42 protein-coding genes and 1 tRNA gene (1 of these 43 only partly in view) are annotated in these 57671 nt (G+C 60.8%); 15 read left to right on the forward strand and 28 right to left on the reverse strand.

The features are described from left to right. Positions 1-46 precede the first annotated feature (46 nt). The 3 genes from F7R06_RS05695 to F7R06_RS05705 form a co-directional block, all read right to left on the reverse strand. On the reverse strand, positions 47-1387 hold the full coding sequence (locus F7R06_RS05695) for an MFS transporter (RefSeq protein ID WP_090321655.1): 1341 nt from the start codon (positions 1385-1387) through the stop codon (positions 47-49). Positions 1388-1610: 223 nt separating this feature from the next. After that, entirely contained in the window at positions 1611-2822 is a 1212-nt protein-coding gene (locus F7R06_RS05700; RefSeq protein ID WP_090321652.1) for a M24 family metallopeptidase, read from the reverse strand. A 228-nt stretch (positions 2823-3050) separates the two neighbouring features. Then, entirely contained in the window at positions 3051-4076 is a 1026-nt protein-coding gene (locus F7R06_RS05705; protein WP_090321650.1) for a GlxA family transcriptional regulator, read from the reverse strand. A 170-nt stretch (positions 4077-4246) separates the two neighbouring features. Between F7R06_RS05705 and F7R06_RS05710 the strand changes: the two genes are divergently transcribed. From F7R06_RS05710 to F7R06_RS05725, 4 genes are read left to right on the forward strand one after another with little or no spacing between them, the layout of a single operon-like run. Next, a complete protein-coding gene (locus F7R06_RS05710; protein ID WP_139204782.1) occupies positions 4247-4483 on the forward strand; it encodes a hypothetical protein in 237 nt (78 codons plus the stop codon). Continuing rightward, the gene (locus F7R06_RS05715) at positions 4471-5676 is read left to right on the forward strand and encodes an efflux RND transporter periplasmic adaptor subunit (protein WP_245706683.1); all 1206 of its coding nucleotides are present in this window, start codon (positions 4471-4473) and stop codon (positions 5674-5676) included. Before F7R06_RS05710 ends, F7R06_RS05715 begins: the two co-directional genes overlap by 13 nt. After that, entirely contained in the window at positions 5673-8882 is a 3210-nt protein-coding gene (locus F7R06_RS05720) for an efflux RND transporter permease subunit (RefSeq protein ID WP_090321647.1), read from the forward strand. The genes F7R06_RS05715 and F7R06_RS05720 overlap by 4 nt, the downstream gene beginning before the upstream one ends. Before the next feature lies 1 nt (position 8883). Next, positions 8884-10320, forward strand: a complete 1437-nt coding sequence (locus tag F7R06_RS05725) for an efflux transporter outer membrane subunit (RefSeq protein ID WP_090321644.1) — start codon at positions 8884-8886, stop codon at positions 10318-10320. 23 nt (positions 10321-10343) lie between these two features. On the opposite strand, the gene F7R06_RS05730 is transcribed toward F7R06_RS05725, so the two are convergent. The 3 genes from F7R06_RS05730 to F7R06_RS05740 all read right to left on the reverse strand — a co-directional run bounded on the left by F7R06_RS05730 (position 10344) and on the right by F7R06_RS05740 (position 13747). Beyond that, a complete protein-coding gene (locus F7R06_RS05730; protein WP_090321642.1) occupies positions 10344-12128 on the reverse strand; it encodes a SulP family inorganic anion transporter in 1785 nt (594 codons plus the stop codon). Positions 12129-12176: 48 nt separating this feature from the next. Continuing rightward, positions 12177-12998: a polyphosphate kinase 2 gene (gene ppk2, locus F7R06_RS05735; RefSeq protein ID WP_090321639.1), complete on the reverse strand. Its 822-nt coding sequence runs from the start codon at positions 12996-12998 to the stop codon at positions 12177-12179. Positions 12999-13084: 86 nt separating this feature from the next. Then, positions 13085-13747: a VIT1/CCC1 transporter family protein gene (locus F7R06_RS05740; protein WP_090321636.1), complete on the reverse strand. Its 663-nt coding sequence runs from the start codon at positions 13745-13747 to the stop codon at positions 13085-13087. 319 nt (positions 13748-14066) lie between these two features. Between F7R06_RS05740 and F7R06_RS05745 the strand changes: the two genes are divergently transcribed. Further along, on the forward strand, positions 14067-15779 hold the full coding sequence (locus F7R06_RS05745) for a cation:proton antiporter (protein WP_090321633.1): 1713 nt from the start codon (positions 14067-14069) through the stop codon (positions 15777-15779). Between the two features lie 12 nt (positions 15780-15791). Here the strand turns inward: F7R06_RS05745 and arcD (F7R06_RS05750) are convergent, their stop codons facing one another. Beyond that, complete coding sequence (gene arcD, locus F7R06_RS05750; protein WP_090321630.1) at positions 15792-17219, reverse strand: arginine-ornithine antiporter; 1428 nt, start codon at positions 17217-17219, stop codon at positions 15792-15794. Between the two features lie 462 nt (positions 17220-17681). On the opposite strand from arcD (F7R06_RS05750), the gene arcD (F7R06_RS05755) reads away from it, so the two are divergent. From arcD (F7R06_RS05755) to F7R06_RS05775, 5 genes are all read left to right on the forward strand, one after another. Next, complete coding sequence (gene arcD, locus F7R06_RS05755; protein ID WP_090321627.1) at positions 17682-19109, forward strand: arginine-ornithine antiporter; 1428 nt, start codon at positions 17682-17684, stop codon at positions 19107-19109. A gap of 35 nt (positions 19110-19144) precedes the next feature. Beyond that, positions 19145-20401, forward strand: a complete 1257-nt coding sequence (gene arcA / locus F7R06_RS05760; protein ID WP_090321624.1) for an arginine deiminase — start codon at positions 19145-19147, stop codon at positions 20399-20401. Positions 20402-20470: 69 nt separating this feature from the next. Next, the gene (locus F7R06_RS05765; RefSeq protein WP_090321622.1) at positions 20471-21481 is read left to right on the forward strand and encodes an ornithine carbamoyltransferase; all 1011 of its coding nucleotides are present in this window, start codon (positions 20471-20473) and stop codon (positions 21479-21481) included. A 147-nt stretch (positions 21482-21628) separates the two neighbouring features. Then, positions 21629-22558, forward strand: a complete 930-nt coding sequence (arcC, locus tag F7R06_RS05770) for a carbamate kinase (protein WP_090321619.1) — start codon at positions 21629-21631, stop codon at positions 22556-22558. Between the two features lie 65 nt (positions 22559-22623). Next, positions 22624-22986 (forward strand): DUF5064 family protein, encoded by a 363-nt coding sequence (locus F7R06_RS05775; RefSeq protein WP_090321617.1) that lies wholly within the window; start codon positions 22624-22626, stop codon positions 22984-22986. Between the two features lie 126 nt (positions 22987-23112). On the opposite strand, the gene F7R06_RS05780 is transcribed toward F7R06_RS05775, so the two are convergent. The 7 genes from F7R06_RS05780 to F7R06_RS05810 form a co-directional block, all read right to left on the reverse strand. Beyond that, positions 23113-24750 carry a fatty acid--CoA ligase gene (locus F7R06_RS05780; protein WP_090327299.1) on the reverse strand — a complete coding sequence of 546 codons (1638 nt, stop codon included), beginning with the start codon at positions 24748-24750 and terminating at the stop codon, positions 23113-23115. Between the two features lie 51 nt (positions 24751-24801). Further along, positions 24802-26580, reverse strand: coding sequence for an acyl-CoA dehydrogenase C-terminal domain-containing protein (locus tag F7R06_RS05785; protein ID WP_090321615.1), 1779 nt, complete (start codon positions 26578-26580; stop codon positions 24802-24804). 64 nt (positions 26581-26644) lie between these two features. Next, on the reverse strand, positions 26645-29134 hold the full coding sequence (locus F7R06_RS05790) for an efflux RND transporter permease subunit (RefSeq protein ID WP_090321612.1): 2490 nt from the start codon (positions 29132-29134) through the stop codon (positions 26645-26647). A gap of 31 nt (positions 29135-29165) precedes the next feature. Continuing rightward, positions 29166-30239, reverse strand: a complete 1074-nt coding sequence (locus F7R06_RS05795; protein WP_090321609.1) for a WD40/YVTN/BNR-like repeat-containing protein — start codon at positions 30237-30239, stop codon at positions 29166-29168. A 152-nt stretch (positions 30240-30391) separates the two neighbouring features. Further along, a complete protein-coding gene (locus F7R06_RS05800) occupies positions 30392-31750 on the reverse strand; it encodes a DUF1329 domain-containing protein (RefSeq protein WP_090321606.1) in 1359 nt (452 codons plus the stop codon). A 40-nt stretch (positions 31751-31790) separates the two neighbouring features. Next, positions 31791-33815, reverse strand: a complete 2025-nt coding sequence (locus F7R06_RS05805; RefSeq protein ID WP_090321604.1) for a DUF1302 domain-containing protein — start codon at positions 33813-33815, stop codon at positions 31791-31793. A 130-nt stretch (positions 33816-33945) separates the two neighbouring features. Further along, entirely contained in the window at positions 33946-34512 is a 567-nt protein-coding gene (locus F7R06_RS05810) for an RBBP9/YdeN family alpha/beta hydrolase (protein ID WP_090321601.1), read from the reverse strand. Positions 34513-34770: 258 nt separating this feature from the next. Here F7R06_RS05810 and F7R06_RS05815 point away from each other — a divergent pair, with 258 nt between their 5' ends. Continuing rightward, positions 34771-35826 (forward strand): AraC family transcriptional regulator, encoded by a 1056-nt coding sequence (locus F7R06_RS05815; protein ID WP_090321599.1) that lies wholly within the window; start codon positions 34771-34773, stop codon positions 35824-35826. 253 nt (positions 35827-36079) lie between these two features. On the opposite strand, the gene F7R06_RS05825 is transcribed toward F7R06_RS05815, so the two are convergent. From F7R06_RS05825 to F7R06_RS05875, 11 genes are all read right to left on the reverse strand, one after another. Further along, positions 36080-37090 (reverse strand): YeiH family protein, encoded by a 1011-nt coding sequence (locus F7R06_RS05825; protein ID WP_090321596.1) that lies wholly within the window; start codon positions 37088-37090, stop codon positions 36080-36082. Beyond that, positions 37087-37410 (reverse strand): Rieske (2Fe-2S) protein, encoded by a 324-nt coding sequence (locus F7R06_RS05830; RefSeq protein WP_090321593.1) that lies wholly within the window; start codon positions 37408-37410, stop codon positions 37087-37089. The genes F7R06_RS05825 and F7R06_RS05830 overlap by 4 nt, the downstream gene beginning before the upstream one ends. After that, complete coding sequence (locus F7R06_RS05835) at positions 37407-38069, reverse strand: DsbA family oxidoreductase (protein ID WP_090321591.1); 663 nt, start codon at positions 38067-38069, stop codon at positions 37407-37409. Before F7R06_RS05835 ends, F7R06_RS05830 begins: the two co-directional genes overlap by 4 nt. Then, positions 38066-39388: an MFS transporter gene (locus F7R06_RS05840; protein WP_090321588.1), complete on the reverse strand. Its 1323-nt coding sequence runs from the start codon at positions 39386-39388 to the stop codon at positions 38066-38068. Before F7R06_RS05840 ends, F7R06_RS05835 begins: the two co-directional genes overlap by 4 nt. Positions 39389-39479: 91 nt before the next feature. Continuing rightward, the gene (locus F7R06_RS05845; protein ID WP_090321585.1) at positions 39480-40532 is read right to left on the reverse strand and encodes a beta-keto acid cleavage family enzyme; all 1053 of its coding nucleotides are present in this window, start codon (positions 40530-40532) and stop codon (positions 39480-39482) included. Between the two features lie 100 nt (positions 40533-40632). Beyond that, entirely contained in the window at positions 40633-41481 is an 849-nt protein-coding gene (locus F7R06_RS05850) for a TauD/TfdA dioxygenase family protein (protein ID WP_090321582.1), read from the reverse strand. Between the two features lie 14 nt (positions 41482-41495). Continuing rightward, positions 41496-42476: a quinone oxidoreductase family protein gene (locus F7R06_RS05855; RefSeq protein WP_090321580.1), complete on the reverse strand. Its 981-nt coding sequence runs from the start codon at positions 42474-42476 to the stop codon at positions 41496-41498. Positions 42477-42676: 200 nt separating this feature from the next. Then, positions 42677-44290, reverse strand: coding sequence for a mechanosensitive ion channel family protein (locus F7R06_RS05860; RefSeq protein ID WP_090321577.1), 1614 nt, complete (start codon positions 44288-44290; stop codon positions 42677-42679). Between the two features lie 24 nt (positions 44291-44314). After that, positions 44315-45409, reverse strand: coding sequence for an AI-2E family transporter (locus F7R06_RS05865; RefSeq protein ID WP_090321574.1), 1095 nt, complete (start codon positions 45407-45409; stop codon positions 44315-44317). Positions 45410-45487: 78 nt separating this feature from the next. Next, positions 45488-46114 carry a response regulator transcription factor gene (locus F7R06_RS05870; RefSeq protein WP_090321571.1) on the reverse strand — a complete coding sequence of 209 codons (627 nt, stop codon included), beginning with the start codon at positions 46112-46114 and terminating at the stop codon, positions 45488-45490. Between the two features lie 4 nt (positions 46115-46118). Then, positions 46119-48395: a PAS domain-containing sensor histidine kinase gene (locus F7R06_RS05875; RefSeq protein WP_090321568.1), complete on the reverse strand. Its 2277-nt coding sequence runs from the start codon at positions 48393-48395 to the stop codon at positions 46119-46121. A gap of 230 nt (positions 48396-48625) precedes the next feature. Here F7R06_RS05875 and F7R06_RS05880 point away from each other — a divergent pair, with 230 nt between their 5' ends. The 4 genes from F7R06_RS05880 (at position 48626) to F7R06_RS05895 (ending at position 54434) form a co-directional block, all read left to right on the forward strand. Continuing rightward, a complete protein-coding gene (locus tag F7R06_RS05880; protein WP_090321565.1) occupies positions 48626-50248 on the forward strand; it encodes an acyl-CoA synthetase in 1623 nt (540 codons plus the stop codon). A gap of 165 nt (positions 50249-50413) precedes the next feature. Beyond that, positions 50414-52186, forward strand: coding sequence for an acyl-CoA dehydrogenase C-terminal domain-containing protein (locus tag F7R06_RS05885; protein ID WP_090321561.1), 1773 nt, complete (start codon positions 50414-50416; stop codon positions 52184-52186). 209 nt (positions 52187-52395) lie between these two features. Then, positions 52396-53049, forward strand: coding sequence for a hydrolase (locus F7R06_RS05890; protein ID WP_090321558.1), 654 nt, complete (start codon positions 52396-52398; stop codon positions 53047-53049). A 62-nt stretch (positions 53050-53111) separates the two neighbouring features. Beyond that, complete coding sequence (locus tag F7R06_RS05895; protein ID WP_090321554.1) at positions 53112-54434, forward strand: OprD family porin; 1323 nt, start codon at positions 53112-53114, stop codon at positions 54432-54434. Between the two features lie 8 nt (positions 54435-54442). Here the strand turns inward: F7R06_RS05895 and F7R06_RS05900 are convergent. The 3 genes from F7R06_RS05900 to selA all read right to left on the reverse strand — a co-directional run. Continuing rightward, positions 54443-54538 (reverse strand) — tRNA-Sec (locus F7R06_RS05900). 11 nt (positions 54539-54549) lie between these two features. Beyond that, positions 54550-56451, reverse strand: a complete 1902-nt coding sequence (selB, locus tag F7R06_RS05905; protein WP_090321552.1) for a selenocysteine-specific translation elongation factor — start codon at positions 56449-56451, stop codon at positions 54550-54552. After that, on the reverse strand, positions 56448-57671 hold the 3' portion of the coding sequence (selA, locus tag F7R06_RS05910; RefSeq protein ID WP_090321550.1) for an L-seryl-tRNA(Sec) selenium transferase. It continues 207 nt past the right edge of the window; only the last 1224 of its 1431 coding nucleotides appear in the window; its start codon lies beyond the right edge, outside the window; it ends in the stop codon at positions 56448-56450. Before selA ends, selB begins: the two co-directional genes overlap by 4 nt.

The raw sequence follows: 57671 nt of genomic DNA on the forward strand, positions 1-57671 counted from the left end.
GAGCGAGCTGGCTGGCGATGGCGTCCAAGCGTTCACCGAGTGCAGGTCAGTCCTGCAACGCCTTATGCGCCGTTTCCCGGCTCGCCAGCATGGCAATCAAGGCCACCGCCGCTGCCGCCAGCAGGTACCAGGCCGGGGCCATTTTGTTGCCGGTCAGTTGAATCAGCCAGGTCGCGATAAACGGCGCGGTGCCACCGAACACCGCATTGGCGATGTTGAAGCTGAAGGCAAATCCGCTGAAGCGTACGCGGGTGGGGAATATCTCGGCGAGGAAGCACGGCAAGGTGCCATCATTCATGGCCAGGATCGCGCCGAACGCAATCTGGATCATCAGAATCACAATCAGCGGTTGATTCTCGAGCATCCCGAACAGCGGAAATGTCAGCAGCAGGAACAACACCGAAGCCGTCAGCAACATGGTCTTGCGCCCGAATCGGTCCGACAGCTTGCCCATCAGGAAAATCAGGCCGATGTAGGTGGCCAGCGACACCGTCGACGCCAGGAACGAATCACTCTCGGTCATGCCCATTTCGGTGGACAGGTAGGTCGGCATGTAGCTGAGCAACAGGTAGAACGCCACGGCATTCAGGCAGGTCACGCCGATCCCGATGATCACGCTGCGCCGATGCACCGTCAGCAATTCGCGAATCGGCGCCGGGGTTGCGCACTCCTTCGCCTCCAGGCGTTTCTCCATCTCCAGGAACTTGGGCGTGTCCTGCAGGCTCATGCGGATATAGCGCCCCACCAGGCCGAATGGCGCGGCCAGCAGGAAGGGTAAGCGCCAGCCCCAGCTGTGCAGGTCCTCGACACTCATCCATGAATGCAAGCCGGCCACAAACACCGCGCCGAACAGCAAGCCGGCCGCCGTACTGGCCGGGACGATGCTGGTGTACAAACCGCGTTTGCCCTCAGGGGCATATTCGGCGAGAAAGGCCGAGGCTCCGGCGTATTCACCCGACGCGGAGAAGCCCTGGAACAAGCGAATCAGCAACAACAACGCCGGTGCCCACAGGCCGATATGGTTGTAGGTCGGCAGAATGCCAATGCAGAAGGTCGAGACAGACATGATCAGGATCGACCAGGACAACGCACTGCGCCGCCCGTACCTGTCACCGAAGTGGCCCCAGACCAGTCCCCCCAGCGGGCGGACGATAAACGACAGCGCGAACACCGCGAACGTCGCCAGCAACGCGGTGGCCTTGTCGGTTTGCGGAAAGAACGTCAGGGCGATGACGGTGGCCAGATAGCCGTAGGCCGCGTAGTCGAACCATTCGACGAAATTACCCATGAAACTGGCACTGGCAGCGCGGCGCAGGGCTTTGCGCTCGGCGGTCTGTTCTAATTTCTGGGCCAGGGTCGGCGTCAGGCTTGCGCTTTGGGTGTTCATTGGCCACCTCCAATGCTGGCGGTGAGTTGATCGTAATGAGAAGTCGGGACTAAGAACATGACATATACCCTCTATTGTTGTACTTGGCAGGGTTAAGGGTCAGTAGATGCTGCGCGCTCTGGGTGCGCATGCGTTTTTTTTCGGTTTGACTCGGTCGCCGGAAAGCTGTTTAGCCGCACATCAAAATCAAACGCCGCACAGGATCACTGTGCGGCGCAAGGTCTTACTTTTTGATGATGTTGTGTTCCGGGCCATACGGGAACTTGGTGATGTTTTCCCCGCCCTCCTCGTTGACGATCAGTATGTCGTGTTCACGATAACCGCCCGCACCCGGAAGGCCTTCGGGCAGCATGATCATCGGTTCGATCGAAACCACCATCCCCGGCTCCAGAACGGTGTCGATGTCTTCGCGCAGTTCCAGTCCTGCTTCGCGGCCGTAGTAGTGGCTCAGGGTCCCGAAGGAGTGACCATAGCCGAAGGTGCGGTATTGCAGCAGATCGTGTTCCAGGAAGATCTCGTTCAACTGCAACGCGATATCGCAGCAGCGCATGCCCGGCTTGATCAGTTTGAGGCCGGCCTCGTGCACCTTGACGTTGACTTCCCACAGGCGCAGATGCTCGTCAGAGCAGTGGTCCAGGAACAAGGTGCGTTCCAGGGCCGTGTAGTAACCGGCGATCATCGGGAAACAGTTGAGGCTGAGAATGTCGCCCTTGTTGACCTTGCGCGAGGTGACCGGGTTATGCGCGCCGTCGGTGTTGATGCCGGACTGGAACCAGGTCCAGGTGTCCATCAGTTCGGAGTCCGGGAAGGTACGGGCGATTTCGCGCACCATGGCCTGAGTGGCGTGCAGGGCCACTTCGTATTCCGGAACCTGATCACGCAAGGCTTCGACGATGGCGGCACCACCGATGTCCGCTACCCGGGCACCCTGACGGATGATCGCGTGTTCCTCGGCGGACTTGATCATACGCATACGCATGCAGGGGGCGGCTACGTCCACCAGTTCGGCCTGCGGATAGCGGCTGGCGAGTTTGTCGCGATTGAGCAGGTTCAGATGGTCGAACTCAATGCCGATGCGTCCGGCCTTCGGTAAGGCCTGCTGGATCGCGACGAAGAAGTTGTCGCGCTGCCAGTCGGTATAAACGATGTTTTCCGTGCCGACGGTACGGCGCCATGGCTGACAGCCGTCGATGTTGGCGCTGATGGTCACAGCGCTGTCCTGGGTCACCACCAGCGCGTATGAGCGACCGAACGAGCAATAGAGGAAATCACTGTAGTAGTTGATGTTGTGGTAGGACGTGAAGACGGCCGCGTCGATGTTGTTCTGCGCCAGATAAGCCCGCAATTTGGCCTGGCGGTTGGCATATTCCTGGGCCGAGAACGTCGGGGTGGTTTTTTCGCCGTTCTTGATCTGGATGGTTTTCGGCATTTGCATGTCATTTATCCTTGTCATTGTTTGAGCTACAGAAGGCGCCAATCTGGCGGGCCGCTGAAGATCATTCGAACAGATGCAAAGTGTGGTTTTTTGTGCGAATCCGACCTGTAATTGGCCATACCCGCTGTTTGCGACGGCACGCCTGAAGACCACGGCGACAGAACGCAAAATGCCCCCGGCAAGCGCGATACAGGCGCTTGGCGGAGGCATTGGCAAAAGGCTTGTGTGTCAGTGGGACAACGAAGAGGCTCGCGACCGGACCGGTGCCATGCGCAAGGAGGCCGGAGCACCCTGGGCCTTTGCAGGCAGGTTCATGCCCATGTGCTCGCGAGGGTGTGCGCCGAAGTACTGCCGATAGCAACGAATGAAATGTTGCAGCGAAACGAATCCGCACGCCCCAACGACAGTCGCCAGGGTCTGTTCACCGTCGCGCAATAACTGTCGCGCCCGTTGCAGGCGCAAATCCAGGTAGTGCCTGGACGGCGAACAGCCCAGGCTGCTTTTGAACAGCCGCTCAAGGTGTCTGCGGGAAACGCCCATGGTCTCGGCCAGTTCATCGATCCCCAGCGTTCGGCACAAGTGCTCGTTCATCAATGCCAGTGTTGCCTGAAGTTTTGCCGGGGCCTCATGCATCGGCAGCAGCGGGCGGGACTGGCGTGCTGCGTATTTTTCCATTCGCAGGATCAGGCCACGACCGTGGGTCCGGCCGATCACTTCGTGCATCAACCCCTGGACGGCCTGCGGACCCACGCAGGTCAACCGTTGGCGATCGACACAAAACGGCGCGGCTACCGGAGTCAACTCGCTATAGGCCGCCGTCTTCATTGAAGGGTCTGGCTCGGGCAGGCTGCAGCGGAACCCATCCAGCGCGCCAATCTTCGCCAGCAGCCATCCGGCATTGCCCAAGGCTCCCAGGCCTATCGGTTGCGCCGCCCAGTGGCGCAGCCGAGTGCACAGGTCCGAATGATCCGGCCGAAGAGGCAAGTCATCGCCGCCACAGAGGATTAACACATCCAGCGGCAGCGCTTGATCCAGTCGCGCAGTGGCGGTTGCGATGCCGTTACTGGCATGCAACTGCTGCCCCTCCAGGCTAAGGATCTGCCACTGGCAGACACGGCGCCCCGCTATCTGATTGGCCAGCCGCAGTGGCTCCAGTGCATTGGCCAGGGCATAAAAGTCAAAGGCTTCCACCAACCAGAAACCTATCTGCAGCACTGGCGTCCGGAGCCGGTCGGATTCGGTCAATGGCAGCATTTTCCACGCTCCCGTTGGCCAAGGGCTTTGATAACCATGTCGATCTCCACGCCGCGTCAAAGGTGGCAGCAATGCACCTGATTGTCGGTGCCCGGGGGGAGCTGGGTTTGTCAGATTTCGACTCCTGAATGCTCGCCACTGCCAAGGGCAAGCCCGGGTCATGAGTGTCAATGCGTCCCGATCACTATCAGGCAAAAGCGAATTGCATTAACAACGAAACACTTGGCTCGACGCCAGAAATGGCCAGGCTCGACCTTTTGCGCCCCCCTCCCGATCAAAGCCAATCGTCACCTCTGCACGGTCGGTATTTTTTTGAACCAGAATTGCTTTGGATCACTGGTATCCAAAGCAATGCTAGCTACGCTTGCTTCATCGACCTTGAGGGAGCATCGGCATGGGCGGCGTGAAATTTTCCAGCGGTTTCGGCCTGCCAGTTGCCAGTTTGCTGGGGATTTTCGTCCTGTTGGGCGGCTGCGGCAAAGAACCGGATTCCCCGGCGCGCAAGCCTCCTGAAGTGACGGTCATGACGGTCACCGCTCGCGACACGCCAGTGACTTTTGAATTTGTCGCCCAGACCCAGAGTTCCCGCGAGGTGGAAATCCGTGCCCGCGTGGCCGGATTCCTGGACAAGCGGCTGTACACCGAAGGCGATCTGGTGAAAGCCGGGCAGACGCTGTTCCAGATGGACCGTAAACCCTTTGAAGCCGCGCTGGTGTCGGCCCAGGGTCAACTGGCCCAGCAGCAGGCCCGCTGGGAAGTGGCCAAGGCTACGCTGGCCCGGGTCAAGCCACTGGCGGCGCAGAATGCGGTCAGCAAGATGGACCTGGACAATGCCGTCGGCAACGAGCGTGAGACCCGTGCCGCCGTATTGGCCGCAGAGGGTACTGTGCGCACCGAGCAGTTGAACCTCAGCTACACCACCATCACCTCTCCCCTCACCGGACTTTCCAGCTATGCAAAGAAGCAGGAAGGCAGTTATGTGACGCCAGGCGAGTCGGGGTTGCTGACGTCGGTGTCACAGATGGACCCGATGTACGTCAACTTCAGCCTGTCGGAAAACGAAACCCTGAAGTACCGCGACGAAATCGCCGCCGGCCATCTCATTTTCCCGCCGCGCAGTGAATTTACCGTTGAAGTGGTCCTGGCGGACGGCACCTTGTTCCCCAACACGGGCAAGTTGAATTTTCTTGCGCCTGCCTACAGCCAGGGCACCGGCACCTTCCTGGTTCGCGCAGTGTTCGCCAACCCCAATGGCCAGCTCCGTCCGGGCCAGTTTGTGCGGGCGCTGGCCAAAGGCGCATCCCGGCCCAACGCCATTCTCGTGCCGCAAAAGGCCGTGCTCGAAGGTGCCAAGAGTCACTTCGTATGGGTCCTCAATGCCGAAGGCAAACCCGAGCAACGGGTGGTTGAAGTGGGCGATTGGCAAGGGGACAACTGGTTCATCAACAAGGGCCTGCGGGCTGGCGAGCGCATCGTGGTCGATGGCGCGATCAGGGTCACGCCGGGCGGGCCATTGAACATTGTCGATGCACCTGGTGCCGCGTCAACAGGCGCAGCCGAAGGACAAGCGGCAAAAGCCAATGGCGGGAAAAGCCAATGAGCATTTCCCACTATTGCATCGATCGGCCGATCTTCGCCTCGGTGATCTCCATCATCATCACCCTGGCCGGTGCAGTGGCCATGCTCAAACTGCCCGTTGCGCAGTACCCGGACATCACGCCGCCACAGATTACGGTGGCGGCGACCTACCCCGGTGCCGATGCGCAGGTCGTGGCCAATAACGTGGCCGCGCCCATCGAGCAACAGGTCAACGGCGCCGACAACATGATCTACATGAACTCGTCGAGCTCCGCGACGGGCAACATGACCCTCAACGTGTTCTTCGAAATCGGCACCGATCCGTCGCTGGCCCAGGTCGACGTGCAGAACCGGGTCAACCTGGCCTTGCCGCAACTGCCCTCCGCCGTGCAGAGCCAGGGCATCCAGGTACAGAAAAAATCGTCGGCGTTCATGATGGTGCTTGCGGTGTATTCCCCCGGCGATCGCTACGACAGCACCTACGTCGCCAACTACGCCAACCTCTATATCCTCGATGCGATCAAGCGCATTCCGGGGGCGAACCAGGCCAGTATCTTCGGTACGCCGGACTACGCCATGCGGATCTGGCTCAAGCCCGACCGCATGGCCCAGTTGGGCATCACCGCCGCCGATGTGCAGAAAGCCGTGGCCAATCAGAACCAGCAGTTCGCCGTGGGCCGGGTCGGTCAGTCGCCAACGGGGCAACCCGTGGAGCAGTCGTTTGCCGTGACCACCAAGGGACGCCTGACCGAGCCATCGGAGTTCGAGAACATCATCTTGCGCGCCAGTAACAACGGCGCTGCCATCGTTCGACTCAAGGACGTCGGGCGCGCCGAACTCGGGCAAAAGGACTATTCCCTGCGCAGCACCTATCAGGGCCGGCCGGCGACATTGATCTCCGTGTACCAGCAACCCGGCGCGAACGCCCTCGACGTTTCCGCGGCGGTGACCAAGACCCTGTCGGACATGAAGGCCACGTTTCCCGAGGGCATCGAGTACAAGATCGTGATGGACACTACGGCCTTTACCCGTGCTTCGATTTCCGAGGTGATCCACACCTTCTTCGAAGCCCTGGTGCTGGTGGTCATCGTGGTCTACATCTTCCTCCAGAGCCTGCGAGCGACGCTGATTCCGGTAATCGCGGTGCCGGTGTCGATTGTCGGCACCTTCATCGGCATGTCCGCCCTCGGATTTTCGGTGAACATGCTGACGTTGTTCGGCATGGTGCTGGCCATCGGTATCGTGGTGGACGACGCGATCGTGGTGATCGAAAACGTCGAACGCAACATGCATGTGCACAAGATGACGCCCAAGGACGCGGCAAAACGGGCGATGGATGAAGTGGCAGGCCCGGTGGTGGCTATTGTGCTGGTGCTGTGCGCGGTGTTCATTCCGGTGGCGTTCATGGGCGGTATCACCGGTCAGCTCTATAAACAGTTCGCGATCACCATCGCCATTTCCGTGGTGATTTCCGGCCTGGTCGCCCTGACCCTGTCCCCTGCCCTGGCCGCCCTGCTGCTCAAGCCGCAGCACGGTGACAAGAACGCCTTTTTCCGCTGGTTCGAACGCAATTTCGAGCGCATGACCGAGGGCTATTCACGCTCGGTGGCCTTCATGATCAAGCGCTTCGTGCTGGCGTTGCTGCTTTTTGCCGGCATGGTCGTGCTGATCCTGTTGATGGCTCAGCGTATCCCCAGCGCGTTCCTGCCACCGGAAGACCAGGGCTACTTGCTCGGCGCGGTGATCATGCCCGACGCCGCCAGCCTGGATCGCACCGGAGAAGTGGGCAAAGTAGCCAGTGATTTCTTCATGAACGACGAGGCCGTCGAAGGTGTTGCGATTGTGAACGGCTACAGCCTGCTCGACGGCCAGAACAAGAACAATGCCGGTGCATTTTTCGTCGGCTTCAAAGATTTCGAGGGGCGTTACAAAGACTCCGAAACCATCAAGGCACAAAGCGCCTCGGCGGTGATTCAGAAAGCCGCGCGGGCGTTTTCCACGGTTCAGGGCGGGATCATTTTGCCGGTCAACCCACCGTCCATTCCCGGCCTGGGTACCACCGGTGGCATGGAGGTCTGGGTGCAAAGCAAGGGCGACGGCAGTGTCGGTCAACTGGCGGAACTGGTCGCCAATCTGGTGGCGAAGGCCAAGACACGTCCTGAGCTGGGTGTCATCACCTCCACCTTCAATGTGTTTTCCCGTCAATTGATGGTCGACGTCGATCGGGAGAAAGCGGAATCCCTGGGCGTGCCGGTCGAAGATGTCTACAGCGCGATGCAGACCATGTTCGGCTCGCTCTACATCTCGCAATTCAACAAGTTCAGTCGCCTGTGGCAGGTGATTTTGCAGGCCGAACCGGAGTATCGCTTAAAGGCCGAGGACCTGCAGGAGATCTTCGTGCGCAGCAAAAACCTCGACATGGTGCCGCTCAAGGCCTTGCTGACCACCCGCTACGTCACCGGCCCCGACCTGCTGACCCGTTTCAACAACTTCCCGGCGGTCAAACTCACGGCGAACCCCGCACCGGGCTATAGCTCCGGCCAGGCACTCAAGGCCCTGGAAGAAATCAGCGCGGAAATCATGACCAATGACTATGCGCTGGCCTTGAGCGGCGAGGCATTCGAGGAGAAAAAGAGTGGCGGTGCCTCCTCCCAGGTGTTCATCTTCGGCCTGGTGATGGTGTTCCTGATCCTCGCGGCGCAGTACGAAAAGTGGTCGCTGCCCGTGGGTGTGCTGCTGGCCGTCCCCTTTGCCTTGTTCGGTGCCCTGCTCGCCGTCCTGCTTCGGGGCTTGAGCAACGACGTCTACTTCCAGATCGGCTTGACCATGCTGGTGGCCCTGGCCGCCAAGAACGCCATCCTTATTTTCGAGTTTGCGGTACTGAACCGGGAAACCGGCATGTCGGCCTACGACGCCGCCATGACCGCCGCAAAAGAACGTCTGCGCCCTATCGTGATGACGTCCCTGGCGTTCATCCTCGGCTGCGTTCCGCTGGCCATCGCCGTCGGTGCCTCGGAGAACAGCCGCCACTCCATTGGTACCGGGGTGATTGGCGGCATGCTGGCGGCGACGGTGATCGCGATCTTCTTCATCCCCATGTTCTATTACCTGATAGAGCGAATGTTCGGGGAAAAGGACAACGCCCAAAAGGCTGCCAAGCCGCCGGCACTGACGCAGGCTCCGACGATTCCCGACGGCGCGGCACAAAACCGACATGAGGGGGATTGAGATGCGTAAGCCTCCTTTCCCACTGTTGTTGTGCCTGGGCCTGGCGGGTTGCATGGTAGGGCCTGACTACCAGCACCCGAATATCGACACCCCCGCGGCCTACCGTTACGCGGACAAAGAAGCAAAGAATCTGTCGAACACGCTGTGGTGGGAGCAGTTCCAGGACCCTGTCCTCAATGACCTGATCCGCACGGCGCTGCTCGAAAACAAGGACATCAAGATTGCTGCCGCGCGGGTCGAAGAGTTCCAGGGCCGTTACGGCCAGACCCGCTCCCTGTTGTTCCCGCAAGTCGGGCTGGGTGCCCAGGGGCAGCGGTCCCGTTCGCAGCGAGACACCGGTCCGGTACCGCTGGATCCATCGGTGGATCCGGTGTTCAACAACTACCAGGCCATTCTCAGCGTGAACTGGGAACTGGATATCTGGGGCCGTTTGCGCCGCCTGGACGAATCCGCCCGTGCCGATTTGCTGGCCTCGGAAGAAGGCCGTCGAAGCGTGATATTGAGTCTGGTCGCCTCGGTAGCGTCGAGTTACGTGACCCTGCGCGATCTCGACCGGGAGCTGGAAATCGCCCGCACGACCGCCAAGGCGCGCGGTGAATCCTATGAAATATTCAAACTGCGCTACGGTGCCGGCACCATTTCCGAAATGGAACTGGCGCAGAACCAATCCGAATTCGAGCGCACCCAGGCGTCGGTTGCGCAATTCGAACCCTTGGTCGCGCAACAGGAAAACGCCCTGGCCGTGCTGCTTGGGCGCAACCCGGGGCCGATCATCCGCGGCCGTGACCTAGCCCAACTGAATCTGCCAACGGTGCCGGCCGGCTTACCGTCGGATTTGCTCGAGCGGCGACCTGATTTGCGTCAGGCCGAGCTGAATCTGATCTCGGCCAATGCCCAGATCGGCGCCGCCAAGGCCCAGTACTTCCCGACAATCTCCTTGACCGGACTGTTGGGCTCCGCCAGCACCCAACTGTCGAACCTGTTCACCGGGCCCGCTTCCACCTGGTCCTATGGTGTGGCGGCGAGCATGCCGATCTTCACGGCCGGCGGTATCGCCGGGCAGGTGCAACAAGCCGAAGCCTTCCAGAAACAAGCGCTGCTGACTTACCAGCAGGCGATTCAATCGGCGTTCAGGGACGTGGAAAATGCCTTGGTCGCGTCGAGTAAATCCAGAGAACAGATGGATTACCAGGCCAGGCAGGTCGAGGCACTGAGCACTTACGCCCATTACGCACGGTTGCGCTACGACAACGGTTACACCAGCTACATCGAGGTGCTGGACGCCGAGCGCAGCCTGTTCGACGCCGAATTGAATTACACCCGCACCCGTGGCTCGGTGTTCACCAACATGATCGATCTGTACAAAGCGACTGGCGGTGGTTGGGTAAGCGAGGCTGACAAGCTGACGGTCGTCGGCAAGGACAAACCTGGCCAGTAGTCGCCGGGTTGCCCCTTCACCGCTTATTCGTAATCCTCGTCCAGCCCCGGCTTTCGTTCTTGCGGATGGTTATTGAGGTAGCCGCTCACGGCAGAGCCCACCGTCGGATAGAACGCCGATTCGCCGAACCGCGGCATAAGCCCGAATCGCTTGAGCTTGTCCTTGACCGGGTCCTTCATTTCCGCCACGCACAATTTGATGCCGGCCTCGTGCAAGGTTTCGTGCAGCTCGGCGAGCATGTCGGCGGAGGTCACGTCGACGCTGGTCACCGGCTCCGCTGCCACGACCAGCCAGCGCACGGGCGTGGGGGACGCGGCCACGGCGTCCAGCACCCGGTCACTGAACAGTTCGGCGTTGGCGAAAAACAACGGTGCGTCCCAGCGGAACAACACCAGTCCGGGCAGCATGCGCGCGTTGGGGTAACGTTTGATGTCGTGAAAGCCGTGCACGCCATCGGCACGCCCCAGAATGGCGGAGTACGGGCGCCAGGCATCCCACAGGAACTCAATGACCGCAATGACGATCGCCAGCCCGATGCCCTCGATCGCGCCAAACACGGCCACGCCTATCGTGCAGACGATGGAGAGCCAGAACTCCCAACGCTGGATACGATAGATTCGCAGCAGGTCAGTGACTTCGATCAGGCCGATCGCCGACGCGATCACGACAGCGGCCAAGGCACTGGTCGGCAGGTTGTGCAGCAGGTCCGGCGCTACCATCAGCAGCACGGCGACCGCCAGTGCACCGACGACGCCGGCCAGTTGGGTCCTGGCCCCCGCCGCTTCGGCCACCGGTGTGCGCGATGAACTGCTGCTGATCGGGAAGCCTTGAAACAACCCACCCGCCAGATTGGCGACGCCGAGCCCTACCATCTCCTGGTTCGGATCGACATAGGAACGGGTGCGTGCCGCATACACCCGGGAAAGCACACTGGTGTCGGCGAACGACACGAGGGCGACGGCACAACCGCCAATGATCACCGGAACGATATCCTCAGTGGTGATCCACGGGATGGCGAACGCCGGCAGGCCTTGTGGCAGTGAACCGAGGATCGCTACGTTATGCGACGCCAGGTCCAGCACTCCCACGGCCACCGTGGCGCCTGCCACCGCGATCAAAATCCCCGGCACACGTTTTTTGTCCTTGAGCAGCAGGATCACCACCAGGGTCGCCGCGCCGATGGCGAACGTGACCCAATTGGTCTTGCCATCGACCACCGCCATTGCAATGGCCCACAGATTTCTCAGGGGGCCTTCGCTGTTGATCGAGAAGCCGAAAAACTTCGGTAACTGGCTGATCAATACCGTCAACGCGATCCCGTTCATGTAGCCATAGCGGATCGGTTTGGACAGCAGTTCCGTGACGAAGCCCAGGCGCGCGATACCGGCCAGGATACACACCGTCCCCGAGACGATCGCCATCATGCCCGCCAGGGCGATCGCGCGCTGCGGGTCGCCGCCGGACAATGGCAGGACCACCGCAAGTATCACCGCCGCCAGCGAAGAATCAGGCCCCAGTACCAGAATCCGGCTGGGCCCGAACAACGCATAGGCGAGTAGCGGCACGATGGTCGCATAGAGGCCGTAGATACCGGGGACACCTGAGGCCACCGCATAAGCGATGCCGACCGGCACCAGCATGGTGGTGAGTACCAGGCCGGCGACGATATCGTGCTGCAGCCAGGCAGCCTTGTAGCTGCGCAGCATCCGCAGGCCCGGCAGCCAGCGGCTCCAGCCGGGTTGGTCGGCGCCTGTTTCCCTGCGCGCAATCCGCCCCGGCCCGGGTGGCGTCGTATCCGATTGACTCATGGGACTTCAGCCCTCTGGCGATGGCGCAGGTTCGCGTGGACGTACCGGTCAGAATTTTTCCGGGATCTGCCGGAACGGATAATCCGGCTTGCGATAGCCGCCAGGCTTCTGCCGTTTGGGCAAGGTCACCTTCTTGCGCGGGATCTCTTTGTACGGTATCCGGCTGAGCAGGTCGGTGATGATGTTGAGGCGGGCCCGGCGCTTGTCGTTCGAGTTCGCGACCAGCCAAGGCGCATGCTCGGTGTCGGTGGCTTTGAACATCGCATCTCGTGCCCGTGAATAGTCGTACCAGTGGCCATAGGACTTGAGGTCCATCGGTGACAGTTTCCAGATTTTGCGCCCGTCCTTGATCCGCGCCTCGAGTCGACGGGTCTGCTCCTGCGGGCTGACCTCCAGCCAGTACTTGAGCAGGATAACCCCGGAGTTGACGATGGCGCGTTCTACGAGGGGGGCCGTTAGCAGGAATTTTTCCGCCTGTTCTTCACTGCAGAATCCCATCACCCGCTCAACGCCCGCGCGGTTGTACCAACTGCGATCGAAGATCACCACTTCACCAGCCGCCGGCAGGTGCGGCAGGTAGCGCTGCACATACATCTGGCTCTTTTCACGGTCGGTCGGGGCTGGCAGGGCCACCACCCGAAAGACCCGCGGGTTGACGCGCTCGGTCAGTGCCTTGATCGTCCCGCCCTTGCCGGCACCGTCGCGCCCCTCGAAGACAATACAGACCTTGATGCCCTTTACCCTGACCCACTCCTGCAGCTTGACCAGCTCGACATGCAGCAGGCGCAATTGCGCCAGATACGCTTTGTTTGTCAGCTTCGCGCCTTCAGCGGAAGCACTTTTTGAGCTGCCTTTTTTATCCTTTGCCATGTTCAAGACCTCACGATTTTCAGTCACTGACTTACAAAAGTTCACCCCGGCAGTGGCGCTGGAGGGAATTGGAAATGCCTGGATGCTTATCCGCCGAGCGCAATGATTGCGCTGATCAGCAAGGCACCGGTGATTGTCAGCGCAATCGCCCCCTGCCATGGTCTGGCGCCTGCGTAACGCGCCAGAATCCAGCCCCCCGCGAAGAGCACGGCCAGTCCGACGAGGTTGGACACGCGCACCGCAAGTCTTGTCTGTTCGAGTAACAGAAACGGGATCACCAGCGGAAATGTCGAGAGCACCACCAGCAGGAACACACCGAGTGCCCCCTTGAAGTCATTCAGGCCAAGTCGCGGCGGCGCGGGCATGGTGGCGGTTTCGGCCAGGCGTCGACGCAACAATTCCAGGCCGTCGGCACCGGCCGCTGTCGCCAGGCGTGGTGGTAACGCATTGGCAATGAGCGACTGCCCGGTAGCCGCATCCACCCCGCTGCACACCTTTTTCAATAGCGTGCGGTTGCGGGTATGTTCAATCAGTGTTCGCAGCAGATACATCACCGCGTCCGCGAGTCCCCAGGCCAGGTTGCAGCCGAGCGCGGCGATCATCATCACGCGTTCGGCCTCCTGATCTGCGGTGACCACGCTGATCGTTCCAGTGAAAGTCATCGCCATGAGCAAGCCGAAGATCACCTCCGTGACACGCTCGACGGGATCGAGCACACGCGAGGGCTTATGTTCTGCGGTGCTTTGCATGCTTCCAACCTTGGCAGGTTTCTCGCCTTTGGATGCCCTGTGATTCAGGTTCGCGGGCCTGCGCTGGCGCCGGTCTTGCGACAGTCCGATTCCAGCCCCCTGTGAGTGTAGTTTGAATCGATATTGCTGCCGCATTGGTGCGAGCAAACCCGGTCGGTTTTTTTGCTCGGGCTACACTCCCCCGGGGACAGCGCCCTGGCTTGGCGTTATCCGCCATGGCCGATTTGAAGAATCAGGATCAAACCTGACATCCACCATTCGCCTTGAGCCTCACTGGCGCGGCATTCATGGCCGCACCTTGCACCATCACGGAGTCTCTATGTTTGTCAGTCTGATCATCATCCTCACCTCCTCCCTGGTCGTCATTTCCCTGTTCTATCGCCTGCGATTGCCACCGGTGCTGGGTTATCTCTTTGTGGGCCTGATCGTCGGCCCCAGGGCGTTTGGCTGGGTGGATGAAAGTGAAGCGCTGCCGCTTCTCGCCGAACTGGGCGTGGTGTTTTTGCTGTTTTCGCTCGGGCTGGAATTTTCCCTGTCGAAAATGATTGCCCTGCGCCAGGTTGTCTTTGGCCTGGGCAGCCTGCAAGTCCTGGTGTCGGGGGCGGTACTGGGCGCGTTACTGATGCTGGCAGGCGTGGCGACGACGCCAGCGTTGTTACTGGGTGGCGGGCTGGCACTGTCTTCCACCGCCATTGTCAGCAAGGAGTTGACCAGCCTCGGCGAGATTTTCAGCAGCCACGGCCAGAATGCCATCGGCGTTCTGTTGTTCCAGGACGTGGTCGCGGTGTTGTTGCTGACCCTGGTGCCGGTCTTCGCCGGTAACAGCGATCAAGCCTGGTATTGGGCGCTGCCATTGACCCTGGGTAAAACCGTGTTGTTGTTTATCGGGCTGTCCCTGGCCAGTCGCTGGGTATTGCCGCGCCTGTTCCATGAGGTCGCGGCGGCACGCTCGGCTGAGCTGTTCGTCTTGCTGGCCCTGGTCATCGTCCTGCTGACGGCCGGGCTGACCCACCTGATCGGGCTCTCCCCTGCCCTGGGCGCATTTCTCGCCGGCATGTTGCTGGGGGAAAGCCACTACCGGCACCAGATCGAGGCCGATCTGCGGCCGTTCCGCGACATACTGCTCGGCGTGTTTTTCATAAGCATCGGCATGCTGATCGACTTGCGCCTGTTCGCCAGTCACGGCCTGCTGATCCTCGGGCTGACGCTGGCGCTGTTGCTGATCAAGGGCAGCGTGGTCGCGCTTCTGGTCAAATGGCGCGTCAGCGACGGGGAAACCGCGTGGCGCAGCGGCCTGGCCCTGGCCCAGGGCGGCGAGTTCTGCTTTGCATTGATGGCGCAGATGCAGCAAAACGACCTGATGCCTGCCAACCTCGGCAGCCTGTTGCTGGCGGCGACCTTCTGCTCAATGGTGGTCACCCCGTCGTTACTGCGCGCCGCCCCCTGGATTGCCACACATCTGCACCGCAAGCCCAATGAAGAAGCGAAGCTGGAGGAAATCAGCGCGCTCAACGCCGGCGTACAGGGCCATGTGGTGATTTGTGGTTACGGTCGTGTGGGGCAATCGATCGGGCGAATAATGCGCAAGGCGCAACAGCCCTACATCGCACTGGACAATGACCCGGTCCGGGTACGTGAAGCGGCCGTCGCTGAAAGCGACGTGCATTACGGCGATTCCCATCGTGGCGAACTGCTGGTCGCCGTTGGCCTGGAGCGCGCCAGCCTGGTGGTCATCGCCGTGGACAAAACCGAGGTTGCCCTGCAGGTGCTGAAGGAGGCGCGTCGCATCAATCCGGACGTGCCGATCCTGGTGCGTACGCGCGACGACAGCCAGTGTCCCGAGTTGAAGGCGGCCGGCGCCAGCGAAGTGGTGCCCGAGTTACTCGAGTCCAGCCTGATGCTGGCGTCGCATGCCCTGATCATGTTGGGATTCCCCGAGCGTCAGGTCCTCGACCGCATCGCCCAGGTACGGCACGACCGCTATCGCCTGCTACACGGGGTTTATCCCGGCGCCGAAGACGGGGAACTTTGAAGATTCAGCGCCTCACAGCGACAAAAAGCCGTTGTACAACCCATATCCCGCCAGGCCGGCAGCGGTGATGACACAGGCAAAAATGCCCTTCTCGAAATGGGTGAACAAAGGCTCTCCCTGCTCGTGCTTGGCCTTGGCGAACAAGATCACCCCAGGCGCATACAGCAACGCCGATAGCAGCAGGTATTTCACGCCCCCGGCATACAGCAGCCACACCGCATAACTCAGCGCAATGCCGCCGATCAACAGATCCTTGGTGCGCTCCGCCGAGGCATGTTCATAGGTTTCGCCGCGCCCGCTCAACAGCACCGCATAGGCCGCCGACCACAGGTACGGCACCAGGATCATCGACGACGCGAGGTAGATCAGGCTGGTGTAGGTCCCTGCGGAAAACAGCGTGATCAGCAAGAAAATCTGGATCATTGAATTGGTCAGCCACAACGCGTTGACCGGCACGTGGTTGGCGTTCTCCCGGGTCAGGAACGCCGGCATGGTCTTGTCCTTTGCGGTGGCGAAAAGGATCTCGGCGCACAGCAATGCCCACGACAACAAGGCCCCGAGCAACGAAATCGCCAGGCCGACGCTGATCAACAAGGCTCCCCAGGGGCCGACGATGCGCTCCAGCACCGCCGCCAGCGACGGGTTCTGCAACGTCGCCAGTTCCGGCTGGCTCATGATCCCGAGCGACAGCACGTTCACCAACACCAGCAAGGCCAGCACGCTGAGGAAGCCAATGACCGTCGCGCGCCCGACATCGGTGCGTTTCTCCGCCCTGGCCGAATAGATGCTGGCGCCTTCAATGCCGATGAACACGAACACGGTGACCAGCATCATGTTGCGCACCTGGTCCATCACGCCGCCAAAGTCCGGATTGCTCTGCCCCCAGATGTCCCGGGTGAAGATCTCGGCCTTGAAGGCCACTGCGGCAATCACGATAAACATGATCAGCGGAACGATCTTGGCCACAGTGGTCAACTGATTGATGAATGCGGCCTCCTTGATCCCGCGCAATACCAGAAAGTGCACTGCCCAAAGCAATACCGAGGCGCAGCCAATAGCGATCGGTGTATTACCCTGGCCAAATACCGGAAAGAAATAACCGAGGGTACTGAACAACAACACGAAATAGCCGACGTTGCCCAGCCAGGCACTGATCCAGTAACCCCAGGCCGAGGAAAACCCCATGTAGTCGCCGAACCCGGCCTTGGCGTAGGCATACACCCCGGAATTGAGCTCCGGTTTGCGATTGGCCAGGGTCTGGAACACGAAGGCCAGGGTCAGCATGCCCACGGCGGTAATCGCCCAGCCGATCAGCACCGCACCGGCATCGGCGCGCTCTGCCATGTTCTGAGGCAGTGAAAAGATGCCACCACCAATCATCGAGCCCACCACCAGGGCGATCAATGCACTCAGTCGAAGCTTTTGCGTGGGTTGCGACATTCCTGGGTCTCCATTTATTTCCCGATGCGGCCGGGTTTTATCACAGCCATGAAACCGTCACTTGCCTGGCATTAACTAAATGGCTTCAGCGCAATGACGTTTATTAAATAACGCCGAACAAGGAGCCTGTTAGTTATAGCCGATCAGAATATCGGTGCCGTGCTAAGAACACTTGGGTTGAACGAAACCGTTAATTCATAGCGTTACTGAAATCGGGTGTCAAAAATTTGCAGAAACACAGAAACGAACTAGCGTAAAAACTCGAAGCAATACGCAGTATTGCCGTTTGTTCTTTCCGAGGCCTCTGGATAAGGCGTTTCCGGAGAAGTAGCCATGTTCCAGGATCGAATATAAGTCGTTCAAATCACAATGGAATGTGCCCATGTACTGATCTAAATCAGATGATTGAATTGCTAACAGAACTAATCTGTTGTCTCTCTTCTCCTGCATTGGAGTCATGCAATGTCTGAATCCCCCGGAAAACTGAAACTTGGCGCACTGGTGGCCTTGGTCGTCGGTTCGATGATTGGCGGCGGAATATTTTCCCTGCCACAAAACATGGCTGTCAGTGCAGACGTCGGCGCCATTCTGATCGGTTGGGCAATTACTGCCGTGGGCATGCTGACCCTGGCCTTCGTCTTCCAGACGCTGGCCAACCGCAAGCCTGACCTGGACGGTGGTGTTTACGCTTACGCCAAAGCCGGTTTTGGCGACTACATGGGTTTCTCTTCCGCCTGGGGATACTGGATCAGTGCCTGGCTGGGCAACGTCGGTTATTTCGTTCTGCTGTTCAGCACCCTCGGTTATTTCTTCCCGATCTTCGGCGAAGGCAATACGGTGGCCGCCGTGATCGGTGCGTCAGTGCTGCTGTGGGGCGTGCATTTCCTCGTGTTGCAGGGGATCAAGGAAGCGGCATTCATCAACCTGGTCACCACAATCGCCAAGGTCGTGCCGCTGTTGCTGTTCATGTTGATCACCTTGTTCGCCTTCAAACTGGACATCTTTACCGCTGACATCTGGGGCCTGAAAAACCCGGACTTGGGCAGCGTGATGAACCAGGTGCGCAAAATGATGCTGGTCACCGTGTGGGTGTTCATTGGCATCGAAGGCGCGAGCATCTTCTCGGCGCGGGCGGAAAAACGCACCGACGTGGGTAAAGCCACCGTGATCGGGTTCATTACCGTGCTGCTGTTCCTGGTGTTGGTGAACGTACTGTCGCTGGGCGTCATGACCCAACCGGAACTGGCCAAGCTGCAGAACCCGTCGATGGCCGCCGTGCTGGAGCATGTGGTGGGTCATTGGGGCGCGGTGCTGATCAGCGTCGGTCTGGTCATCTCGCTGCTCGGGGCATTGCTGTCATGGGTGCTGCTGTGCGCGGAGATCATGTTTGCCGCAGCCAAGGACCACACCATGCCGGCGTTCCTGCGCAAGGAAAACAGCAAGAATGTACCGGTCAACGCCCTGTGGCTGACCAACGCCATGGTGCAGCTGTTCCTGATCATCACCCTGTTCTCGGCCAGTACTTACCTGTCGCTGATCTACCTGGCGACCTCAATGATTCTGGTGCCTTACCTGTGGTCGGCAGCTTATGCGTTTTTGCTGGCGGTACGCGGTGAGACTTATGAAAGCGCCGCGCCCGAACGCCAGAAAGACCTGTTCATAGGTGCTATCGCCCTGGTCTACGCGATCTGGCTGATCTATGCCGGCGGCGTCAAGTACCTGCTGCTGTCCGCCCTGCTCTATGCGCCCGGCGTCATTCTGTTCGCCAAGGCCAAGATGGAAATCGACAAACCTGTTTTCACCAACGTCGAGAAGCTGATTTTCGTGGCCGTCGTCGTGGGCGCCCTGGTGGCGGCCTATGGGCTGTATGACGGCTTCCTGACTCTGTAACCCCCTGATTAATTGTCATCTGGAGGATCACTGTAATGACCACGGAAAAAGTTAAGTTCGGCGTCCATTCCGAAGCCGGCAAACTGCGCAAAGTCATGGTTTGCTCCCCCGGCCTGGCCCATCAGCGGCTGACCCCGAACAACTGTGACGAACTGCTTTTCGACGACGTGTTGTGGGTGGCCCAAGCCAAGCGCGACCATTTCGATTTCGTCACCAAAATGCGTGAGCGCAACGTTGATGTGCTGGAAATGCACAACCTGTTGACCGACATCGTTGCCATTCCTGAAGCCCTGGACTGGATTCTGGAACGCAAGGTCACCGCCAATTCGGTCGGCTTGGGCCTGATCAATGAAACAACCTCGTGGCTGCGCAGCCTGGAACCTCGCAAGATCGCCGAGTTCCTGATTGGCGGCGTATCGGCCGATGACCTGCCGGACAGCTTCGGTGGCAAGACCATCCAGATGTTCCGCGACTTCCTCGGCCACTCCAGCTTCATTCTGCCGCCACTGCCCAACACCCAATTCACCCGCGACACCACCTGCTGGATCTACGGTGGCGTGACGCTCAACCCGATGTACTGGCCGGCGCGCCGCCAGGAAACACTGCTGACGACCGCCATCTACAAATTCCACCCCGAGTTCACCAACGCCGACTTCCAGATCTGGTACGGCGATCCTGACCAGGAACACGGCAGCTCCACCCTTGAAGGCGGCGACGTCATGCCCATCGGCAACGGCGTGGTCTTGATCGGCATGGGCGAACGCTCATCCCGTCAGGCGATCGGCCAACTGGCGCTCAATCTGTTCAAGAACAAAGCCGTCGAGAAGGTGATCGTTGCCGGCATGCCGAAATCCCGCGCAGCGATGCACCTGGACACGGTGTTCAGCTTCTGCGACCGCGACCTGGTGACCATCTTCCCGGAAGTGGTGAGCCAGATCGTGGCCTTCACCCTGCGCCCGGACGAAAGCAAGCAAGGCGGCATCGACATCCGTCGCGAAGAAACCAACTTCCTCGACACCGTGGCCAAGGCCCTCAATCTGAAAGCACTGCGCGTCGTGGAAACCGGCGGCAACAGCTTCGCCGCCGAACGCGAACAGTGGGACGACGGTAACAACGTGGTCGCCATGGAACCCGGCGTGGTCGTCGGCTACGACCGCAACACCTACACCAACACCCTGCTGCGCAAGGCCGGGGTCGAGGTCATCACCATCAGCGCCGGCGAACTCGGCCGCGGCCGTGGCGGCGGTCACTGCATGACCTGCCCGATCATCCGCGACCCGATCGATTACTAACCTATTAACCTCGGTCCGTGCTTACAACGCACGGACCCAGGGGATAACCGACACCTTAGGAGATCCAAAATGGCGTTCAACATCCATAACCGCAATCTGCTGAGCCTGGAACACCACACCCCTCGCGAATTGCGCTACCTGCTCGATCTTTCCCGTGACCTCAAGCGGGCCAAATACACTGGCACCGAACAGCAACACCTCAAAGGCAACAACATCGCGCTGATCTTCGAAAAAACCTCGACCCGCACCCGTTGCGCCTTCGAAGTCGCCGCTTATGACCAGGGCGCGAATGTCACCTACATCGACCCGAACTCCTCGCAGATCGGCCACAAGGAAAGCATGAAGGACACCGCTCGGGTGCTCGGGCGCATGTACGACGCCATCGAATACCGGGGCTTCAAGCAGGAAATCGTCGAAGAACTGGCCAAGTTTGCCGGCGTGCCGGTGTTCAACGGCCTGACCGACGAATACCACCCGACGCAAATGATCGCCGACGTGCTGACCATGCGTGAACACGCCGACAAGCCGATTCACGAAATCAGCTACGCCTACCTCGGCGACGCGCGTAACAACATGGGTAACTCGCTGCTGCTGGTGGGCGCCAAGCTCGGCATGGACGTACGCATCTGCGCGCCGAAAGCCCTGTGGCCGGCGGACGACCTGGTGGCCCGCTGCAAGAAATACGGTGAAGAAAGCGGTGCCCGCATCACCCTGACCGAGGACCCGAAAGCGGCTGTGAAAGGCGTGGACTTCATTCACACCGACGTGTGGGTGTCCATGGGCGAGCCGGTCGAAGCCTGGGCCGAACGCATCAAGCAATTGCTGCCGTACCAGGTCAATGCCGAGCTGATGAAAGCCACCGGCAACCCGCGCACCAAGTTCATGCATTGCCTGCCGGCTTTCCATAACAGTGACACCAAGGTCGGCAAGCAGATTGCCGAACAGTATCCGCACCTGGCCAACGGCATCGAAGTGACCGATGACGTATTCGAATCACCGGCCTGCATCGCTTTCGAGCAAGCGGAAAACCGCATGCACACCATCAAGGCGATTCTGGTGTCGACACTGGCTGACTTGTAAGCCCGCGCACCTCCTGTAGGAGCGAGCCTGCTCGCGAAGGTCGTCAACGGTGACGCGGAATTTACTGGATTTCCGCGGTGCTCTTGAGCTCATCGCGAGCAAGCTCGCTCCTACTGGGGATCACCGAACTCTGAAAGGACATACACCATGCGTATCGTCGTTGCTCTGGGCGGTAACGCCCTGCTTCGCCGGGGTGAACCGATGACCGCTGACAATCAGCGCGCCAACATCCGGATCGCCACCGAACAGATCGCCAAGATCCACCCCGGCAACCAACTGGTCATCGCTCACGGCAATGGCCCTCAGGTCGGCCTGCTGTCGCTGCAAGCGGCAGCCTACACGTCGGTGTCGCCTTATCCGCTGGACGTGCTGGGCGCTGAAACCGAAGGCATGATCGGCTACATCATCGAACAGGAACTGGGCAACCTGCTGGACTTCGAAGTGCCCTTCGCCACGCTGCTGACCCAGGTCGAAGTCGACGCCAATGACCCGGCGTTCCAGAAGCCGAGCAAACCCATCGGCCCGGTGTACTCCAAGGCCGAAGCGGAAAAACTCGCCGCCGAAAAAGGCTGGGCCATTGCCCCGGACGGCGACAAATTCCGCCGCGTGGTCGCCAGCCCCAAGCCCAAGCGCATCTTCGAGATCCGCCCGATCAAGTGGCTGCTGGAAAAAGGCAGCATCGTGATCTGTGCCGGCGGTGGCGGTATTCCCACGATGTACGATGAACACCGCAGGCTTCAGGGCGTGGAAGCGGTGATCGATAAAGACCTGTGCTCGGCGCTGCTGGCCGAACAACTGGAAAGCGATTTGCTGGTGATCGCCACCGACGTCAATGCGGCGTATATCGACTATGGCAAGCCGACCCAGAAAGGCATCGCCCAGGCGCACCCCGACGAACTGGAGCGTCTGGGCTTCGCCGCCGGCTCCATGGGGCCGAAGGTGCAGGCAGCCTGCGAGTTTGCCCGCCATACTGGAAAGGTCGCGGTGATTGGCTCGCTTTCGGACATCGAAGCGATCGTCCAGGGCAAGGCCGGTACTCGCGTGAGCACGGCGACACCCGGTATCAGCTATCGATAGTCGCGATACTGCGGGCAGGCTGGCGGCCTGCCCCGCTTCAAGGCCTATTTGAAGGAGAGATGACAATGGCTAAGTTCGAGCCCGGTCACATGCACATCGAGCGTCATGCGCTGACCAACGATGACGTCAGCTACAACATATACATCGACTACGAAGTCACTCAGGACCCCAAGGAAGGCAAGGGGATGCTGTTCAAGATGCACGGCACCATTTTCGACAAGCCGTTCGAAGAGAGTTTCTATCTGCCCAAGGACCAGGCCTACAATTTCGCCAGCAACTTCACGAAAGTTGTAGAGAAGTACGGGATTCCAAAGATCCACAGCCAGATCGGCTCGAACCACAAGTATTACGACGAGATGTTCGAAGATGTCCGGGTGCAGCTGAACATGCAGTCGGGGGACCCGGTCAAGCCCGAACATCTGGGATGACCCACGCCCCCTGTAGGAGCGAGCCTGCTCGCGATGAACTCAAAGACGCCAAGGGGTGTCAGGTTCCCCGCGTTATCGTTGACCACCATCGCGAGCCGGCTCGCTCCTACAAACGCGCATCGTCGGTTATTGACTCAATTCCTGTTCGCGGATCAGCCGCTTGTTGATTTTCCCGACACTGGTCTTGGGTATGTCGGCCACCAGCCTGATCTGCCGAGGGATCGCCCATTTGTTGATGCGGCCACTCTCGACATACTGAAGCAGATGGGTCACCAGCATTTCAGCCGTGATGCCTTCTGACACGACCAGCGCCACCGGTCGTTCCCCCCACTGCGCGTCAGGTACGCCCACCACCGCCACCGAGCTGACGGCGGGGTGCTCGCTGATCAGGCTCTCCAGCTCGAGCGAACTGATCCACTCCCCGCCCGTCTTGATCACGTCCTTGATCCGGTCCTTGATCTCCACGACGCCCATGGGGTCGATGGAGCCGATATCACCGGTATGCATCCAGCCGTTTTCCCACAGTTGCGCGCCTTGCTCGGGTGCGTTCAGGTAACCCTGGGTCAACCAGGGTGCACGAACCACGATCTCGCCCAGCGCCTCACCGTCCTGCACCACTTCGTTGCCGCTGGCATCAATGATGCGCAAGTCCACCATCGGCACCGCCACGCCGGTCTTGATACGTGCGGCGACCTGATCGGACGCCGGCAGTTCCAGTTCGGCCTCACTCAGATGGGTCAGGCACAGCAGCGGACAGGTCTCGGACATGCCGTAGCCGCTGTGCACACGCATGCCCCGCGCGGTCGCCTGGGCGGCCAGCCCATGGGTCAGGGCGCTGCCGCCCAGGAGCATTTTCCAGCCGTCGAAATCAGTCCGTTGCCCTTCGTCGCAACCCAGGATCATTTGCAGGATCGTTGGTACGCAATGGGAAAAACTGACCTTCTCTTCGCGGTACAGCCTGACCAGGCTGTTGGGCTCATAACGCCCCGGATACACCTGCTTGATCCCCATCAATGTCGCGACGTAGGGCACGCCCCAGGCATGCACATGGAACATCGGCGTGATCGGCATGTAGACATCGTCGGAACGCAACAATGGCAGGCCCTGATAGACGCCGAGGGTGCCGACGGCATTGAGCGTGTGCAAGACCAACTGGCGATGGGAGAAGTACACGCCCTTGGGGTCGCCCGTCGTGCCCGTGGTGTAGAACAGCGTGGCGACCGAGTGCTCATCGAAATCAGGGAAATCGAAGTGCGTTTCAGCCCGCGCCAACAGGCTTTCGTATTCCCCCAGCACCGGCAATGCAGTCGACGGCGCGTCCTGATCGGAGAGCTGAATGTAGCCTTTGACGGTGGTCAACTGATCGTGGACCTGCTCCATCAGCGGCAGAAAATCGTCATGCACCAGCACCAGATCATCTTCGGCGTGGTTCATGGTGTAGAGAACCTGCTCCGCAGACAGGCGGATATTCACCGTGTGCAACACCGCCCCCAGCATCGGCACGGCGAAAAAACACTCCAGATACCGATGGCTGTCCCAATCCAGCAAAGCCACGGTATCGCCAGCTTTGACGCCCGCCTGGGTGAGCGCGTTAGCCAATCGTTTGATGCGTTCATTCAGCGTCCGGTAGCTGTAGCGCAGCTTGTCCGCGTAGACAATTTCCTGATCCGGCGCATAGCGTGCGCCCGAGAGCAACAGGCTCTTGATCAACAAGGGGTAGCTGTAAGCGCCTGGTGCAGGCGCGAGTATTTTTGTTTTCACCACGGTGAAGTCTTCCTGATGCTGTTGATTGGAGATCATCTCCGGTTCACGGGGTCAGAACTGATCGGCGTCGAGCAAGTACAGCGACTCGCTGCCGGCCTTGACCGACGCGGCCAGCGAATGAACGCGTGGCAGCAGGCGGGCGAAGTAGAAGCGCGCCGTGCCCAGCTTGCTGGCGTAGAAGTCGTCCTGCGTTTCCTTGCCCACGGCTGCCTTGGCCATCAGTGCCCACATGTAGGCGTAAGCGGTGTAACCGAAGGCGTGCAAGTACTCGACCGACGCCGCGCCGATTTCGTTGGGGTTGTTTTTTGAACGGTCGAGCAGCCACGCCGTGAGTTCGTCGAGGTTGTCCAGGGCGCTGTTGAGCGGCTTGGTGAACTCCGCGAGGTCGGCACAAGCGGTGGCAGTGAAATGGCGAATCTCGTCGGCAAACAGCTTGTACAACTCGCCTCCGGTGCCCACCACTTTGCGTCCGACCAGGTCCAGCGCCTGAATGCCATTGGTGCCTTCGTAGATCTGGGTGATGCGCACGTCACGCACCAGTTGCTCCTGACCCCATTCGCGGATGTAGCCGTGGCCGCCGAAAATCTGCTGGCCGTGAATCGTGGTCTCCAGCCCCATATCAGTGAGGAACGCCTTGGCCACCGGCGTCAGCAACGCCACCAGGTCTTCCGCGCGCTTGCGGGTCGAGGCGTCTTCGCTGAACTTGGCGGTGTCCAGTTGCATGGCCACGTAAGTCGAGAAAGCACGACCGCCCTCGTTCGCGGCTTTCATGGTCAGCAGCATGCGCCGCACGTCCGGGTGCACGATGATCGGGTCGGCCACTTTGTCTTTGCTCTGCGCGCCGCTCGGCGAACGGCTTTGCAGCCGGTCACGGGCGTATTCAACGGCGTTCTGGTACGAACGCTCGCCCGTGGCCAGGCCTTGAATGCCAACGCCCAGACGTTCGTAGTTCATCATGGTGAACATCGCCGCCAGGCCCCTGTTCGGCGCATCGACGATCCAGCCCGTGGCGCCGTCAAAGTTCATCACGCAGGTGGCGGACGCCTTGATCCCCATCTTGTGTTCGATCGAACCACAGGACAGCGCGTTTCGCTGGCCCAGGCTGCCATCGGCATTGACCATGAACTTCGGCACCAGGAACAGCGAAATGCCCTTCGGCCCCGCCGGGGCATCCGGCAGTTTGGCCAGCACCAGGTGAATGATGTTCTCGGTCAGGTCTTGTTCGCCGCCGGTGATGAAGATCTTGGTCCCGCTGATCTTGTAGGAGCCGTCGGCCTGAGGTTCGGCCTTGGTGCGGATAATCCCCAGGTCGGTGCCCGCGTGGGGTTCGGTCAGGCACATCGAGCCAGTCCAGGTGCCGGCGTACATGTTCGGCAGGAAGGCGGACTTCAGTTCTTCGCTGGCATGGGCCTTGATCGCCAGGCAAGCACCGGCGGTCAACATCGGGTAGAGGCCGAAAGACAGATTGGCGCCGTTGACCATTTCCTCGACCTGCGCGCCGATCACCTTGGGCATGCCCATGCCGCCGTAGGCCGGGTCACCACCGACGCCGCCCCAGCCACCCTCGGCAAAGGCGCGATAGGCCTGGGCAAAACCATCAGGGGTGGACACTTCGCCGTTGTGCCAGGAACAACCTTGCTCGTCGCCACTGCGATTGAGCGGCGCGATCAGTTCCGCACTGATCTTGCCGGCTTCTTCGAGGACTGCGTTGGCGGTTTCTTCATCCACCACCTCGGCCAGGGCCGGCATCGCCGCCCACAGGCGAGAGACGTTGAAAACTTCGTTGAGGACGAACCGGATATCGCGCAGGGGTGCTTTGTAGTCAGCCATATTTGAAATACTCAGGCAATGTCAGGGCATTCAACCTGCCCTGGTCAATGGAAGTGCAAAAAGGTTAATGGTTTGCGTCAACGAGCTCCGCCGCTCGCTCCTTGGTGCTTGCGGGTACGGGGGCGATGTTGCGCAGCAGGAAACTGGACAGTGCCGGGATCAGGATCAACGCACCGAGCATGTTCCAGATGAACATGAAGGTCAGCAGGATGCCCATGTCGGCCTGGAACTTGATCGGCGACCAGGCCCAGCACACCACCCCCGCCGCCAGGGTGATACCGACCAGTCCCACCACCCGGCCGGTGAAGGACACGGCGTTACGGTAGGCCTGTGCCAACGGCATGCCCTGGCGCTGGTAATGCAACTGCACGCTGAGCAGATACAGCGCGTAGTCGACACCGATCCCGACCCCCAGCGCGATCACCGGCAGCGTCGCGACCTTGACGCCAATCCCCATGATGACCATCAGCGCCTCACAGAGAATCGAGGTCAGTACCAGCGGCAGCAGCGCCACCAGCGTGGCACGCCAGCTACGGAAGGTGATCAGGCAGAACAGCGTCACTGCTGCGTACACGTACAGCAGCATCGTGTGATTGGCCTCACGCACGACGATATTGGTCGCTGCTTCGATACCGGCGGTGCCGGCGGCCAGCAGGAACTGGCGGTCCGGGGTGCTGTTTTCGCGGGCGAACTTGTCGGCGATCGCGACCACCGCGTCCAGCGTTTGGGCCTTGTGGTCCTTGAGGAAAGCGATCACCGGCATCACCGAGCAATCGGTGTTGAACAGTTCCGGAGCATTGACCGAGGCCTGCTGCGCCGCGTAGTTCAGCACGTTCTGGTTGCGCTGGATGCTGTTGAGCTTGGGGTTGCCCTCGAACGAACCGGCGGTGATCTGCCGGACCGCATTGACCAGCGAAGACGTCGCTTGCACGCCCGGGTATTGCTGCAACTCCCAGGCCAGGCGGTCGGCCAGAATCAGCGTCTGATAATTCAGGCAACCTTCAGGCGGGGTCTTGATCATCACCGCGAACAGATCGCTGGACAGCGCATAGTGGCTGGTGATGTAGGCGTTATCGCGGTTATAGCGCGAGTCGGCGCGCAGCTCCGGGGCGCCGCTGTCGAGGTCGCCGATCTGCAGGTGCTGACTGACCATGAAGCCGGCGATGCCCAGCGCCACGGCGCCGAGCACGATGCCCGTGGCCCACTTGCGCGTGGTGAAGCGGTCGAGAAAATCCCACAGCTTGCCGAAGCCGCGGCTCTCGTCGGCACGGGTATCGATCTTCAGCGCTCGCTCCGCGGCCTTGCGCCCGACACCGATGTAGGACAGCGCCACCGGCATCAGTAGCAGCGAGGTGAAGATCAACACCGCCACCCCGATACTGGCGGTAATGGCCAGGTCCTGAATCACCGGAATGTCGATCAGCATCAGCACCGCGAAACCCACCGCGTCGGCCAGCAACGCGGTGACCCCGGCAATGAACAAACGGCGGAAGGTGTAGCGCGCCGCGACCAGCTTATGGGTGCCACGGGCGATGTCCTGCATGATGCCGTTCATCTTCTGCGCCGCGTGGGAGACACCGATGGCGAAAATCAGGAACGGCACCAGCACCGAGTACGGATCGATGGCATAGCCCAGCCAGGCGACGATGCCCAGTTGCCAGACCACTGCGGTCAGCGAACAGAAGATCACCAGCAGCGTGCTGCGGATGCAACGGGTGTACAGATAAATGATGACGAACGAGGTGATCACGGCCAGGCCGAAGAACATCATCACCTGGATCAGGCCGTCGATCAGATCACCGATCAACTTGGCGAAACCGATCACATGCACCTTGTACTTGCCGGTGCCTTCTTTTCCGGCCTTGCGTGCGGCGCTGTCACCGGCGAACTCAACCTTGTCGCGCAGTTGCTGCTCTAGGGTCTGGGCGAATTGGTAGTAGTTGATGCCATGGCCGGTGGCCGAGGCAACGTCCAGTAATGGCACCACCAGCATGCTCGATTTGAAGTCGCTGGCCACCAGACTCCCGACGAGACCCGCACGGTTGATATTCTGACGCAGCTTCTCAATGTCCGACGGCGAGCCCTTGTAGTCATCGGGCATTACCGGGCCACCCTGAAAACCCTGCTCGGTGACTTCAGTCCAGCGTACCGACGGGCTCCACAGCGACTTCATCCAGGCGCGATCGACGCCTTCGGTGAGGAACAGGTCGTCGTTGACCTGCTTGAGCACGGCCAGATATTCAGGGTCGAAAATATCGCCCTGGGTGTTTTCCACCACCACCCGCACCGAGCTGCCCAGGCCGCGCAACGATTTGCGGTTCTCGAGGAAGTTCTGAATGTAGGGCTGGCTCTGCGGAATCATTTTTTCGAAGCTGGGGCGCAGCTCCAGACGAGTCAGCGCCATGTAACCCAGCAGCAGGGTGACGATCACCATGAACAGCATGAACAGCGGACGGTGATTGAACACCCAGCGTTCCAGCCGGTTGCCGGAGCGCTGATCGAAGTCACGCAAATCGCGGATCACCGGCATGGTGTCTTGCTTGATGTTGCCCATGTCAGGGTACTCGCTCTAATTGATCCAGTTCTTATTCGACGCGAAGTGCACGCACACCACGACTACCCACCAACACCAGCGAGCCATCGGCGGCCAGCGTGGCACCTGCCACGGGGGATTGACCTTGCTGCGGTACCAGTTGCAACTGCGTACGGCCTTCCTGTTCCACCAACATGTGACCGGCCTGAGTGAACAACCGGTAATTGCCTTTCGCGTCCAGCGTGGCGGCGGTGATATTGACTGGCAGCCCGGCGTTCAACTCACTCCAGCTCTTGCCGGCATCGACGCTGCGAAACACATGTCCGCGCAGGCCGTAAGCCAGCACTTCACCTGGCTTACCGATAACGCCGAAAAAGCTGCCCTGATAAGGCGTTTGCACGGCCATGAAATGCTGGCTGGACTCATCCCACTTGAGCAGCAGGCCCTGTTCTCCTGCGATGTAGAGCGCGTCACCGGTGGAGGCAATGGCTTCGAGGTGCAAGCCTTGCGGGTTTTCTGTGCGGTCTTCGAAGGGCGTCCAGTGCTGACCGCCGTCTTCTGTACGCAAGATCAGGTTGAACACACCGACGACATAACCGAGTCTGGCGTTGGCGAACCAGACGCCCAGCAGCGGTTTGTCGGCGCCCTCCTCGACCAGACGCTGGCCTTCGCTGACGAGCTGCGCCCATTGTTCGTTGCCTGAATCGGCAGTGGCCAAGTCACCGTAGTGTTTGACCAGCAAGGCACCGATTTGACGACCATCGAGCTGCTTGCTCCACGTCGCGCCGGCATCGCCGCTGTGCAGTACCACACCATCGTTGCCGACCGCCCAGCCTTGTGTTGCTGTAGGAAAACTCACGGCTGTCAGGTCGGAACTGACCGGTACAGCAGCTTGCTGCCAGCGCTTGCCAGCATCATCGGAATAAAGAATGTGACCACGCTGGCCGACAGCAACCAGTCGCTCTCCCGCGCGGGCCACGTCCAGCAGAGGGCTGCGCACCGCCAGGGCACTGGCCTTGGCTGGCAGGTCCAGCACGTCAACATAGCCGGCCGCTTGGGCAAGTCCCTGCAACAGTGCCAGCGTGGCGCCCAGCACCAACGACACGCACTTTTTGTACGAATACATACGGCGTCCTCATGAGGGAACTGCGCTGGGGCACGAACGTGCAACCCAGCGTTGAAATCAGGCACCCCTGGACTCTCGACTCGGCGCCGAGAGTTGTCCGGTCACACTGCCGGGGAGGCAGTGGACCAAACAGGCTCTGTGTCACTTTGTGCTTAGCGAATACCGGCGCCCGCCAGGGACTCCGGCGACCACTGCACCTTCGAGAGCGGGTCAACGTACTTGATGCCACCGTACGGGCCTACCACACCATTGATGTTGTAGGAGCCGCCGACCAGATCGTAAATCATGAAGGGTGTAGCGTCCGGGACTTGCTTGTCATAGCTCTGGCTGAGGAAAGCGAATGAGCCACGGTACAGTTGACCACGCGCGTCGTATTCGTCGGAGGCCAGAGCGGTCCAAGTGTCTTCATCCAGGTAGAAACGGCGCTTCTGGTAAACGTGCCGTGCGCCAGCCTTGAGGTTGCCCTCCACGACCCAGACGCGGTGTTTTTCCCAGCGCACGAAGTCGGGTGCCAGGTGGTTGGGGGTGGTCAGCGACTTCGGATCCTGGGCATAGGTCAGCTTGTAGGTGTTGTACGGCACGATCATTTCTTGCTTGCCCACCAGCTTCCAGTCGTAGCGATCCAGCGCACCGTTGAACACGAAGACATCGTCATAGGTACCGGCGCCGGCAGTACCCGGGTTAGGCGTGTCGTAAGCCAGGTCCGGTGCCAGTTTTACCCGACGTTGACCTGGCAGGTACTGCCAGGCGCGGCGCGGCTGCTGCAGCGGGTTGGCGGCGTCCTTGAGCATGACCGACTCGCCCGCCCGGCGCGCAGGACCGGTGTAATACAGCTTCATCTGATAGTAGATGTCGCTGCTGCTGATGGGCTTCGTCAGGTTTTCGTAAATCGGATAAGCGATGAACGCTTCGCCAGTGATCGCCAGGCTCGGTACGCCCGCCGAATCGACGTTCCAGGAGTCATACTTGGAGTTGATGCTGACGCCCTGATAGCGCAGCAGGAAGTTCCACATCGCCTCGGCACCCGATTGCGGGATCGGGAAAGGCACGCCGGGCAGGACGTTATCGATGGCCAACCCGCCCTCGAGCGACTTGGCACCGCTGGCGTTTTTCAGGCCATTATCCAACACCGCCTGAGGCAGTGCTGCAGTGCGGTGGGTCGGGTACACATTGATGTGATAGGTCGGAAAACGCTTGGCCAGCTCCGCGGTGGTGGCCGTCAGCAACCCCTTGTATTGATCGACGTTCTTGCCATCGATCACCTGCAGCGGTTTTTCACTGGCAAAGGGGTCCGGACGCATGCTGTCGCCGGGTTTGAAGTTGGCCGGAGGGGTGGTCAAGCCACCGGTATACGCCGGAATGGAACCGTCGGCATTAGCGGCCTTTTCGGCCCCGACCTGGGTCAGGCTGGTGCCGAGTCTGGCGGCCTCCTGAGCCGATACAGCGGCCTGCGCATGAGCGGCGAAAGCCATGGCCAAGGATGCGGCCAGCAACGTGTGCACGAATTTCATCTTGTTATTCTCCTGCTTACCGGGGTAAGCCATTCGTGAATCAGAAAGTGGTTTTCAGTGTCAGGTAAACAGCGCCGCGATCCGCAGTGGTTGCGCCGGCACCCGAGAACGACGAGTAGCCACCGCCATAACACGCGTAGTTTTCGTTACCGCTGAAGGCGTTCGGCGTGGAGCCGTCGCCACCTTTTGAACCTGTGCTCACGCCGCTGACGTTGCACTTGTCGGTCTGGCCGAAGGAGTCCACATACTTCAGATCGACAAAGTATTTGTTGTAAACAATCGCGCCGACGCCGACGGCATAGTTGCCAGTGTCTTTCGCACCGCCGCCGCTGACCGGTGACACGCCAGCAAGCCCCGCATTGACCGATATCGGCATGTTCAGATCGACACCAGGGAATACCTGGTACCAGGTCGGCGTGAAGTTGACCGCAATACCCCAGTTGTCGCGAGTCGGCTTGTCGATGCCCTGGTAGCTGCCATTACCCTTGTAGAGCGCGGCATTCTGGCTATCGAGGTGAAGCAGGTTGCTGTAATAGAGTTCGGTGAGCAGGGTTGCCTGATCGAACACTGGCGTTTTGGGAAGGGTCATCAGGCCGTTGAGTGTCCAGTGCAACGTCTCACCGGTGGCGCTCAAGTTGCCATTGCTGGGGATTTCATTGACAACACCGGTGTCCGCTGTACGCGCGGGCAACAGGCCTAGCCCCTGACCCAGACCGTACGCGTTGCTATTGACGACGATTGCCGGGATGCTGGCCAGTGGCATGTTTTCGCGGATGTTCAGGTCCGAGCCAACACTCACGCCGCCCACGTCCTTCGACAGGCTCAAACCGAAAATATGAATATTATCGGCATAGGCCATTTGATAGGTGGCGGTGCTCAGCGAGTTAAGCGTATTGGCAACGCCCTGCACCTGCCCCGCTGCGGTCTTGAAATTGGGCACAGTCCCATTGGGGTTAGCCGAAGTGATACCGGTGGCGTTGATCCACGCCTGCGGCAAAATATCCGAGGTCTGGCGGTAGTAGACGCCCAGTGTCCCGTCCAGCCAGGCCGGCGACCATTTGGCCATGACGCCCCAGTCCCCGCTGTTATCCGGCGTCAGGTCGTGACCGCGACGCACGTTGGTCAGACCATTGCAAGGCGCCAGTCCACATCCCAGCAAAGGGGTACCCGAGGGGGCATTGGTGTTGCCCAGCAGAAAGGACTGCGCACCGGTACCCACCAGATCGGAGCCGCCATAGTAGGTACCCGCCTCGGGCAGGCGGGCGGCATCCCAATGCATGAAGTACTGAGCGCCCAAGGTCAGCTCGGGATTGACGGTGAAGGTCATCGAGAGTTGATTACGCGGAACGAACAGTTCCTTGGCCTCGGTACCCGGCGAAGCCGCCAGCTTGGCAAGGTCCAGGCCCGACTGACCGTAGCTGATCGAATGCACCGGGTTCAGGATGGTCTCACCCCAGAACACGTTGTGCTGACCGGCCTTGAGGCTGATCTGCGACTCATCGCCTACTTCATGGTTCCAGAACACAAAGGCGTCGAGGATTTCCCCGGACGGACCACTGTAGTAGCGCTGGGCATAGTTGCTCAGGTGCGGACTGCCGTTGCCGACGCCGGGGTTGACGCGACTACCGATCACAGGGCGCGTGTCATTGTTAACCAGCCCGGAGGTCGAGCCATTGCCATTGACGAAGGGATTGGAACTGGAGCCAATGTCATCATAGGCCTGGTCGTACCAACTCGCGGCACTGACACGAAACCCCTGCTTGCCCTGATTGACCACATCCAGCTCGCTCAACACGTCAAGGCGGTTGGTGATGTTGGTGCCGCCCTTGCGAAAGTTGTAGTCGCCGTCGTTGTTGTTCGGCGTCCCGAGCATGCGCTTGTCGGCGTTTTCGGTCCGCACGCCGTAGTTGTACTTCACGGTGTTGTCAAAGCGCACCGACCAGTCAGGGTTGCCGGTATCGATTTCGACCGCTTGGGCCACCGGCATCGAAGCAGCCAGAATGGCCAGGGCCAAGAGACTGCGACGTGAAGGGAGTGTGTGGCTGTGACTCTTATTGTTATGCATTACATTGTCTCCGCCATGTTGTACTTGTTTTTAAGCGCAGCTTTCCTTGCACAGGCCCTGGTGAAGGGTCTGCGTTTTTCTCACAGGTTAGAGCAGGTGCCGGACACAACACGTCCGGCCAGGTGCCTGACTAGCGATCCAGTTCCAGGATGAGGGCTTCGGCTTGCGGCCAGTGGCCAAAGCCCGAAGCGGGATTGAGATGGCCGACTTCGCCGAGGTTGAGCAGTTCGCTGCCCCAGTTGCGGGCCATGCGGGTGACGGCATCCAGACTGGCCAGGTGATCGTTGGTGCTGCCCGCCACGATGCTGCGAAACGGCAGCGCACCGGCAGGCAGAGGGTCCCAGCCGTTGGCTTTGAGGGTTTCAGGGGATGGGTAGTTTGTTGGCCAGGTGGCATTGAGGTCCGGCGGCGCGGCCAGCAGCGCGCCCTTGATCGAGCCGCTGTGTCGGGCGGCCCAGTGGGCAACCATCAGCACGCCCGCGCTGTGGGCGACGAGAATCACCGGTCCGTCGATTTGCTCCAGTTGGTGCTGGATCGCCCGGACGCGGGCGGCGCAATCCAGTTTGTCGGTTTCAAGTGGCGGAACGCTGCGTACGTTGTTCAACCGGGCTTCAAGCAGCGTTTGCCAATGCTCGGCAACGTGGTCGCGCAGACCCGGTACAATCAGAACGGTAGCGGCGGTTTGCAGTTTGTTCACTTGAACACCTCACCTTCTCGGTAGCTCGCCTGGCTGTATCGCCAGCATCTTTTTGTAGTACCGACATTAAAGAGCCCCCACCCGCTATGCTTTTCATTTGACGACACCGACTTTTCTTTTGATGACACCGCATTGGTGCCTGGTTGATGGTCGTGCACAAGCCAAAAAACGCGGCTTCAAAATCTTTTCATTTCATGATGTGCTGGATATAGTCCGACCCGCTCAATTCCATCGAGACGCTCCAGGGAAGACCTCTTCATGACCAAGCTCGTTCGCGCCGCTGTCTTGACCAACTACCTGGATGTGGCCCATTACCTGGGGTTCAATCCTCACGATGTGCTGGCGCAGGTCGGCCTGAGCAAGGCCCGTCTGCTGGCCCCCGAGCAACGCATTCCGATTGATTCAGCGGTGCGCCTGCTGGAGCTTTCGGCGGCCGCCACCGGTTGCCAGACCTTCGGCCTGAGCATGGCCGAGTCGCGTCAACTCTCGGACTTTGGCGTGGTCAGCCTGCTGCTCACGCATCAGCGCACGCTGCGTGATGCGCTGCAGGTGCTGGTGCATTACCGTCACCTGATGAACGATTCGCTGGCCATCTTCGTCGAGGAGGCCGGCAAGATGGTGATCATTCGTGAAGAGGTGGTCACCGAGTCACCGATGTCCTGCCGGCAAGCCAATGAGCTGGCCATTGGCGTGATGTTCCGTCTGTGCGCGGCCCTGCTGGGGACGCATTGGCATCCGTACAGCGTCAACTTCACCCACCAGGCTCCGGATAACCTGCATCTGCATCGCCGCCTGTTCGGTTGCAACCTGGAGTTCGGCAGCGAATTCAACGGCATTGTCTGCCCCGACGCCAGCCTCGACATGACCAACCCCCATGCCGACCCGGCCATGGCGCGTTACGCCCAAAGCTACCTGGATTCGCTACAGAGCCACGAAGGACCGTCGATGCTGTTTGAAGTGCGCAAGGCCATTTACCTGCTGCTGCCGATGGGGCGCGCCACGATCGAGCAAATTGCCCAGACCCAGGGCATGAACGTACGGACCCTGCAACGTCGCCTCAAGGATGATGGCTGTGCGTTCAACGACCTGATCAACGACGTGCGTCGCGACCTGGTGTTGCGCTACCTGGAAAACCCCAATTACTCGCTGAGCCGAATTGCCGACATGCTGGGCTATTCCATGGCGAGCTCGTTCACGCGCTGGTTCATCACCCAGTTCGACATGCCGCCAGCGGCCTGGCGTGCAACTCACAAGCCCGGCAGCGCCAAAGCGCCGACGGAGACGACACCCCTCCTCGCCCCGAAAAAAACCTGAACCTCTGGAGATCAAACTGCAGGCGCCGGCTTACCAGCGAAAGCAGCCTGGAACTCAACACAGCCCTCAAAGGCCCTTTCGCCAGCAAGCCGGTGCCTGCGGATTCCGCAGCAGCCTCCAAACAAAAAAAACGGCGACTGCTGGTACAGTCGCCGCAAAAAAACCGGCGCTTTTGACGCCGGTCGAGCGCTGCACCGCGTTGGAGTGAACACAGTGCGACGCCACTTGCTGAAAGCTGTTGCGTGCGCCGGGGTTACGCTCCCCAGTGCAGCAACAGCAGCACAAGAACCACCAGGAACACGGTCTCTCCCACCATCAGGAGAATCGGCTTGATACCGACGGCGGCCAGTTCCTTGAGTTGGGTTTTCATGCCCAGGGCGCTGATGGAAACCACCAGGCACCAGCGAGACAGCTCATTGACCGCACCCTGCACCGCCGGGACCACCCAGCCGGTGCTGTTGATGCAGGCCAGTATCAGGAAGCCAACGGCGAACCACGGCAGCAGCGGCGGCCGTTTGCCGGTGGGATCGGCGCCTTGCATGCGGGTAATCATGGCGGCGCTGACGATCACCGGCAGCAGCATGGCGACACGCATCAGCTTGACCACTGTGGCCGTATCGCCGGTCTCGGTCGACATGCTGTAGCCGGCGCCGACGACTTGGGCCACGTCATGGATGGTGGCCCCCAGGAACACGCCGGCCACCTGTGGCGACAAGGCCAGCCACTTGGCAATCATCGGATAGACGATCATCGCCAGGGTCGACAGCGCCGACACCCCGATCACGGTGAACAAGGTGGCGCGTTCTTTCTGCGGATGGTTGGGCAACGCCGCCGCCAGGGCCAGCGCCGCCGATGCGCCACAGATCGCCGTGGCCCCGCCGGTGAGCATGCCGAACAGGCGCTGGAACCCCATGGCCTTGGCCGCGACCACCGAGACGCTAATGGTCACGACCACCAGAATCACCACCAGGGCCACCGGTTTCCAGCCCAGCGCGGCCATCTGTTCCAGGGTGATGCGCATACCCAGCAGTGCCACGCCAATGCGCAATACGCTACGCGCCGTGAATTCAATGCCGGCCTTGCAGGCACCGTCGCCCGACAGGAAGTTCAGCGCCATGCCCAGCAACAAGGCGAACAGCATCACCGGCGCACCGTAGTGCTCGGATAAAAACGACGCGGCCGCTGCCACGATCAGACTGACAATGAACCCCGGTGCCAATTCGCGGGTGCGGCTATGGATACGGGTAAGAGCAATGGCGCTCATGGCACGGACTCCTCGGAAATGATGATGAACGCCTGGCCGTCGATGATCTCGACCGGGTAGTTAGTGACCTTGACCTGGGTGGAATTGAGCAAGTAGCCGCTGAGCAGGTCGAAGCGCAGGCCGTGGGCGCAGCACTGGATCACTCGACCCTCCAGGCGCCCGCCACAAAGCGACGCGCCCTGGTGCGGGCAGCTGTCGTCGATGGCGAACAACTGCCCGTCAACGTTGAACAGCGCCAGGCTTTTGTCGTCGAACTCGAACAGTGCACGGCCACCGGCCTGTGGGTGTTTGCCGGCAGGTACGGGGATACGCCTGGTCATGCCGATTGCCGCTCGCGATCACTTTCCCTGAGCGCTTCACTCATGGCCCCGAGCAACGCCTGCGCAGGTTGTGCACCAATCACTGTCAAACGGCGGTCGAACTGAAAGCTCGGTACGCCACTGGTCGCATCGGGGGATTCGGCGAAGGGCGTCGCATCGCCTTTCAGGCAATCGAGCAGGCTGTCCGGATCGACGCCGCAGGAGCTGGCAATGGCGAGCAACGTGTCACGGCAACCCAGGTTTTCGCCTTTGCGGAAATACCCGGCGAACAGTCGTTCGAGCAACATTTCACGCTGGGCGACATTGCCCAGTGCGCTGGCACGCTCGAACAAACGATGGGCGTCAGCGGTGTTGGGCATGGTCTCGATACGGCTGAAGTCAATGGTCAACCCAACCGCCGAGGCAGCCTGCCGAACTTGAGCCTGGCGCATGGTCACGGCATCGGCATTGCCCAAGCGCTTGCGATAGAAATCGGCGAAGGGCTCACCTTCCACGGGCAAATGCGGCAGCAACTGCACCCCGTGCCAGACCGTGGTGATCTGCACATCCGGGTTGCGACTGCGAAACTGCACTTGCGCATGCTCCAATTGGCGTTTGCCGATCAGGCACCAGGGGCAGATAAAATCAAAAAACACATCAATGGATAAGCGACGACTCACAACTTCACCTCTAACCCGGCTGCATTGACAGGATCAGGCACGCGCTGACCCTGAAGGCGGGCAATATCTCTGTGGTAATGACACTTGGCATAAAAGAACACTGCTGCGGCCCCGAGGCTGACCAGAGGCACCAATTGAAAGGCCGCCTGCAGGCCGATCAGGTCGGACACCCTGCCGGTGATGAACGGCCCCGGCGCCAGGCCGAGCATGTTGTTGGCCAGGGTCAAGGTGGCGAACGCCGTGCCATGCACCGAATAGTGGGTCAGGTTGGCGACCATCGCCCCGGCAGGACCGGTGGTGCCGGCGGCAATCAACATACCGAGGCAGATCAACGCCAGTTGCACAGGCCCCGCCGGCAGGGCGAACGCCGCCGACAACAGCAGGCAACTGCCCAGGCAATAGGCAATGGCCAGGGCCACCTTGCGTTCCGGTGATTGCCGGCACAGGCGATCACTGAGCATGCCGCACAGAATCATCCCGGCGCCGCTGCACAGCACGATGATCGCCGCCATGCCCCCGGCCTTGTCCGTGCCCATTTCGTAGTAGCGATTCAGGTAACTGGGCATCCACACGATCACGGTGCCGCCGACGAACAGCTGCAAGCCGCTGCCGACATAGGTCGCGATCACCGAGCGGCTGGAAAACAACGTGCGCAACGGTTGCTTGACCTTCGCGGCCGCCAGGGTCGCAACGCGCTGCGGAGCAATGCGTGCTTCCTTGACGATGATCGGATACAGCACCGCCAGCAGCAGGCCAAACAGCGCCATGCCGGCAAACGACCAGCGCCAGCCCAGCTTGGCAGCGATGGCTCCGCCCAACGCCATGCCCAACACGGAACCGAACATGCCGCCGGCCATGAAAGCGCTGGCCAGGGTGGCTCGCATGTGTTTGGGAAACACGGAAATCACTACGGCGATGCCGACACTGCCGTACGCCGCTTCACCGACTCCGACCATGAACCGCGCAATGAACATCTGCGGGTAATCCTGGGCCAAGGCACAGCCCAGCGTGGCCACACTCCACAACAGCGCCATCAGCGCGAGGCTTTTGACCCGGCCGAAACGATCCGCCATCAACGACAAGGGAAACGTCAGCAGGCCGACCATCAGAGCGACAACGCCACTGAGCAGGCCCAGTTGTCCATCGCTCAAGGACCACTCGCCCTTGAGCATCGGGAACACCGCGTTCAGTACCTGACGCGACATATAGTCGGAAATCAACAGGCCAAACGTCAGTGCAAAGACGATCCAGGCATATTTGCGCGCAACGCCGACACCACTGCAGTCGTCATCGTCCGCGGCGATTGGATGAAAGGCCATGCAGCCTCCTCAAAGCTTCGTTTTATTGTTGTTATCAAGCGTGTTGCATGCAGTGAGCGAGAGACCATCGGCCTCTCGCCACCACTGCCGGTCAGCCGCGCTGCGGCACACCTTTCTGCCCAACCTTGCGGTTGGGGGCCATGCCGTTGGCCAACAGGGTTTCTTCGATGCTTTGGTATTGCACACCGATGCGATAGATCTCGCGGGCCTCTTTACCGGTCGCGATTTCGCGCCCCAGTTCATGGGCGATGCGCACGGTTTGCTTGATCTGCGCCACCGAGCCGAAACGTTCGCCCTTGTGATCAATGATAGTGTCTTCGTTGCCCACACGCGGGTGCATGCCCATGGACATCGCCATGGTGTTGAACGGCAGTACGTTCTTGAGCAGCGACTCGGAGGTCAGGGTGCAACCGTCCGGAACACGGTGGATGAAGTTGAAGAAGTTGAACGGGTTCGGGCCGTCGAAACCGCCACCGATGCCGATCCAGGTCAGGTTCAGCGGGCCTTTGTAGATGCCCTTGCGTACCAGACGCTCGAGGGTTTCGTAGGCATGAATCCCGGTCAGTTGGAAGTGCGGCTGGATGCCGTTCTCCGTGAGGCGCTTGAGGTGCTCGGCCACCCAGGCTGGACCGGCTGGCACCGTCATTTCGCTGTAGGCCGCCTGGAACAACGGATTGGACAGGGAGGTGCCTTCCAGGTATTCCGGGTACAGCAGCTCCATGATGTTCATTTGGGTGGTGTTGATCGCCACCGTCACCTGATCCGGTTTTGGCGTCAGCTCGGCCAGCATGTGGCGCGTATCGTCGGACAACCACTTGGCCGCTTCGCCATCGCTTTCAGGGGCGAAGGAAATCGAGCCGCCGACCTGGATGATCATGTCCGGCACGGCTTCGCGCACACCGGCGATCAGCTCGTTGAACTTGGACAGGCGCTTGGAACCCTTGCCATCCAGTTCGCGTACGTGCAGGTGCAGAACGGTGGCACCGGCTTCGTAGCACTCGACCGCTTTTTGCACTTGCTCGTCCATGGTCAGCGGGATGTCTTCGGGGAAGTCTTCCGGCATCCATTCCGGGCCGTACGGGGCCACGGTAATGACGACCTTTTCCATGTTTTCGGGGTGTAGGGAATCGTCGAAGAATTGCATGGTTGCTCTCCAGTTCTTATGCCAGTTCTTATGATTGTCCCGCCCACCCGGATTCGTGCCGGGCAGACGTGTTTACGAGTGCGTATGCAGAAGGGGTCGATCAGTAAGTCTTGTCGCCCATGATCCCGGCGCGTTCCATCTTGCGATGGCACGGCGGGTAATCCATGACGGCGTAATGCTGGGTACTGCGGTTGTCCCAGATGGCAACGCTGTTGGGCTTCCAGCGCCAGCGCACTTGATACTCGGGGATGTACGCCTGGCTGATCAGGTAACGCAGCAGCTCGCTGGCGCCAGGGTTGGCGTCCTGGCCGAAACGCACCCGCTCGGGGGTGTGGAAGTTGCTGAAGTGGGTGGTGAAGGCATTGACGAACAGCACCTTCTCACCGGTTTCCGGGTGGGTGCGCACCACCGGGTGCTCGGCGTCCGGATACATGGCCTTCAGCGCCAGGCGTTTTTCGATCGGCATGGCCGCGCCGAAGCTCGCTTCGATGCTGTGGCGGGCACGCAGGTCGGCAATCTTCACCTTCACGTCATCGGGCAGGTTGGCGTAGGCCTCGACCATGTTCGCCCACATGGTGTCACCGCCGACCGGCGGGCACTCCACGCAGCGCAGCACGCACCCCATGGGCGGTGCTTCGCGCCAGGTGGCGTCGGTGTGCCAGGCGTTCTCGTAGCGGTCCATCGGCTGGTCGGGGTTCTTATAGATCTGCACCAGACCGGGGTGATCCGGATCACTGCCAGCCACCGGATGATCTTCCAGCTCGCCGAAGCGACGGGCGAACGCCACGTGCTCGGCGCGACTGATGTTCTGGTCGCGCAGGAACACCACACGATGGGTGAGCAACTGGGCCCGAATCTCGGCGAAAAGACCATCGTCGTGGATCGCGTCGGCGAGGTTGACGCCGATCAGTTCCGCACCGATGTTGCAGGTCAATTGTTCGACTTTCATGGCAGCGAACTCCCTTAAATGACGAAAATCGACGAGCCCGTGGTCTTGCGCGATTCCAGGTCCCGGTGGGCCTGAACGGCATCCTGCAAGGCGTAGTGCTGGTTGATCTCGATTTTGATCCGGCCGTTGCCGACGTGGTCGAACAATTCACCGGCCAGGGCCGCTTTTTCCGCAGGGTCGGCGATGTAGTCGGCCAGGGCCGGGCGGGTCAGGTACAGCGAGCCTTTCATCGCCAGCATGACCGGGTCGAACGCCGGGATCGGACCGGACGCCGTACCGACACAGACCATCAGGCCGCGACGCTTGAGCGAATCCAGCGAGCCCATGAAAGTATTCTTGCCGACGCTGTCGAACACCACGTTGACGCCGACGCCGTCCGTCAGTTCGCGAACGCGGTGGGCGACGTCTTCATGACTGTAGTTGATGACATGGTCGCAGCCGTGGGCCCGGGCTATTTCACCCTTGACCTCGGTAGACACGGTACCAATCACGGTCAGGCCCAGCAGCTTGGCCCACTGCGATACGATCAGGCCGACCCCGCCCGCTGCAGCGTGCAGCAAAATGCTGTCACCGACCTTGAAATCGTAAATGCGGCGCATCAGGTACGACGACGTCAGGCCGCGCATGGTCATCGCTGCGGCAGTTTCGAAACTGATGGTTTCCGGGAGTTTGATCAGCGGCGCTGCCGGGATCAGGCGCTCGGTGCTGTACGCCCCCAAGGTGTTGAGGAACCCGGTGTAGGTGACGCGATCACCCACTTGCACGTTGGTCACCCCTTCGCCGACGGCCTGGACCACGCCGGACGCTTCGACACCCATGCCATTGGGCAGCGGGATCGGGTAAGTGCCATTGCGAAAGTAGGTGTCGGCATAGTTCAGGCCGACCGCCACGTGACGAAGACGAACCTGGCCTGGGCCCGGGTCGCCGACTTCGACCTCTTCGTAACGAAGAACATCGGGACCACCGGTTTCGTAAAAGCGAACGGCTTTGGCCATTTTTTCTTATTCTCCAATCTGCGATTTTGGCGAGTGCGTCGAATTGCGCTGATTGGACTGTAGGTCTCCGGCGCCGTCATCGCTTCTCATCAGACGACAACGGCTTTTCATTTCATGACAGGTGTCGGCGGCCACCTTGAAGAATTGCTCCAGCCATTACGGCGATGCGAGCGTCCCTGCCGTCTGCTTCGCTCAGTCAGTCATTTTGACTGTTTCGGCTCCTGCGCAGGGGCCGAATACCATTTCTCCCTCGGCACCCACTTCGCTTCCCCCGGGTCGCCAAAGTAGTGCGGCGACATGATTTGCACGCCGTACTCGTTGAACACATCCTGGATATTGGCGTGCAGCATGCTGAGCAACTCGGCACGGGTACGCGGCTGGCTGGGGATGGCCTGGGCCACGAGGCGGTACTCCGGGTAGAAGTCCGACAATGCGGTCTGAAACACCTGGGGCGTCGGCACTGCAAGGATCCCGGTGGTGCGTCTGGCGGCTTCCAGCAGCATGGCTTCAACCTGTCGCCAAGGCGTGTCGTAGCCGATGGTCACCACCGTATCGACCACGTAACCGTCGCCCTGCACGGTTCGCGAATAGTTCTTGGTGACCGAGTTGGTGATCATCGAGTTGGGCAAGGTCAGCAGCTCGCCCAGGCCGGTACGGATGCGCGTGGTGAACATGCCCAACTCGGTCACCGTGCCTTCGTATTCACCGATACGCACGAACTCCCCCGGTCGCAGGGTGCGTGTGTAGGTCAGAATCAGCCCCGACGCCGCCTGACCGATCACACTGGTGGCGCCCAGGGAAATCATCAGGCCGATCAACACCGACAAGCCCTTGAATGCATCGGTGCCCGCCCCCGGCAAATACGGATAAGCCATGGCCAACGCAAACAACCAGATCGCCAGGGACATGAGCCGGGTGGTCGGCTGCAGGGTTTCCTGGTTCAGCCAGTTGAAGATGCCGGGGCTGGCCAGGCGTCGCAACACTCGCTTGCTGAAGGCGCTGACGCCTCGGGCGATGAAGAAAATCATCAGGGCCACGCCCAGTCCGGGAATGGCGCTGATGATGCTTTGGAACAGGTAGGTCACGATCTCCAGCAGGTAGTTATTGAGGCTTTCTCCCCATGGCCGGGTGTAGGGAAAACGCGACAGGACAAATCCCAGCCACTCGTAGGTCAACAGCAACACCACCAGCCAGCGCAGAAACCACAGCACACGGCTGACCAACAGGTAGAGGAAATTGGCATCGATGAGCTGGACGCGCCCCACGCTCAACGCCTTGGTGTGCCGATCCATCAACTCCGGGAGCTTATTCAGCATTTTTCGCCGCAGGTAAACCATGACCCACAGCAGCGCGAGGTAAAGGGTGGTGGCCAGCGTCACGGCGATCAACGCCCTGAGAATCAGTCTCAGGCTGCGCGCTTCCTGAGTCTCAGCGACCACCAGACGCAGGTTTTGCGCCGCTTGCTCGGCAGTCTCCAGGGTTGAAGCGGCACCCTGGGTGTCAACGTCTTTGGGTGCCACTATGAAAGCGCGCCTGACCCCTAACAACACCAGGTAACTGTTCTGGATCGGATCAATGCTGACTGTCAGATCGTCGGCTTCATCCAGCGCCTCGCGGATCACCGCGCTGGCGCCCTTGACCCGCGATTGCGGTGGCTCTCCGAGAACCGTCGCACGGAACACAATGACACTGCGGTTGGCCACTTTGAGCTCCGCGGGTGCATCCGGGGCCTTGGGCGGATCCTCGGCCCGCAGAGGCACCGTGCTCAACAAACAGAAAACGGCGATGACGGCTGTGACTAACCTGTTGCGCATGCTGGGTTCCTTTCCGCACAGGTTTCAGGGTAATGGCTGATTTTCGTCCTGGGGCCGATCCTCCACCCACTGCCAGAACAATTGATAGCCGACCGCAAGCGCCACCGGGCCGATGAACAAGCCGAGGATGCCGCTGGTGACCATACCGCCCAGGGCCCCGATCAGTATCACCGGCATTGGCACGGCGACTCCGCGCCCCAACATCAAGGGTTTGAGTACGTTGTCCACCAGGCCCGCAACGAACACGTAGATGGCGAACACGATAGTCGCGGTACTCGGACCTTCAGTGGCGAACACATAAACGATGACCGGGATGGTGATGAGCGTCGCCGGCAATTGCATGATCCCCAGCAACAACACCCCCATTGCCAGCAGCCCGGCGGCGGGTACGCCCTTGAAGACGAATCCCAGGCCCACCAGCAACATCTGGATGAAGGCGATGCCGACCACCCCGAGCGCCACGGCCCGGATCGTTGCGGTGCATAGCGCCGCGATACTCGGGCCTCTGTCCGGCCCGCTGAAACGCGAGGCGATCTGGATCGCGCTGCGGCGGCCGGCTTCGCCGTAGGCCATGAAGATGCCAGCGATGATCAGGGCGAAGATGAAAATGAGAAAGCCCATGCCGATTCCGGCCAGTTTGCTCAGCAGGCCCAGGCTGACGCCTTTGATTTGCGGAATGTACTTCACGGTCAGGCTTGGCAAATCGTTGGCTGCCTGCAACCAGAGGATCGATATGGGTTTACCCACCAGAGGCCAGGTGGCGACGGATTCGGTCGGCGGGGGAATTTGAAAGCCCTGGGTCTTGACCATGTAGATGGTGTGCTGGATCGAATCGACCACGGAGGATCCCAACAAATAGACCGGCACCATCAAGATCAAGATGGCGGCCAGCACGATCAGGGTCGCAATCAATCCGTCCTTTTGTCCAAGCGACCCCCTGAGCCGCGTTTGCAACGGGTAAAGCGTGATCGCCAGGATCAACGACCACAGCATCAAGTCGCGAAACGGTCGGAAAATCTCGAAGCAAAACAGCACCATCACGACAATCAGCCCGGCGCGGATCAACACATCAAGCAGGCCGCCGGACAAGGTTTTCACTGTAAGCGGTGTGGGCACCATCGCTGTCTCCTCGCGGTTCGCCGTGAAGTGGGCGAATCTGTTAGCCCAGCATAGACGCACATTGCACGGTGCGAAGGATCAACGCAGCTTCAGTGGATCGACCATGTTCGCCGCAATGGCCATGCCCACCAGGTCCGGCAACGTGTTGGCCTGCATGCGTTTCATCACCCGCGAGCGATACAGGTCGACGGTCTTTGCACTGACGCCCAATTGCTCGGCGATTTCGCGGGTGGTGTAACCCTGCACCAGAGGCAACATGACGTCGAGCTCCCGTGGCGTCAGGGTGAGCAAGCGTGCCTGCAAGGCCTGATTGCCGGACCGCCGCGTGGCGCAACTGCTCAGTGCCTGCTGCACGCTGTCCAGCAGCAACTGCTCGTTGTAGGGCTTCTCGATGAAATCATGGGCGCCCGCCTTGAAGGCCCGGACCACGATTGGCACATCGGCGTGGCCGCTGACGAAAATGATTGGCAGGTTCAGTTCACGCACGCGCATTTCTTCCTGCACGTTCAACCCACCCATGCCGGGCATGCGCACGTCGAGAATCACGCAGGCATCGAGACTGGCATCGCAGGCATCGAGAAACGCCACACCGCTGGTAAACGGCAAGGCCTTGAGGCCGACCGACTCCAGCAGCCACACCGTTGAATCGAGCATGCCCTGGTCATCGTCGACCACATACACGACGTGCTCCGTCACACCTGACATTGCGTTATTCCTGTTGTTGTTTTGTTGGACCGGCAAGCGGCAGGCGGCAACACATCAGCAGCCCGACAGGCTGGCGCCGGGCCTGCAGATCGCCACCGAACCCCTCGATGATGCTGCGGCTCATGGACAAGCCGAGCCCCAGGCCCTCGGCCTTGCTGGTGTAGAACGGGGTAAAGATCTGCTCCAGTTCGGGCTCGCTGACACCCGGCCCCTGGTCTTGCACACTGATTTCCACGCTGGCGCCACTGCCCTGCTCCACCGCCATCACGATCAACGAAGGCTGACCGGGATGTTGCTCGCGGTTGGCGTCGATCGCGTTGCGCAGCAGATTGAGCAACACCTGCTCAAGCAACACGCGGTCGGCGTAAACGGGCGGCAGATTATCCGGCAGTCGATCCTCGATTGTCACTTGGCAATTGCTCGCCTCCCAGGCACACAAACGCACCGATTCGCGGGCGACGTCGGTGAGGTTCAGCGCCTGCATGCGACGCTGCCCCTTGCGCAGAAACCCACGCAGACGCCGGATAACTTCAGACGCATGAGTGGCATGGTGGGTAATGCGTTCCAGCCCTTGCGCCACTCTGGTAGTTGCCTGGGGATTGCTGCCCAGTGTCTGCAAATAGCGTTGACTCGCATTGGCGTAATTCACCACGGCAGCCAGTGGCTGGTTGATTTCGTGGGCGATCCCCGAGGCCAGTTCACCCAGCGTCACCAACCGCGCGGTGTGTGCCAGTTCATCCTGATGACGACGTTGCTGCGCTTCGCGCAATTCACGTTCGGTCATGTCCCGTGCCACCAGCGAGTAATAGCGCTCGCCGCCGGCGCTACGGTGCGCCAGCAACACCAGCGAAACCGGCACCGAGGTGCCGCCGCCGGGTGGCTGCAAGCGCGAATCGGTGCTCCAGACGCCATCGCGTTCAGCGCTGCTCCAGCCGTCATGTTGCAGGCGCGCCAGGTCGGCACTGGCGAACAATCCTGCGAGGGCCGGCATCGCTTGTTGCTCATCGATGCCGAGAATGCGCCGCGCCGCCGGGTTGAGGTAAGTGACCTGTCCCTCGGAATCGATGAACAGCACCGGGTCGATGTTGGCCTCGACCACTTCGGCCAGGCGGCGCTTGTTTTCCTCGGCCTGCACGCGCGCCGTGACGTCCCTGGAGACGCTGACCACTTCGACCACTGTACCGGTGTAAGTCTCGCGGATGGCCCGGCTGGCGGTTTCGAACCACAGGTAATGCCCGTCGCGATGGCGAATGCGATAGGTCATCGTGTGATATCCGTCCTGTTCCAGCGCATCCCGCGCCCGCTGAACCAGAGTGGCCAGGTCCTGGCTATGGAACAGCCCCTGGGCCATTTGCCCGCGCAATTGCTCGGGCCAGTAGCCGAGCAACGTCCAGGACGCGGGCGAGGCATCGAGAAAACACCCGTCCGGCGTGTGCCGGGAAATCAGGTCGGTGGTGTTTTCGATGATCAGCCTGTACAGCCGGCGTGCGGTGGTCGCTTCCCGTTCTGCCAGCACTTGAGTCGTGGCATCGCGGCAACGGGCGAGCACCCGGTTGTCCTGCGGATCGGGGATGAACGTCCAGATCAGTATTTGCGCTTCGAACCGGGCCTCGACACCTTCGATGGCGCGTTGCTGATCCAGGCACGCGCGCACCAACACCCGATGATTGACCGGTAAAAAGCCCAGCACATCAGTCAACGGCTTTTCGCCGAGCAAGGCCAATAGCGCTGCGTTGAATTCCAATGGTCGACCCTGGGCATCGAGCAACAGGCTCGGTTGCGGATCGTGACCCAGCAAAGGTGAGCCGCGCAGCATCCCGTTGACGCTGCTGAGCAGGGTCGTCAACACATCCTGCACCCAGCCGAGCCAGTCGAGACTGACCCCCTCGCACACTTCCACCAGCAACAACCCCGCCTGCCCCGGTTGCAAGGCCAGATCGAACACCTGGCCATGGCTGATGGCGGCGCGACGCAATCGGCCCGACAACCAGCAGTCGAGTTGACGGACTTGAGCCAGATCCAGGTGCCCTGCTTCGACCAGGCGTTCGAACAGCAACTGATCGCTGGCCAGCGCCGGGTCGCCCAGGCCCGGCGGAAAGTGCTGGGCCGAGCCTTCGTGGCTGTAGATCCGCACATCGGGCTGCCAACTGAGATAAACCGCGCGCTGCACTTGCGGGCAATCCTGGAGGGCGCGGCACAACGCATCGGCGCGGGCAGCCAATGCCACGCCTTCGCGTTGCAGGCGCATCCAGCTGTGCAATCGAACGGGAGTCAGGCTCATCGCGGGTCCACTTTGTGAGGAAAACCAAGGATATACCGGGTTTAGACGTCTGGCGGCATTCGTTTAGAATTGAAAGAAGCACATATAGTATATATACCATACGCCATAGGTTGTACTTCCATACAAATGACTGATTGTTATATAACGTACTCCGGACATAAAAGGTGCCCTCAGCGACTGCCTCGCCAGGTCACCCATAGAGCTAACAATCAGCCACCGAGTACCCGAACATGTCGATCTATGAGCAAGGGCTAGACCCTTCGGCTGTCAATCACATTGCCTTGTCGCCTCTGAGCTTCATCGAACGCACTGCCAACGTTTATCCGGACTATCCCGCCGTCATCCACGGTTCGATCCGCCGCACCTGGGCCCAGACTTACATCCGCTGCCGGCGCCTGGCCTCGGCACTGGCCGGCCGCGGTATCGGCAAGGACGACACGGTGGCGGTGATGCTGCCCAACATTCCCGAGATGCTTGAAGTGCATTTCGGCGTGCCGATGATCGGTGCGGTGCTCAACCCGCTCAACGTGCGCCTGGATGCCGAAGCCATCGCCTTCATGCTGCAGCATGGTGAAGCCAAGGTGCTGATTACCGACCGTGAATTCCATGGGGTGATCCACGCGGCGATCGGCATGCTCGATCACCCGCCGCTGGTGATTGACGTCAACGACCCGGAGTATGGCGAAGGCCAGGCCGTCAGCGATCTGGACTACGAAGCGTTGTTGGCCGAAGGCGATCCGGCGTTCGACTGGAAATGGCCAGTGGACGAATGGCAAGCCATCTCCCTGAACTACACCTCCGGCACCACCGGCAATCCCAAAGGCGTGGTCTACCACCATCGCGGCGCGTACCTGAACGCCTTGGGCAACCAGATGACCTGGGCCATGGGCAACCATCCTGTGTACCTCTGGACGCTGCCGATGTTCCATTGCAACGGCTGGTGCTACCCCTGGACCATCACCGCCATGGCCGGTGTGCATGTGTTTTTACGCCGGGTCGATCCGCAGAAAATCCTCACGCTGATTCGCGAGCATCAGATCACTCACCTGTGCGGTGCGCCGATCGTGCTCAATGCCCTGGTGAACATGCCGGAATCGGCGAAAGCAGCCATCGATCATCCGGTCAGCGCCATGGTGGCCGGTGCCGCTCCGCCGGCCAAAGTGATCGGTGCCGTGGAAGCCATGGGCATCAAGGTCACGCACGTCTATGGCCTGACGGAAACCTACGGCCCGGTGACGATTTGTGCCTGGCATGCCGAATGGGATGAGTTGCCTCTGGAAGAACGGGCGCAAATCAAGTCCCGGCAAGGCGTACGTTACCCAACCCTGGAAGGCGTGATGGTCGGTGACTCGAAGACCCTGGAGCCGACCCCGCGCGATGGCCAGACCATCGGTGAGATTTTCATGCGCGGCAATACCGTGATGAAGGGCTACCTGAAGAACCCGTCCGCCACGGCCGAAGCGTTTGAGGGCGGCTGGTTCCACACTGGCGACCTGGCGGTGTGTCATCCCGACGGTTACGTGGAAATCAAGGATCGTCTCAAGGACATCATCATTTCCGGTGGCGAGAACATTTCCACCATCGAACTCGAAGGCGTGCTCTACCGTCATCCGGGTGTGATGGAGGCGGCCGTGGTTGCCCGTCCCGATGAAAAGTGGGGCGAAACGCCCTGCGCCTTCATTACGCTCAAGGCCGATCACCAGGACGTTCGCGAGGCGGACATCATCAGTTTCTGCCGCGAACACCTGGCCGGCTTCAAAGTGCCGCGCACCGTGATCTTCACCCTGTTGCCCAAGACATCCACCGGCAAGATCCAGAAATACGTGCTGCGCGACCGGGCTGCGGCGCTCTAGCCTGACACAACGCCGTACCCCTTGAGCGGCAGGTGATTGACCTGGCGCCCAAGGGCTCGTGCACGCCGACTTTAGCGCCAGCGTTTCCAGTCATAGACCAAAAAGGTACGGCCCGCCGATGCGGCGCCCTGCCCCTCGCACAACCGTCACAACGAGGTTCACGTTATGCCCGAATTCAAAGCCCCGCTGCGCGACATGCGCTTTGTGCTGCATGAAGTATTCGACGCCCCGGCCCTGTGGGCACGCCTGCCGGCGCTGGCCGATAGCGTCGATGCCGACACGGCCGACGCCATTCTCGAGGAAGCGGCGAAAGTCACCTCGCACCTGATCGCGCCGCTCAATCGCAGCGGCGATGAAGAAGGCGCGCAGTGGCAGGCGGGGCAAGTCACCACGCCTGTCGGCTTCAAGCAGGCTTACACCACCTACATCGAAGGCGGCTGGGTGGGTTTGTCCGGGAATGTCGAGTTTGGCGGCATGGGCATGCCGAAGATGCTCGCGGTGCAGTTCGAAGAGATGCTCTACGGCGCCAATTCAAGCTTTGCGTTGTATTCGGCCCTGAGCTCCGGTGCCTGCCTGGCGCTGGATGCCCATGCCAGCGAAGCCCTGAAAAACCTCTATCTGCCACCAATGTACGAAGGCCGCTGGGCCGGTTCCATGTGCCTGACCGAAGCCCACGCCGGCACCGACCTGGGGCTCATCCGCACCCGCGCCGAACCTCAGGCCGACGGCAGCTACGCCATCACCGGCAGCAAGATTTTCATCACCGGCGGCGATCAGGACCTGACTGAAAACATCGTCCACCTGGTCCTCGCCAAGCTGCCCGATGCGCCGGCTGGCCCTAAAGGAATTTCGCTGTTTCTGGTGCCGAAAATGCTGGTCAACGCCGACGGCTCCCTCGGCGCCGGCAACGCCGTGAGTTGCGGTTCGATCGAACACAAGATGGGGATCAAGGCGTCGGCCACCTGCGTGATGAACTTCGACGGCGCCAGCGGTTGGTTGATCGGTGAAGCGAACAAGGGCCTGGCGGCGATGTTCACCATGATGAATTACGAACGCCTGTCCATCGGCATCCAGGGCATCGGCTGTGCCGAGGCGTCCTATCAGAGCGCCGTGGCCTACGCCCGCGAACGCATCCAGAGCCGCTCGCCGACTGGCGCCATGGCCCCGGACAAAGCGGCCGACCCGATCATCGTGCACCCCGACGTGCGACGCATGCTGCTGAGCATGAAAGCCCTGACAGAAGGCGGTCGCGCGTTCGCCAGTTATGTCGGGCAGCAACTGGACCTGGCGAAATTTTCCGACGATGCCCGGGAGCGTGAGAGCGCCCAGGACCTGGTCGCGCTGCTGACGCCGGTGGCCAAGGCATTTTTTACCGACACCGGCCTGGAAAGCTGCATCAACGGCCAGCAAGTGTTTGGTGGCCATGGCTACATCCGCGAATGGGGCCAGGAGCAACTGGTGCGCGACGTGCGCATTGCGCAGATTTATGAAGGCACCAACGGCATCCAGGCGCTGGACCTGCTCGGGCGCAAGGTGCTGGCCGACAAGGGGCTGGCGCTGCGCCAATTCACCGGGGAGATTCGCCGCTTTGCCGCCCAACCCGATGCGCCCTATGCCTCTCAGTTGCTGGACGCGGTGCAGCGCCTGGAGGACCTGAGCGACTGGCTGCAGGATCGAGCGGCGACCCACCGTAACGAAGTCGGCGCCGCTTCAGTGGAATATCTGCACCTGTTCGGTTACGTCGCCTACGCCTGGCTTTGGGCGCGGATGGCGCAAGTGGCCCTGCACAAACGGGGCGAGGACGACACGTTCTACGGCGCGAAAATCGCCACCGCCGACTTCTACATCCATCGCCTGCTGCCGCGCATCTTGAGCCTGGAGCAATCCATTCGCGCCGGCAGCACCCCCTTGTATGGCCTGAGCGCCGAACAGTTCTGACGCTTGAACCCACGCGGCGTCAGCTCCTCTCAATTGGGCGTCGCGTTTTTTATCCATAAGCTCTGGCAGGCACGCCTGCCTCCTGTGCGTGGGCGCGATTCCATTGGCACGCTTGGGGAAAAACGCCTCCAACACAGCACACCGATTCAATCTTTGCGCCTGAGTCTGCGCCACCATGAACGCCTCACTCCCCCGTAAGGATCGTTGTCATGGCCATTGCGAAAGCTGTTCCCGGTAAAACCCTGCTGAACCCGACCGACCACACCCTGATCATGATCGATCACCAGTCGCAGATGTCCTTTGCGACCAAATCCATCGACGCCGTCACGCTGCGCAATAACGCTTCCCTGGTCGCCAAGGCCGCGCGTGGATTCAAGGTCTCGACGATTCTGACCACGGTCGCCGAAAAGAGCTTTTCCGGTCCGATCTTCGACGAAATCAAGGCGGTGTTCCCGGAACACAAGGTGATCGACCGCACCAGCATGAACACCTGGGAAGATGAGCGGATCGCTGTCGAGGTCAATGCCTTCGGCAAACAGAAAATCGTCCTGGCCGGCTTGTGGACGTCAGTGTGCATCGTCGGCCCGGCACTGTCGGCAATCGACCAGGGCTTCGAGGTCTATGTGATCGCCGACGCCTGCGGCGACGTCAGCACCGAAGCCCACGAAATGGCCATGCAGCGCATGATCCAGCTCGGTGCCCGGCCGATGACATCGCTGCAATACCTGCTGGAGCTGCAGCGTGACTGGGCGCGCACCGAGACCTACGACGAAACCGTGAAAACCTCGATTGCCAACGGTGGCGCCTATGGTCTGGGACTGATCTACGCCAAAACCATGTTTGGCGCTTCGGAAGGCCATTAATCGCTTTTCAACTGCCTGCGGCTGCGGACCTTTCGCAGTCGCGGGCCTGTGGTGACAGATCGATGAAGTGTGCCTCCCCCGACCTGCGGATCAGCCTGTCCTTATGCTTATCGCTACTGACCACCGGGACCGCCCTGGCAGACGAATCGGCATCAGGGTTTCTCAGTGGTGCGTCGCTTGAGGTGCTCAGTCGCAACTTCTACCTCAACAGCGACTACCGTTCCCCCTCGCCGACGGGCAAAAGCTATAAAGCCGAATGGGCTCAGGGCTTTATCAGCTCCTTTGAATCCGGATTCACACCGGGGACCGTGGGTTTTGGCCTCGACGCCCATGCTTTCCTGGGTTTGAAGCTGGACAGCGGCAAGGGCCGTTCCGGGACCGGTCTGTTGCCGGTCGACAGCGATGGGCGCAGCGCCAGTGACTATTCCAGCGGTGGCGGTGCAATCAAACTCAATAGCTCGAAAACCACCTTGTCCTTCGGTGAAATGACGGTGGAAACCCCGGTGTTCGACACCTCGGACAAGCGTCTGCAACCGGAATACGCCACCGGCTTTCTGCTCAACAGCCGCGAAATCGACGGCATGAAGCTAGCTGCCGGCCACTTCACGGCCTTTAAGAACCAGGACAGTTCCTCAAGCAAGGGCAATTTTTACGGTTACGGGGCCAATACCGAAGCGGGCGGAATTTCGTTCGCCGGCGCCGACCTGTTCACGCAAAGCCCTGTCGGCGGCGCACTGTACGCCTCAGAGCTGACGGACACCTGGCATCAGTACTACGGCAACCTGCACCTGAAACAGCCGGGCATATTCCTCGACGGGAACATCTACCACACCCGGCAAACCGGTCAGGCGCTGGCCGGCGCCATCGACAACACGGCCTATAGCCTGTCGGGCAAATACACGGTCGGTGCCCATGGTTTCACCCTGGCGTATCAAAAAGTCGAGGGCAATACACCGTTCGATTTCGTCGGTGGCGATTCGATCTACCTCGCCAACTCGATCAAGTACGCCGATTTCAACGGCGCGGGCGAACGCTCGTGGCAGGCACGTTACGACCTCGACTTGAGCACCTTTGGCGTGCCCGGCCTGAACTTCATGACCCGCTACGTCAAAGGCACCGGCATCGACGGCACCCACGCGCCCCAGGGCGGAGCGTATAACCCGTTCGACCCGTCGCTGGGTGAGTACGTACCGCAACAAGGGGATGGCGGACGCCATTGGGAGCGCGACATCGACCTGCGCTATATCGTGCAGTCAGGTGCCGCCAAGGGGTTGAGCCTGCAGGTGTCCCATGTGTCGCACCGCGCCAACGCTGCCCAGGGCGGCGATGACATCGACAGGCTTTACGTGGTCATCCAGTACCCGCTGAATTTCGGGCCCTTCTGAGCGGAAAATGGCGGAAGGTAGCCGGAGTCGAACCTGCCCGGGAACGGATGCCGTCCCCAACCGGGTTTGAAGCCCGGCCGCGCCACCGGGCGCGATTACCTTCCTTGAAACCTGGCTATGGGCGCCGGGCCAATACGTTGTCGGGACGAATCTGGCGGCGATCGCCCACCCGTCGGGTCAGGCCCAGGCGGTCGAAGTATTCGAGAATCTGGATACTGCGCTTGCGCCCCAGGCCCACCGCATCGCGAAACGCCGACACCTGGATCACCGGGTCGACGTCGGCCAATTGCAACAGCATAGCCGCCAATCGGCGGATCATCGCATCGGTGTAAAAGAGGTCGCGGACCACCTGGTGCAGCAACCCCAATCGAGCCATTTTGCGCAGCAGCAAACGCACCGTGGCTTCGTCATGCGGCAAGTCGCGCACCCAGGGTGGATCGAATCCGGCCTTTTCGAACGATGGCTGTAATTGATGCCAAAGGGCTTCGTCCGCGTCGCTCAAGCGCACTTGATGGCCAGGCAGATGCAGCCACGGCCCGCTGCTGGCGATGTCGCCACTGACCAGCAATTCGTCGAGCAGGCAGATGAAGGTCGGACGATCGAGGACCGTGGCACTGAATCGACGCAGGCGATCGCGGTCCGGGCCCATTTGGTCCGGTTCCAGTTCGTGAAAGCGCGCCAGTTGTTCCAGCAAGCGTGTTTTCAGCCCTTCCCAACGCGCCGCGCTGAACAGCAACGATCCTTGGCGGGTGTCGATCAGGCGTACGTCCGCGGGCAAAACCCAGGTGTCGCGGGGGCGATTGAATTGACGCTCCAGACGCACGGAGTCGAGCCCGGTTTCGCCGTGGGCCAGTAATTCAGGCAGGCAGTGTTCCAACTCGTTGTGCGCGGCCAGCGTGTGTAACTGCGCCAGACGCTCGGGGCTGCGTCGTTGTCGGTCGGGCGCGAACGGGTCGAGCACCCGACCACCGCCGAGGGTACGTTGTGCGCTCTGGTCACGCAGAATCAGTGGATCGCCCTTGACCGCCTGCACCGGCGCATTCAGCAGCAGTTGCGCGAACATCCGTGCGCCCGGCGCCAGGCTGGTGCCCTCCAGCAACGCCACGTGTCCGGTCACCTCCTGCGTGCCGAGATGAACGTGCACCGGTTGAAAGTGTTCGAAAGCGCGCGGTTCGCCGGGTAACAAACGCAGGTCGATATCGATTCGCTGGGTCGGTGCATGCAGCCATTCAGCGCACAGCCACTGACCTCGGTGTATCTGCTCCAGCGCCAGGCGTTCGGCACTGATGTTCAAGGCCACACGCTGACCGGCCAGGGCGACCTCGGCCACTCGATTCTGTGCATGCAAGCCACGCACCCGCACCGATTTGCCAAGCGGGCCGAGCATCAATGTATCGCCGACCGTAACCTGCCCGGACAGCGACGTGCCGGTGACCACGATACCCGCGCCCGCCACGCTGAATGCCCGATCGATCCACAGGCGAAAGCCGCCTTCCAGACGGCGTTGCCGCACGCTGTGTTGCGCTTCGATCAAGGCCTGACGCAGGGTGTAGATGCCCTGCCCGGTCACGCTCGACAGCACGATCTGCGGCGCATCGGCATAAGGGCCCGGCGCCAGCAAGGCTTTGACCTGCTCACAGACGATCTGCACACGAGCCTCATCGACCCGGTCGCATTTGCTGATCGCCACCAGTGCCCGGGGGATGCCCAGCAGTTCGACGATGGCCAGGTGCTCGCGGGTTTGCGGCATCACCCCGTCGTCGGCAGCCACCACCAGCAGCACCAGATCGATGCCCTGCGCCCCGGCCAGCATGTTGTGGGTGAAGCGCTCATGACCGGGTACGTCGATAAAACCGCTGAGGCCGGCGCCCGGTTCCAGGGCGGCGTAGAGGTAACCAAGGTCGATGGTCATGCCTCGCTCACGCTCTTCCCGGCGTCGGTCACCAGATTGTCCGGTCAGTGCCTGGAGCAATGCGGTCTTGCCGTGGTCGATGTGCCCTGCGGTGCCGACGATCACTTTGCCGGATCCCCTGCTTGCAACTGACCGAGTTGCGCCAGCCACGCCGGCTCGTCGTCCAGTTGGCGCAAGTCCAGCCACAAGGCGTCGTCGTCGATGCGCCCGAGCACCGGAATCGGCAGGCTGCGCAGGTTCTCTTCCAGACCGTGCAGCCAACGACCGCGCAGACGCTTGGAGCAGTTCGGCCGCAGGCATAGCGCCGCACCCGGCAAGCGCGCCACCGGCTGGCTGCCACTGCCGATCATGCCCAGCGCCGGCTCTGCACTGACGCTCCAGGCAGCGCCTAACACGTGCGCCAGGGACGGCAACAGCCGTTGAGCCTGGGCGAAGATATCCGCCTGGGGCCGGGTCAGCAGCCGCAGGCTTGGCAGCCGCTCGGCCAGCCGGTCCGGGTTGCGGTACAGGCCGAGCACCGCTTCGAGGGCGGCGAGGGTCAGTTTGTCGACGCGAAGTGCACGTTTCAGCGGGTTTTTCTTGATCCGTGCGATCAGTTCCTTGCGCCCTACGATCAAACCGGCCTGGGGACCGCCGAGCAGTTTGTCGCCGCTGAAGGTGACGATGTCTGCGCCATCGAGCAGCGCCTGTCGCACCGTCGGCTCGGCCGGCAGGCCCCAGCGCGTGAGGTCCAGCAAACTGCCACTGCCGAGGTCCTCCAGCAGCGGCAAGCCATGCTGATGCGCCAGTTGCGCCAGCTCCGCGGTGGGCACATGGGTAGTGAAGCCCTGAATGTTGTAGTTGCTTGCATGCACGCGCATCACCAGACCACTGCGCGGGCCGATAGCGGCTTCGTAGTCACGGGCGTGGGTGCGGTTGGTGGTGCCGACTTCATGCAACTTCACCCCGGCGCGGGCCATGATGTCCGGGATGCGAAAGGCGCCGCCGATTTCGATCAGCTCGCCCCGGGAAATGATGCCTTCCTTGCGCGCGCCCAGGCTGTTGAGGGTAAGCAGCACGGCGGCGGCGTTGTTGTTGACCACGGTCACCGCCTCCGCGCCAGTCAGCTCGCGAATCAGGCCTTCGATCAGATCGTCGCGGTCGCCACGCTTGCCGCTGTGCAGGTCGAACTCCAGATTCAGCGGATAACGCGCGGCCATTTGCACTGCGTCTATGGCTTCTTCCGGCAGCAAGGCACGCCCCAGGTTGGTGTGCAGCACCGTGCCGGTGAGGTTGAACACCCGGCGCACATGGCTGCGATGCTGATTGGCCAGCCGCTCACCCGC

Origin of the sequence: Pseudomonas moorei (assembly GCF_008801475.1) — a bacterium.
Classification (GTDB): Bacteria; Pseudomonadota; Gammaproteobacteria; order Pseudomonadales; family Pseudomonadaceae; genus Aquipseudomonas; species Aquipseudomonas moorei.

Excerpts from the sequence above, each read along its gene's own strand:
- F7R06_RS05695 (WP_090321655.1), bottom strand. The coding sequence starts at position 1,387 with ATGAACACCCAAAGCGCAAGCCTGACGCCGACCCTGGCCCAGAAATTA.
- F7R06_RS05700 (WP_090321652.1), bottom strand. The coding sequence starts at position 2,822 with ATGCAAATGCCGAAAACCATCCAGATCAAGAACGGCGAAAAAACCACC.
- F7R06_RS05705 (WP_090321650.1), bottom strand. The coding sequence starts at position 4,076 with ATGCTGCCATTGACCGAATCCGACCGGCTCCGGACGCCAGTGCTGCAG.
- F7R06_RS05710 (WP_139204782.1), top strand. The coding sequence starts at position 4,247 with ATGCGTCCCGATCACTATCAGGCAAAAGCGAATTGCATTAACAACGAA.
- F7R06_RS05715 (WP_245706683.1), top strand. The coding sequence starts at position 4,471 with ATGGGCGGCGTGAAATTTTCCAGCGGTTTCGGCCTGCCAGTTGCCAGT.
- F7R06_RS05720 (WP_090321647.1), top strand. The coding sequence starts at position 5,673 with ATGAGCATTTCCCACTATTGCATCGATCGGCCGATCTTCGCCTCGGTG.
- F7R06_RS05725 (WP_090321644.1), top strand. The coding sequence starts at position 8,884 with ATGCGTAAGCCTCCTTTCCCACTGTTGTTGTGCCTGGGCCTGGCGGGT.
- F7R06_RS05730 (WP_090321642.1), bottom strand. The coding sequence starts at position 12,128 with ATGAGTCAATCGGATACGACGCCACCCGGGCCGGGGCGGATTGCGCGC.
- ppk2 (WP_090321639.1), bottom strand. The coding sequence starts at position 12,998 with ATGGCAAAGGATAAAAAAGGCAGCTCAAAAAGTGCTTCCGCTGAAGGC.
- F7R06_RS05740 (WP_090321636.1), bottom strand. The coding sequence starts at position 13,747 with ATGCAAAGCACCGCAGAACATAAGCCCTCGCGTGTGCTCGATCCCGTC.
- F7R06_RS05745 (WP_090321633.1), top strand. The coding sequence starts at position 14,067 with ATGTTTGTCAGTCTGATCATCATCCTCACCTCCTCCCTGGTCGTCATT.
- arcD (WP_090321630.1), bottom strand. The coding sequence starts at position 17,219 with ATGTCGCAACCCACGCAAAAGCTTCGACTGAGTGCATTGATCGCCCTG.
- arcD (WP_090321627.1), top strand. The coding sequence starts at position 17,682 with ATGTCTGAATCCCCCGGAAAACTGAAACTTGGCGCACTGGTGGCCTTG.
- arcA (WP_090321624.1), top strand. The coding sequence starts at position 19,145 with ATGACCACGGAAAAAGTTAAGTTCGGCGTCCATTCCGAAGCCGGCAAA.
- F7R06_RS05765 (WP_090321622.1), top strand. The coding sequence starts at position 20,471 with ATGGCGTTCAACATCCATAACCGCAATCTGCTGAGCCTGGAACACCAC.
- arcC (WP_090321619.1), top strand. The coding sequence starts at position 21,629 with ATGCGTATCGTCGTTGCTCTGGGCGGTAACGCCCTGCTTCGCCGGGGT.
- F7R06_RS05775 (WP_090321617.1), top strand. The coding sequence starts at position 22,624 with ATGGCTAAGTTCGAGCCCGGTCACATGCACATCGAGCGTCATGCGCTG.
- F7R06_RS05785 (WP_090321615.1), bottom strand. The coding sequence starts at position 26,580 with ATGGCTGACTACAAAGCACCCCTGCGCGATATCCGGTTCGTCCTCAAC.
- F7R06_RS05790 (WP_090321612.1), bottom strand. The coding sequence starts at position 29,134 with ATGGGCAACATCAAGCAAGACACCATGCCGGTGATCCGCGATTTGCGT.
- F7R06_RS05795 (WP_090321609.1), bottom strand. The coding sequence starts at position 30,239 with ATGTATTCGTACAAAAAGTGCGTGTCGTTGGTGCTGGGCGCCACGCTG.
- F7R06_RS05800 (WP_090321606.1), bottom strand. The coding sequence starts at position 31,750 with ATGAAATTCGTGCACACGTTGCTGGCCGCATCCTTGGCCATGGCTTTC.
- F7R06_RS05805 (WP_090321604.1), bottom strand. The coding sequence starts at position 33,815 with ATGCATAACAATAAGAGTCACAGCCACACACTCCCTTCACGTCGCAGT.
- F7R06_RS05815 (WP_090321599.1), top strand. The coding sequence starts at position 34,771 with ATGACCAAGCTCGTTCGCGCCGCTGTCTTGACCAACTACCTGGATGTG.
- F7R06_RS05825 (WP_090321596.1), bottom strand. The coding sequence starts at position 37,090 with ATGAGCGCCATTGCTCTTACCCGTATCCATAGCCGCACCCGCGAATTG.
- F7R06_RS05830 (WP_090321593.1), bottom strand. The coding sequence starts at position 37,410 with ATGACCAGGCGTATCCCCGTACCTGCCGGCAAACACCCACAGGCCGGT.
- F7R06_RS05840 (WP_090321588.1), bottom strand. The coding sequence starts at position 39,388 with ATGGCCTTTCATCCAATCGCCGCGGACGATGACGACTGCAGTGGTGTC.
- F7R06_RS05845 (WP_090321585.1), bottom strand. The coding sequence starts at position 40,532 with ATGCAATTCTTCGACGATTCCCTACACCCCGAAAACATGGAAAAGGTC.
- F7R06_RS05850 (WP_090321582.1), bottom strand. The coding sequence starts at position 41,481 with ATGAAAGTCGAACAATTGACCTGCAACATCGGTGCGGAACTGATCGGC.
- F7R06_RS05855 (WP_090321580.1), bottom strand. The coding sequence starts at position 42,476 with ATGGCCAAAGCCGTTCGCTTTTACGAAACCGGTGGTCCCGATGTTCTT.
- F7R06_RS05860 (WP_090321577.1), bottom strand. The coding sequence starts at position 44,290 with ATGCGCAACAGGTTAGTCACAGCCGTCATCGCCGTTTTCTGTTTGTTG.
- F7R06_RS05865 (WP_090321574.1), bottom strand. The coding sequence starts at position 45,409 with ATGGTGCCCACACCGCTTACAGTGAAAACCTTGTCCGGCGGCCTGCTT.
- F7R06_RS05870 (WP_090321571.1), bottom strand. The coding sequence starts at position 46,114 with ATGTCAGGTGTGACGGAGCACGTCGTGTATGTGGTCGACGATGACCAG.
- F7R06_RS05875 (WP_090321568.1), bottom strand. The coding sequence starts at position 48,395 with ATGAGCCTGACTCCCGTTCGATTGCACAGCTGGATGCGCCTGCAACGC.
- F7R06_RS05880 (WP_090321565.1), top strand. The coding sequence starts at position 48,626 with ATGTCGATCTATGAGCAAGGGCTAGACCCTTCGGCTGTCAATCACATT.
- F7R06_RS05885 (WP_090321561.1), top strand. The coding sequence starts at position 50,414 with ATGCCCGAATTCAAAGCCCCGCTGCGCGACATGCGCTTTGTGCTGCAT.
- F7R06_RS05890 (WP_090321558.1), top strand. The coding sequence starts at position 52,396 with ATGGCCATTGCGAAAGCTGTTCCCGGTAAAACCCTGCTGAACCCGACC.
- F7R06_RS05895 (WP_090321554.1), top strand. The coding sequence starts at position 53,112 with ATGAAGTGTGCCTCCCCCGACCTGCGGATCAGCCTGTCCTTATGCTTA.